Raw genomic sequence first — 57,243 nt, forward strand, 5'->3', positions numbered from 1 at the left:
GTGCATGATCTTCGGCGCCGGGCCACGCGGGTTCTGCACTGCAGGTTCCGAACGTGGCTGGTCGTCACGGGCCGGACGGCGATTGCGCGAATCTTCGCGACGGGCCTGGCCGTCGCGCGGTGCGCCACTGCGAGGGCCGTTACGCTTGGCTGGCGGAGTGCCGGTGCTGGCGCCATCGCTGTTGCGGGGACCGTTCTGGCGACCTTGTGGCTTGCCGGAACGTGGAGCACCCGAACCTGCCGCGGTGCCTTGTGCCGGAGCACCCGGGCGACGGCCACGGCCTTGCGCGGGCTTCTGCTGCGGCACGTAGTCGACGCGGTTGCCGAAGTTATCGATATCGTCGTCCAGGAACTCGTCCGGGGCGCGGTCAGCGGCGGCACGAGGAGGCTGCGACGGACGCTGTTCGCGAGCCGGAGTGCCTTCACGTGGTTTCTGCTGACGGGCCGGGCGCTCGCCGCGTTCGCCGGCCGGTTTTTCCTTGCCCTTGTCCTTGCCTTTGTCCTTGCGACCACCGCCGCCACCGCTGCCGTTCGGACCGTCGCCGCGCGGGCCACGTGGATTGCGCGGGTTGCGCATGTCCGGACGCTCGCGCACTTCAGGCTTTTCCGCCTCGATGGTGCTTGCATCGAAGCCCATCAGGTCGCCGTCGGCGATTTTCTGCTTGGTCATGCGTTCGATGCTTTTCAGCAGTTTTTCTTCGTCCGGGGCTACCAGCGAAATCGCCTCGCCCGAACGACCGGCACGGCCGGTACGGCCGATACGGTGTACGTAGTCTTCATCGACATTCGGCAGTTCGAAGTTGACCACATGTGGCAACTGGTCGATGTCCAGGCCGCGGGCGGCGATGTCGGTGGCCACCAGGATGCGCACAGTGCCGGCCTTGAAGTCGGCCAGGGCTTTGGTGCGGGCGTTCTGGCTCTTGTTGCCGTGGATCGCGACGGCGCTCAGGCCGTGCTTGTCCAGGTACTCGGCCAGGCGGTTGGCACCGTGCTTGGTGCGGGTGAACACCAGTACCTGTTCCCAGGCACCAGCGGTGATCAGGTGGGCCAGCAAGGCGCGCTTGTGGCTGGCCGGCAGGCGGAATACGCGCTGTTCGATACGCTCGACCGTGGTGTTTGGCGGCGTGACTTCGATGCGTTCCGGGTTGTGCAGCAGCTTGCCGGCGAGGTCGGTGATGTCCTTGGAGAAGGTCGCCGAGAACAGCAGGTTCTGGCGTTTGGCCGGCAGACGGGCCAGGACCTTTTTCACGTCATGGACGAAGCCCATGTCGAGCATGCGGTCGGCTTCGTCCAGCACGAGGATTTCCACGTGGGACAGATCGACGCTGCCTTGGCCGGCCAGGTCGAGCAGGCGGCCAGGGCAGGCCACCAGCACGTCTACGCCGCGGGACATGGCCTGAACCTGCGGGTTCATGCCGACACCGCCGAAGATGCAGGCGCTGACGAACTTCAGGTCACGGGCATAGACCTTGAAGCTTTCATGCACTTGCGCGGCGAGTTCGCGAGTCGGGGTCAGGACCAGTACGCGCGGTTGGCGCGGGCCGTGACGCTGGGACTTGTCCGGATGACCGTTGGGGAACAACCGCTCCAGGATCGGAAGGGCGAAACCGCCGGTTTTACCAGTACCTGTCTGTGCCGCGACCATCAGGTCGCGACCTTGCAACACGGCGGGAATGGCCCGCTGTTGCACCGGAGTAGGCTCGGTATAGCCCGCCGCCTCGATGGCGCGGACTAAAGCCTCGGAGAGACCGAGGGAAGCAAAGGACATGAGTAATCCTGTTCTAGTTAGGGCTTGGCCCAATGGGAGTCTTGCCTGGCGCGAATGGCGTTTAAGAGGACGCAATCCCGTCCGGTCCTGCTGGGTTTCGAAGGCTCGTCTGCAAGCGCTCGCGCGGGCTGAAAGCTGCGCAGTAGCGGGGTTGAGATGCCTTTAACGATTCCGAGCGTCCGGGCGTGAGCCTGGCGGGAAGGCCGGAGTATAACAGAGCTATCACTGCGCGCCGCTTTCCTGCTGCTCAACGGTTTTTTCCGCGGCGGCCGTGGCCTTTTCAGACTTCACGCTGGCTGCCGGTTCCGCGCCGTAGCGGGCGCTCAGTTCAGCGTAGGCGGGCTCGCGCTTGAAGCGCTTGAGTTCGGCGCCGAAACGCTGCACCAGCAGATCCATGCCCGCATTGCGCCGCACCGCGAGAAACTGGCTTTGCTGGCTGATGACCGTGGGGTTTTCGGTGATCTTGTCGCGGATGCCCAGTTCGTCGAGCAAATGCTGGCCGACCCGGCGGTCGGTGATCAGCAGGTCAATTCGCCCGCGTACCAGTTTGCCGAAGTTGGCTTCATGGGTGGGGGCCGGCTCGCGGGTGAACAGCGTCGAATCGCTGAAGTCCTTGCTGTACAGGTAACCCGGCGAGGTGCCGATGGTCAGGCCGCGCAAGTCTTCGAGGCTGCGAAACGGGTGGGGCCGGTCATTGGCGTAGAACATCACGAACTGGACTTCCGAGAGCGGTTCGCTGGGGTAGAGCAGCGTCGCTTCGCGTTCGTCGCTGTGAAAGATGTCCAGGGCGCCGTCGGCCTGGCCTGTTTCAAGCATCGACAAGCAGCGTTTCCATGGCAGGAACTGCCACTCCACTTCGATGCCCAGGCGCTTGAAGACAATGGCGGTGGTTTCGTAGTCCAGGCCCAGGGATTTGCCGTTGTCTTCGTACACATAGGGCGCCCAAGGCTCCGTGACAATGCGCAGCTTCTCGCCCCGAGCGGCGAAGCTCAGGCAAGTGAAGACAAGCACGGCGATTAACTGCGTGATCAAAGGCATAGGCTGAGATTACGACGAGAAACCGGAAAGAGCCAGAAACTGACCGCAGATGCTCTAACTCCGTGGATTGGCGCACATTAATAGTGCGTTGAAAGCAAAAGATCGCAGCCTGCGACAGCGCCTACGGGATTTGACATTCCGTTGTAGGCGCTGCCGCAGGCTGCGATCTTTTAATCGTGCTTCAACGACTTTTTAACGCGGCAACTTCAGGTTGTTCCACACCGCCAGGCTCGCTTCAGCCTGGTTCAGCGTGTAGAAGTGCAGCCCTGGAGCGCCACCCTGCAGCAGTTGTTCGCACATCTCGGTGATGACCTGTTCGCCAAAGCGCTGAATGCTCTGGGTGTCGTCGCCATAGGCTTCCAGTTGCTTGCGGATCCAGCGTGGGATTTCCGCACCGCAGGCATCGGAGAAGCGCGCCAGCTTGCTGTAGTTGGTGATCGGCATGATGCCCGGCACGATCGGGATGTTCACGCCCAGCGCCCGCACGCGTTCGACGAAGTAGAAATAGCAGTCGGCGTTGAAGAAGTACTGGGTGATCGCGCTGTCGGCGCCAGCGTTGGCCTTGCGCACGAAGTTGGCCACATCGTCTTCGAAATTGCGCGCTTGCGGATGCATTTCCGGGTAAGCGGCGACTTCGATGTGGAAATGATCACCGGTTTCTTCACGAATGAATTCAACCAGGTCATTGGCGTGGCGCAACTCACCGCTGGCCATGCCCATGCCCGAAGGCAGGTCACCGCGCAGGGCGACGATACGCTTGATGCCGGCAGCCTTGTACTGGGCCAGCAGGCCGCGCAGGTCGTCCTTGCTATCGCCCACGCAGGACAGGTGCGGAGCGGCAGGGATTTTGACTTCGCTTTCGAGCTGCAGCACGGTGTTCAGCGTGCGATCGCGGGTCGAACCGCCGGCGCCGTAGGTGCAGGAGAAGAAATCGGGGTTGTAGATGGCCAGCTGGCGAGCAGTGGCGAGCAGCTTTTCATGCCCAGCATCGGTCTTCGTAGGGAAGAACTCGAAGCTGTAGCGACGATCTTGGGACATGGTCATATCCTTGGAAACTCATAAGGCGGACGCTGGCCCCCTGTAGGAGCGAGCTTGCTCGCGAAAAACATCAAGGCAACGCGTTCATCCAGACAGCACGCGTTATCGTTGACGTCCATCGCGAGCGAGCTCGCTCCTACACAGGAAAAGCCGGTCTATCAGTAGCGGTAGGCGTGCGGCTTGAACGGACCTTCAACGGTTACGCCGATGTAGTCGGCCTGGGTCTTGGTCAGTTGAGTCACTACGCCGCCGAAGCCACGGACCATTTCCAGGGCCACTTCTTCGTCGAGTTTCTTCGGCAGTACTTCAACGGTCAGGCGCTCGGCTTTCTGGGCTGGCGACAGGTCGGCGTACTTCTGGCCGAACAGGAAGATCTGGGCCAGAACCTGGTTGGCGAACGAACCGTCCATGATGCGGCTCGGGTGGCCGGTGGCGTTACCCAGGTTAACCAGACGGCCTTCGGCCAGCAGGATCAGGTAGTCGTCGTTCTGTGGGTCGAAATCGCCAGCGCCGGTACGGTGGATCTTGTGAACCTGCGGCTTCACTTCTTCCCATGCCCAGTTCTTGCGCATGAAAGCGGTGTCGATTTCGTTGTCGAAGTGGCCGATGTTGCAGACAACGGCACGCTTCTTCAGGGCCTTGAGCATGTTCGAGTCGCAAACATTGACGTTACCGGTGGTGGTCACGATCAGGTCGATCTTGCCCAGCAATGCCTTGTCGATGCTTGCTTCAGTTCCGTTGTTGATACCGTCGATGAACGGCGAAACCACTTCGAAACCGTCCATGCAGGCTTGCATGGCGCAGATCGGGTCGACTTCGGAAACCTTGACGATCATGCCTTCCTGACGCAGGGACTGGGCCGAACCCTTGCCCACGTCGCCGTAGCCGATGACCAGCGCTTGCTTGCCGGACAGAAGGTGGTCGGTGCCGCGCTTGATCGCATCGTTCAGGCTGTGACGGCAGCCGTACTTGTTGTCGTTCTTGCTCTTGGTCACCGAGTCGTTGACGTTGATGGCCGGGATTTTCAGCTCGCCCTTGGCCAGCATGTCCAGCAGGCGGTGAACGCCGGTGGTGGTTTCTTCGGTCACGCCGTGGACGCGGTCCAGAACCTGTGGGTACTTCTTGTGCAGCAGCTCGGTCAGGTCACCGCCGTCGTCGAGGATCATGTTGGCATCCCAAGGCGCGCCATCTTTGAGGATCGTTTGCTCCAGGCACCACTCGTACTCTTGTTCGGTTTCACCTTTCCAGGCGAAAACCGGGATGCCGGCAGCGGCGATGGCAGCGGCAGCCTGGTCCTGAGTCGAGAAAATGTTGCAGGACGACCAGCGTACTTCGGCACCCAGGGCAACCAGGGTTTCGATCAGCACGGCAGTCTGAATGGTCATGTGGATGCAGCCGAGGATCTTCGCGCCCTTGAGCGGTTGCTCGGCGGAATACTTGTTGCGCAGACCCATCAGGGCTGGCATTTCGGATTCGGCGATGATGGTTTCGCGACGGCCCCAGGCAGCCAGGGACATGTCGGCAACTTTGTAATCGTTAAAATCTGCAGGCGTGATAACAGCGCTCATGAAGAGCCTCCATTCGTAATGTATGCGAATGGGCGCCGTTGTGCGTTTAGTGTCCAGCCAGTGAAGGCCAGGCAACGCCCCATCCGAGCCTGACAGGTCAAACCTGCTGCAGCGCCCCTCGGACAGGTGGCGGGAAACGGTAGCAATTGAAGATGACCGTTTTGAAACGGTGGCGATTATAGCGGGCTATGCCGATCTTCCAAAGCGTTTCTGTCGGTCAATGTCCGAACGGTAATCGAGACCATAGACGATGCTCAATAGAGCTCTAGGTCGGGCTCTGCCATGATGGTCGGCATCATTCGGCAAGACGCTCAGGAGTGAACATGAATTTCCACACCCGCAAATGGGTAAAACCCGAAGACCTCAACCCTAACGGCACGCTGTTCGGCGGTAGCCTGCTGCGCTGGATCGACGAAGAGGCGGCGATCTACGCCATCGTTCAGTTGGGCAACCAGCGTGTGGTCACCAAGTACATTTCAGAAATCAATTTCGTCAGCGCCTCGCGCCAGGGTGACATCATCGAACTGGGCATCACGGCGACCGAGTTCGGCCGCACTTCGATCACCCTGACGTGCGAGGTGCGCAACAAGATCACCCGCAAGAGCATCCTCACCGTTGAAAAAATGGTGTTCGTGAACCTCGGTGAAGACGGCTTGCCGGCGCCTCACGGCCGGACCGAGATCAAGTACGTCAAGGACCAGTTCAAGGACGACGCCAGCGTGTAGGAGCGAGCCTGCTCGCGATGGTCGTTAACGATAACACTGGGTACCTGACACCCAGTGGTGCTCTCAAGTCCATCGCGAGCAGGCGCGCTCCTACAGAACGGAATCCCTGCTGCACAGGTCATAGCTGAATAGCCCGCCACCGGTTGCGCATCCCATGAACTCGGCACAAGACGGCAAGACCCCGAACCTTTCGGCGCAAGAAGAGCACGAAGTCGAAAAGAGCCAGCCACCCCGTGCCGCGGTGCTGCACGAGATCATCCGTACCCAGGGCGACCAGGAACTGGAGCGCAGCATTGCCGCGTTGTGGTGGTCGGCGCTCGCGGCGGGGTTGACCATGGGGCTGTCGCTGATGGGCATGGGCTTGCTCAATTCACGTCTTCCGGATGGCGAAGGATTCAAGGTGATCGCGAGTTTCGGTTATTGCGCCGGTTTCCTCGCGGTGATCCTCGCTCGTCAGCAACTGTTCACCGAAAACACCCTGACTGCCGTGTTGCCGGTAATGACCAAACCGACGCTGGCCAACTTCGGCCGGCTGCTACGGCTGTGGACGGTGGTGCTGGTCGGCAACCTCTGTGGCACCTTGCTGGTGGCATACGTGATGCTGGAACTGCCGATTTTCGACAGCAAGACCGATGTCGCCTTCCTCGATATCGGCCGCAAGGTCATGGAAAACCACGCCAGCCAGATGTTCGCCAAGGGCATCATTTCCGGATGGATGATCGCCACCATGGTCTGGATGATCCCGTCCATGGAGAGCGCAAAGATGTGGATCATCATCCTCATCACCTACCTCATGGCGCTGGGGGATTTCACCCACATCGTGGTCGGTTCGCTGGAGGTTTCGTATCTGGTATTTGCCGGCGAGTTGCCGTGGAGTGATTTCTGGCTGGTGTTCGCCGGGCCGACGCTGGCGGGGAACATCATCGGTGGCAGTTTTATTTTCGCGCTGATCAGCCATGCGCAGATTCGCAGCGAAAGCGGGCCGCCGAAAAAATCTACGGATCAGAGCGAAGCGCCCGATCCGCAGAAAATCAAAAAACCATCAAGCTGATCCTCAGCCCACCGCTTCAAGTGCAGCCGCACCGCGACGCTGGCGATAGATGAAAAACAGTGCGGTCAGCACGGTCAGTCCGCTGACCAGTGCACCGGTCCAGGGCAAGTCCGCCAGATCGGCACCGCTGGCCACAACCAGCCCGCCAATCCATGCCCCGGCGGCGTTGCCGAGGTTGAAGGCGCTCTGGTTCAAGGTCGAACCCAGGTTTGGTGCCTCAAAGGCCTGATCGATGATCAGCAGTTGCAGGATCGGGCACAAGGCAAAGGCAAACGTCCCCCACAACACCAGTGTGATGGCCGCCGGGATGACCGAGTGACTGGTTTGCGTGAATGCCGCCAGTACCACCAGCACCGCCAGCGCCATGCCCACCAGCGAAGGCAGCAAGCGGCTGTCCGCCAGACGACCACCGAGCATGCTGCCGGCGGTCAAGCCCACACCGAACAACAGCAGCATGATGGTGACGCCGTGGGGGCTGACACCGGTGATGTCCTGCAGGATCGGCGCAATGTAAGTGAACACACTGAACAGGCTGGTCGAGGCCAGTACACTCATGCCCAGGGCCAGCAGTACGTTGGCCTTGCCCAGTACCTTGAACTCGCTGGCCAGGTTGGCTTTATCCATCGCGATGTTTTTCGGCAGCCAGACCCATTGCGCAATCGCCGCCAGCACCCCGATCACCGACACAGCCCAGAAGGTCGAGCGCCAGCCTGCGTATTGCCCGAGTGCGGTACCCAGTGGCACGCCGAGCACGTTGGCCAGGGTCAGGCCGGTGAACATCATTGCAATCGCCTGAGCCCTTTTGTTGGGGGCCGCCAGCCCGGCGGCCACCACCGAACCGATGCCGAAAAATGCGCCGTGGCACAGTGCCGTGATCACGCGCGCGGCCATCAGCGTGGCGTAGTTTGGCGCCAGCGCGCAGAGCATGTTGCCGAGGATGAACATCAGCGTCATGCCCAACAACGTGGCCTTGCGCGGCATGTTGGCGGTGCCGACCGCGAGGATCGGTGCACCGAACACCACGCCCAGGGCGTAGCCGGTGATCAGTAATCCGGCGTCGGGAATGCTCACGCTGAGGTCGCGGGCGACATCGGGCAAAAGACCCATGATGACGAATTCGGTGGTGCCGATGCCGAAGGCGGCAACGGCGAGGGCAAGCAAAGCGAGTGGCATGCGCAAGGTCTCTGTCGGTAGTCTTGACGCTGTGATCAGGCATACGCAGGCCGACGACCGTTCTCGACGAGAGCGGGCCGGGCAGGATTTTTATTGGAATTAGTTTGTGCGCAACTGAGTGCGGCGTGGTCGCTTGCAGTATAAACAGACAGTGAAATATGGCGAATCAATTCTCTACCCGGCCCCTGTAGGAGCGAGCTCGCGATGAACGTGAACGAAGACGTGTATTCACCGGTTGGCTGCGGTGCCCTCACGTTTTTCGCGAGCAAGCTCGCTCCTACGGGGATCGTGGAGACAACAAAAGGAGTAGGCCGTGCTTGCGACGGCGTTGGTGTTGGTGGCGGCGCTGTTGCATGCGGCGTGGAATACCCTGATCAAGTTCAGTGCGGAGCGGCTGTTGGTGGTGGCCTGCATGGACAGCGTGGCGCTGCTCTTTGTCGTGCTGATGCTGCCGTTCCTGAACGTGCCGCCACTGGAGATCTGGCCGTGGATCCTGGCGTCGGCGGCGTTCGAGTTGCTCTATCGCTATTTGCTGATCCAGGCCTATCGGGTCGGCGACCTCGGGCTGGTCTATCCATTGATGCGCGGCCTGTCACCGTTGGTGGTGCTGGCGCTGACGCTGATCTTTGCCGGGGAAGTGCTGACCCATCAGCAGATTTTCGGAATCCTGTTGATCCCGTTCGGCATGCTGTGCCTGCTCTGGCAGGGCGGCGGTGGTGCGCGTTTGCCCTGGTCGATGTTGCCGGTGGTGGCGCTGATCGGCCTGTGCATCGGTTGCTACACCTACATTGACGGGCAGGCATTGCGGCGCTGGTCCCATCCACTGGACTATCTGGTCTGGGTCACCTTGCTCAGTGCCTGGCCGTTTCCGCTGTTGGCGTTGGTGCGCAAACGACCCGCGTTCATGTTGTTCTGGCGCGAGCAGTGGCGACTGGGCCTGGCCGTCGGGTTCTGCGTGTTGTTCAGCTACGCTCTGGTGCTGTGGGCGATGCAGCTGGGCTCGATTGCAGAAGCGGCGGCGTTGCGCGAGATCAGCGTAATTCTGGTGGTGCTGTTTGGCATGCGTTACCTGAAAGAGCCTTTTGGCGGGCCGCGCCTCTTGGCCTGTGGGCTGGTGCTGATCGGTATATTGGTCATGAAATTTTGACTGTTCTGAAACGTGAAGAAGGGACTGCTTTATGACGGTTGCTCTGTGGTGCATTTTGATCGCGATTTTCCTGCCGTATGTGTGTGTGGGCGTGGCCAAGATCAGTGGCGGGTTCAGGTTGAGAGACAACCATGATCCCCGGGACTTTCTCGATTCGCTGGAAGGCTTGGGCAGGCGCGCGAATGCGGCGCAACTGAACAGCTTTGAAGTGACCCCGGCGTTCGCTGCGGCAGTGATCGTGGCGCATCTGGTCGGCAATGCCGAACTGGTGACGATCAATGTGCTGGCCGTGCTGTTCATTACCAGCCGGCTGCTCTACATCATTTGCTACCTGGCGGACTGGGCGACGCTGCGGTCGTTGATGTGGTTCGTGGGGATGGGGTTGATCGTGAGTTTCTTTGTGGTGTCAGCCTGACAGATCTTCAGGGTTTTTGCCGGCCTCATCGCGAGCAAGCTCGCTCCCACAGGAGTGTGCGTTCCAGTGTAGGAGCGGGCCTGCTCGCGAAAGCTATCTAACGGTCAACACTCGCCTCAGGGCTTGGTCTTCTCGGCATCCGCCACCTGCGGCACTTGCGGCAACGTCGCGCCTTTGGGCCAGAGCATCCAGATCTGCCCCTGCTGTTTCATGTCCCCGGCCAGTTGCCCGGCCGCATCCCCGGTGCCCCAGAACAGATCCGCCCGAACCTCGCCGGCAATGGCGCCGCCGGTGTCCTGTGCTGCCACGGGGCGAACCAGGGCCGTGCCGTCCGGTCTGGTGGTGGACAGCCACAGCAGGCTGCCCAGCGGAATCACCTTGCGATCCACCGCCGCGCTGTAACCGGCGGTCAACGGTACGTTCAGCGAGCCGCGCGGACCTTCGTTGCTGTCCGGGTTGCGGGTGAAGAACACATAACTGGGGTTGCTGCCGAGCAGTTCGGGAATCCGCGATGGATTGGCCTTGGCCCAGGTGCTGATGGCGCCCATGGTCACGTCTTCTTTTTTCAGTTCGCCCTGTTCCACCAGCCAGCGGCCGATCGGTCGATACGGGTGGCCGTTCTGATCGGCGTAGGCAATGCGCAACTGGCGACCATTGTCGAGCTGGATACGACCCGAACCCTGGATTTGCAGGAACTGCAGGTTCATCGGATCGGTCAGCCAGGCCACGACCGGCGCATTGACCCCTTTGCTTTCGATGGCTGCCGCATCGTCGTATGGCTTGAGCACGCGACCTTCGAGTCGACCGCGCAGGCGCTTGCCCTTGAGTTCCGGGTAAATGCTGTCGAGGGCGACGATGATCATGTCCTCGGGGACGCCATAGACCGGGACATTGGCAGCGCTGGTCTGGGTCAGGCTCCCGGGATAGACCGGTTCGTAGTAGCCGGTGATCAGGCCGTTGGGGTTGTCGTTGGCGGCGCGCAGGCCATAGACATCGAGGTTCTGTTTGAGAAAACCGCGAATGTCGCTGGCGGTTTGCGGCACGTTGACAGCCGCTGCGCAGGTGCCACCCCAGACCGGATCGGCCTTGAGTCGGGTACAGGCGCTGCGCCAGGAACCGAAACCGGCGACCAGGTCGCTGTCGGACACTGCCGGCAGCGCTTCCCATGTGGCGCTGGAGTAGGTGGCCAGGGCGTGGGTTTTCGGTTGTTGGCTGTCGCCACCGGTGCAGCCTGCGAGCAGGGCCACCATCGGCAGGGTCCAGGCCAGGCTGTGACGCCATGCCTTGAAACGGCTGTTCATGGAGTGGTTCCTTTGCCGGTTGCCTGAGCGCTCCATGCACTCAAGCAACCCTTATTGATAATAGGGCTATTGGTCTTTGCCGATGAGGCGAGGATACTGGCCGCCGTTTCCCGTGACCTGAAGCCACCATGACTCTTAAAAGACTTTCTGTTGTATTGCTGGCCTGCCTGACGCTGTCCGCTTGTGGCGGTATCGACCCCAACTCGCCGCTCGGCCAGCGCAAGGCCATTTTCAAGCAGATGCTCAAGACTGGCGAAGACCTGGGCGGTATGTTGCGTGGGCGCATTGCCTTCGATGGCCCGAAGTTCGCCGAAGGTGCGGTGAAACTCGATGCGTTGTCCCGTGAGCCGTGGCAGCATTTTCCGCAAGTGCGCGAGGAGGATCACACCAGCGCCAAGAGCGATGTCTGGGAGCAACAGACACGCTTTCAGGCAATGGCCCGCGACCTTGAAAGCGCCACCGGTGAATTGGTGATCGCCAGCCAGGTCCAACCCTACAAGGCCAGCAACCTGGGGCCGGCGGTACAGAAAGTCGAAGATGCTTGCAGTGCGTGTCATAAGGCGTTTCGGGATCATTGATTCGGCGCTACGCATGACCTGTGGCGAGGGGGCTTGCCCCCGTTCGACGGCGTAGCCGTCGTTTGTTTGAACTGTCAGGTATATCTGACTGAGTTCGGTTCAGCGATTTTGGGACTGCTTCGCAGTCCAACGGGGGCAAGCCCCCTCGCCACAAAAAAACTGCTGCGTTACTTATCCAACTCATCGAGTGCGTTCTGCAATTCCTTGCGGGCATCGGCGAGTTTGTCTTTGCGCTTGTTGATCTTGTCGGGATCGCCTTTGCTCATGGCCTTGTCGAGGTCTGCCTGACGCTTGCTGACTTCGTGCTTGGCGTCGAGCACCTTGTTTTCCCGTTCCTTCTTCAGCGAGGCGTCGGTGCAGTTCGCTTCGACTTCGCTCAAGGCCTTTTCCAGGCCTGCCTGCTGGTCGGCGTTGCCGCGGACCTTGGCCAATTCGATCTGGTTGACGATGCCTTGCTTCTTGGCGGCGCAACCGGTCAGCCCCGGCGCTTCCTCGTCCGCCATCAACGGGGTGGCCAGCACGCTGCAAAGGGTCAACAGGGCGAGCGGTGAAAGAAATTTCATAAAAGCTCCATGTAGGAAAGCAAGCAGACCACTGTGGCAATGGCTGTTGGAGCCCAGCGGTCCCTTGTGGTTCCCGCTGGGCGCAGGGCCGACAACTAAAAGCCGTCAATCCCCGCATCACGTAACGTTTCACTCAAGCCCAGTACCTGCGGATCGCGGAAAAAAGCGCTCAGTTGCGCCGCGCGCCCTGGCCCGATATCGGCCTCGGCCCGCCATTGTTCTATGTCTCGCTGCGCCAGTACCAGCCATGAATCGCCGAGATGCGCCTGACCTGTCGGCGGCAATCCCAAGGCTTTCAGCCAGTGCTTGAACGGGCGTTGCCGGGCTCGGTTGAAGCTGTCCGCAAGACGAGCCGCGCTGCGCTCGCCGAAACCGTCAATGGTAGCAAGCTCTTGGGCATCGAGGGTCAACCAATCCAGCAGACCGTTCAGCCGACCTGTTGCAAGAAGTTTTTCCCAGGTGCCCGGACCCACATTGGGCAGCGCCAGGCCTTGTTTGCTGCTGAGCCAGGTCAGGCGCGCGAGAAACTGGCTCTCACAGCCCGGAGTCGGTTGCCAGCAACTCAATGAATGAAAGTCCTCTGCCCGCGGCGCGTTCAATTCGGCGCGTTCGCTGCTGCGCAATACAACCCTATCGAGCCTGGGAATGGTCAGCCCGGCCAGGCTGATGGCGACCTGGTCACCCGGGCGGATGTCCAGCGTCTGCCAGCGTTGCAACGAACCGACGCTGACGTGCTTGATCTGCCGGTCATCGAGCTTTACCGGGGTCAGTTCAAGAACCGGAGTGATCCGCCCGGTCCGGCCGATTTTGAAGTGAACCTGGCGGACTTCGGCCAGTGTCTGGGCGAAGGGGTATTTCCAGGCGATGGCCCAGTAGGGTGACCTGGCCTGCCAGCGTTCGGCGGCTGGGCGCTGATTCTGGCGCAGGACGATGCCGTCGCTGGCAAAGGGCAAGGGGGAACGATACCAGTGCTCGCGCCAGCGTTCGGCATCAATGACGGAGGCGATGGGCTGGCTGTATGCCGTGGTACTCGGGAAGCCCAGCGCAGTCAGCACCGCGGCACGCTCGGGTACGCTCGCCGGTCCTTGGGGCCAGTCCCAGACAAACAGGTCGATGCCGGCGGCCTGTTCGGCGCTCAAGACCTTGCGTGCCATCAGACCGGCCACCGAGCCACGAGCATTGAGGCTACCGGCCCGGGCCTGCACGTGATCGGTCAGGCGCCAATACAGTTCGCCTTGCACGATCAAGTCCCGGGCATGCGATAGCTGTTGCGGGATGGCCGGGATCTGCCGTGCAGGTACCGTCCAGTCCTGGCCGCTTTGGCCGTCGCCGCGGCTGATTGCCTGGGCCAACAGGCCGCTGCGGTAAACCAGGGTCACCGCCACGCCATCGATTTTAGGCTGGACCCAGACGTCCACCCGGTCACGCAGCCATTTTTCCACGGCGGGCTGATCGTGCAGTTTGTTCAGGCCGGTGTGGGCGATGGGGTGGGGCAGCGTACCGCGCGCAGTGCGCAAGGGGTCTGCGGGCGGGCTCAGGTTAAAGCAGTGGCGCCATTGGGTGAGTCGCGCGCGGGACTGGTCGTAGAGTTCATCGGCGACCAGTGAGCGTCCCTGGCGGTGATAGTTGTCGTCCCAGAGGTCGATTTGTTGTTGCAGTTTGCCGACTTCGTTCCGGGCGCGTTCGGCTGGCCATTCCGGGCACTCGGCGGCGCTGGCGGTCAGGTAGGCAAAGGTCAGTAGAGCGGCGAAAAACAGGCGCAGGTCGGGAAGCATCTTGAGCGTCCTTGCTCGGTGAGGTGCGTGAAGGCTAGGTCAGTATCAGTTGGCGCAGCGAGGGGGTGTTTTGCCGGGTATTTCTGGTGGTTGTGCTGGCCTCATCGCGAGCAAGCTCGCTCCCACAGGGAATTGCGTTTGCCCACGGGTCTTTGTCACACCAAAGATCAACTGTGGGAGCGAGCCTGCTCGCGAAGGCGGCCACGCGGTCTCAAGCGCAAGGCAATAAAAAACCCCGCAGGGCGCGAACCGTGCGGGGCTTCGGGTGCTGCGGGGGAATCTTACAGGCCGGCAGCAGAACGCAGGGCGTCGGCGCGGTCGGTTTTTTCCCAGGTGAACGTGGTGAAGGTGTCGTCACCAACGGTCTTGGTCGCCGGGGTGCGACCGAAGTGGCCGTACGCAGCGGTTTCCTGATACATCGGGTGCAGCAGGTCGAGCATGGTGGTGATCGCGTATGGACGCAGGTCGAACACTTCGCGGACCAGTTTGACGATCTTGTCATCGCTGATCTTGCCGGTGCCGAAGGTGTTCAGCGAGATCGAAGTCGGCTGGGCAACACCGATGGCGTAGGACACCTGAATCTCGCAACGCTCGGCCAGGCCGGCGGCAACGATGTTCTTGGCCACGTAACGACCGGCGTAGGCCGCCGAACGGTCAACCTTCGATGGATCTTTACCGGAGAACGCGCCACCGCCGTGACGGGCCATGCCGCCGTAGCTGTCGACGATGATCTTGCGACCGGTCAGACCGCAGTCACCCACTGGGCCGCCGATGATGAACTGGCCGGTCGGGTTGATGTGGAACTGGGTGTCCTTGCTCAGCAGTTCGGCAGGCAGCACGTGCTTGACGATCAGCTCCATCACGCCTTCGCGCAGGTCGTTGTACGACACTTCCGGGTTGTGCTGGGTCGACAGAACGACGGCGTCGATACCGACAACCTTGCCGTTTTCGTAACGGCAGGTCACTTGCGACTTGGCGTCCGGGCGCAGCCAAGGCAGCAGGCCGGATTTACGGGCTTCAGCCTGGCGCTGCACCAGTTGGTGCGAGAAGGTGATCGGTGCAGGCATCAGCACGTCGGTTTCATTGCTGGCGTAGCCGAACATCAGGCCCTGGTCGCCGGCGCCCTGATCTTCAGGCTTGGCACGGTCGACACCCTGGTTGATGTCAGGGGACTGCTTGCCGATGATGTTCATCACGCCGCAGGTCGCGCCGTCGAAGCCGACGTCGGAGCTGGTGTAGCCGATGTTGGTGATCACGTCACGAACGATCTGCTCCAGATCAACCCAGGCGGAAGTGGTGACTTCGCCGGCGATGATCGCCACGCCCGTTTTCACCAGAGTCTCGCACGCCACACGGGCGAACTTGTCTTCAGCAATGATGGCGTCCAGCACCGCATCAGAAATCTGGTCGGCGATTTTGTCCGGATGCCCTTCAGACACGGACTCGGAGGTGAAAAGGGAGTATTCGCTCATCTCGATGTTTTCCTGAAATTACCGATGGTGAGTGTCGCCAGCCGGTCGCTGAAAATGGCGGACCTGGATCTGGAAACCATTACGTAAGCCTACATAGAGGCTTTCCCCGGGAACGAGTCCCGCAGCGGTGGCCCAACGGGCCAGATCGTCCTGTTCAAACCCCAGCCAGAGATCACCGCAGGCCTCCTTGGCCCAACTCTGGTTGTGGCTACATAACTCTGTCACTAACAGGCTACCGCCTGGTTGCAGCAAATGGGCCATGTGCTTGAGCGCATCGGCCGGTGCGGCAAAATGGTGCAGCACCATGTTCAGTACCACGCAATCGGCCTTGAGGCTGACGCCGTTCAATGCATCGGCCAGTTGCAGGCTAACGTTAGTCAGCTTGTCGCGTTCGCAGACCTGGCGCGCCAGTTCGAGCATCGCACTGCTGTTATCCAGCGCCGTGACTTGCGCGAAGCGGCGCGCCAGGTCCGGCAGGAATGCGCCATCGCCGGGGCCGACTTCAATGGCCGTGGCGTCTTTGTCGAAGCTCAGCTTGTCGAGCAGGGCCACCACGCTTTCGCGGTATTGCGGCAGGCCGGCGATCAAGTCTTGCTGGGCGCGAAACTTCTCCGCAACCCTTGAGAAAAAATCCTGGCTGGCCGCCGCACGTTGCCCATGGACCTGGGTGATGCGCGACTGTACGTCGGTCGGCAGCGTCAGGTTGTCCACTTCTTCGAGCAATGCTGCGTGCAGTTTGCCGCCCAGCAGTTCGGTGTGGGGCAGCGCGCGACGGTAGAAAATCGCGTTGCCTTCGCGGCGCGTTGCCACCAGGTCGGCCTGTGCCAGTACCTTGAGGTGGTGGCTCATGCCTGACTGGCCGATGCCGAAGATCTGCGCCAGTTCCAGTACGCCGAACGAGTCATTGGCCAGTGCGCGCAAGACATTCAACCGCAGGGGATCGCCGCCAGCCTTGCACAAGGCCGCCAGCTCATCGCAATCGTCATGTTGAATGGAGGGCACGCGTAAATTCATAAGGCCGGCAGTCTAGTCACGGGTCGAAGGTATCGCAAGAGCAATATCAAAAAGTTTTGATATTGCTCGATAGATGGCACTTCTCGACGTTAGCTTTTGTCAACAATCGGACGGCGGAAAGGTTTCACCAGGCGAATACGTCGTTATCCATTGGAAAAACGCCTTCAGATGACTATCTGTCATTGCCCCGAGGCGGCCCGGTGAGGGAAAATGCTCGCCTTTTTTCCGTTTCGTTTTAATCAAGCCCCCAGGAGAACAGCGATGCCTAGCCGTCGTGAGCGTGCCAACGCCATTCGTGCCCTCAGCATGGATGCCGTGCAAAAAGCCAACAGCGGCCATCCCGGTGCCCCTATGGGTATGGCAGATATCGCCGAAGTGCTTTGGCGCGACTACCTCAAGCACAACCCGAGCAATCCTTCGTTTGCCGACCGTGACCGCTTCGTGCTGTCCAACGGCCACGGCTCGATGCTGATCTACTCGCTGCTGCACCTGACCGGCTACGACCTGTCGATCGATGACCTCAAGCAGTTCCGTCAACTGCACAGCCGCACCCCGGGCCACCCGGAACTCGGCTACACCCCGGGCGTAGAAACCACCACCGGTCCACTGGGCCAGGGCCTGGCCAACGCCGTGGGTTTTGCCCTGGCTGAAAAAGTCATGGCGGCGCAGTTCAACCGTCCTGGCCACAACATCGTCGATCACCACACCTATGTGTTCCTGGGTGATGGCTGCATGATGGAAGGCATTTCCCACGAAGTCGCTTCCCTGGCCGGTACCCTGGGCCTGGGCAAGCTGATCGCCTTCTACGATGACAACGGCATCTCCATCGATGGCGAAGTCGAAGGCTGGTTCACCGACGACACCCCGAAGCGTTTTGAGTCCTACAACTGGCAAGTGATCCGCAATGTCGACGGTCACGACCCGGAAGAGATCAAGACGGCGATCGACACTGCACGTAAAAGCGAGCAGCCAACCCTGATCTGCTGCAAGACCACCATCGGTTTCGGTTCTCCGAACAAGCAAGGCAAGGAAGATTGCCACGGCGCCCCGCTGGGTGACGCGGAAATCGCCCTGACCCGTGCGGCGCTGAAATGGAATCACGGCCCGTTCGAAATCCCGGCCGATATCTATGCCGAGTGGGACGCCAAGGAAGCCGGTCGCGCTGTTGAAGCCGAGTGGGACCAGCGTTTCTCTGCTTACTCCGCCGCGTTCCCGACTGAAGCCAACGAACTGGTGCGTCGTCTGAGCGGTGACCTGCCAGCTGACTTCAGCGAAAAAGCCTCGGCCTATATCGCCGAAGTGGCGGCCAAGGGCGAAACCATCGCCAGCCGTAAAGCCAGCCAGAACGCCCTGAATGCGTTCGGCCCGTTGCTGCCTGAGTTCCTCGGCGGTTCGGCTGACCTGGCCGGTTCCAACCTGACTCTGTGGAAAGGCTGCAAAGGCGTTACCGCCGAAGACGCCAGCGGCAACTACATGTACTACGGCGTGCGTGAATTCGGCATGACGGCGATCATGAACGGTGTGGCGCTGCACGGCGGCCTGGTGCCTTACGGCGCGACCTTCCTGATGTTCATGGAATACGCGCGTAACGCGGTGCGCATGTCGGCCCTGATGAAGCAGCGGGTGATCCACGTCTACACCCACGACTCCATCGGTCTGGGCGAAGACGGCCCGACTCACCAGCCAATCGAGCAACTGGCCAGCCTGCGCTGCACGCCGAACCTCGATACCTGGCGCCCAGCCGACGCCGTTGAATCGGCGGTGAGCTGGAAGTGCGCATTGGAGCGCAAGGACGGTCCTTCGGCCCTGATCTTCTCGCGTCAGAACCTGCAGCACCAAACCCGCAATGCGATTCAGATCGAAGAGATCGCGCGTGGCGGTTACGTGTTGAAGGACTGCGCAGGCGAGCCTGAGCTGATCCTGATCGCCACCGGCTCGGAAGTCGGCCTGGCCGTTCAGGCCTTCGACAAACTGACCGAGCAGGGCCGCAAGGTGCGTGTGGTTTCCATGCCGTGCACCAGCGTGTTCGATGCCCAGGACGCCGGCTACAAGCAATCGGTCCTGCCGTTGCAGGTCAGCGCCCGTATCGCCATCGAAGCTTCCCACGCGGACTACTGGTACAAGTACGTGGGCCTGGAAGGCCGCGTGATCGGCATGACCACCTACGGCGAGTCGGCGCCTGCGCCGGCCTTGTTCGAAGAGTTCGGCTTCACCCTGGAAAACATCCTGGGTCAGGCTGAAGAGCTGCTGGAAGACTAAGCACGACGCGGTGGTTTCTGACCACCGCGAACCCCCTGTAGGAGCGAGCTCGCTCGCGATGGTCATTAACGATAACGCTGGATGCCTGAATGCCCGCGTTGTCTGGGCCACCATCGCGAGCAAGCTCGCTCCTACAGGGGGGTTGTGTTGTTAACGAGAATTCGTTTGCCTGCGTCTATCGAGAACCCCATGCCTCAACCGCGTCCCTACAAAGTTGCACTCAACGGCTACGGCCGGATTGGTCGTTGCGTCTTGCGTGCGTTGTTCGAGCGAGGCGAAAAGGCCGGGTTCGAGATTGTCGCGATCAACGATCTGGCGGATATGGCCAGTATCGAATACCTGACACGCTTTGACTCCACCCATGGCCGGTTCCCCGGTGAAGTGAAGGTCGAAGGCGATTGTCTGCATATTAATGGCGACTGCGTGAAGGTCCTGCGCAGTGCCACCCCCGAAGGCATCGATTGGGCGTCCCTGGGCGTCGATCTGGTGCTGGAGTGCTCCGGCGCTTATCACACTCGCGAAGACGGCCAGCGTTTCCTCGACGCCGGCGCCCCGCGTGTGTTGTTTTCCCAGCCGATGGCCAGCGAGACGGACGTTGACGCGACCATCGTCTACGGCGTGAACCAGGACTGCCTGACCGGCGACGAATTGCTGGTGTCCAACGCGTCCTGCACCACCAACTGCGGCGTGCCGCTGTTGCGCCTGCTGAATCAGGCCATTGGTCTGGACTACGTGTCGATCACCACCATTCACTCGGCGATGAACGATCAGCCGGTCATCGATGCCTATCACCACGAAGACCTGCGCCGTACCCGTTCGGCGTTCCAGTCGGTGATTCCGGTGTCCACCGGTCTGGCACGAGGTATCGAACGCCTGCTGCCGGAACTTGCCGGACGAATTCAGGCCAAAGCCGTGCGGGTGCCGACGGTCAACGTGTCCTGCCTCGATATCACGATGCAGACCGCCACCGCGACCGACGCCACCGAGGTCAACCGGATCCTGCGCGAAGCCGCCACCAGCGGCCCGCTCAAAGGCCTGCTGGCCTACACCGAGCTACCCCACGCAAGCTGTGATTTCAACCATGACCCACATTCGGCGATCGTCGATGCCAGTCAGACCCGCGTTTCCGGCCCTCGGCTGGTGAACATCCTGGCCTGGTTCGACAATGAATGGGGTTTTGCCAACCGAATGCTGGACGTTGCAGAACACTATCTGCAAACAGCAACTTCAAAAAAACCGTAGGAAGTGCGACCCATGACCGTGTTGAAGATGTCCGACCTCGATCTGCAAGGTAAGCGCGTATTGATCCGCGAAGACCTCAACGTTCCAGTCAAGGACGGTGTTGTCACCAGCGATGCGCGTATCCTGGCCTCGCTGCCGACCATCAAGCTGGCCCTGGAAAAAGGCGCGGCCGTGATGGTCTGCTCGCACCTTGGCCGTCCGACCGAAGGCGAGTTCTCGGCCGAGAACAGCCTCAAGCCAGTCGCCGACTACCTGAGCCGTGCTCTGGGTCGTGAAGTGCCGCTGGTGGCCGATTATCTGGGCGGTGTTGACGTGAAAGCGGGCGACATCGTGCTGTTCGAAAACGTGCGCTTCAACAAAGGCGAGAAAAAGAACGCTGACGAACTGGCCCAGCAATACGCCGCCCTGTGCGACGTGTTCGTGATGGACGCCTTCGGTACCGCTCACCGTGCCGAGGGTTCGACCCACGGCGTGGCCAAGTTCGCCAAAGTCGCTGCTGCCGGCCCGCTGCTGGCCGCTGAACTGGAGGCACTGGGCAAAGCCCTGGGTGCCCCGGCCCAGCCGATGGCGGCTATTGTTGCCGGCTCCAAGGTGTCGACCAAACTCGACGTGCTGAACAGCCTGAGCCAGATCTGCAACCAGTTGATCGTCGGTGGCGGCATCGCCAACACCTTCCTGGCCGCTGCCGGTCACCCGGTCGGTAAATCCCTGTACGAGCCGGACCTGCTGGACACCGCTCGCGCCATCGCCGCCAAGGTCAGCGTACCGCTGCCAGTGGACGTAGTGGTTGCCAAGGAATTCGCGGAAAGCGCCGCTGCGACCGTCAAGCTGATCGCTGACGTCGCTGCCGACGACATGATCCTGGACATCGGTCCGCAGACCGCGGCGAATTTCGCCGAGCTGCTGAAGTCGTCCAAGACTATCCTGTGGAACGGTCCGGTCGGCGTGTTCGAATTCGATCAGTTCGGCAATGGCACCAAGGTGCTGGCCCAGGCCATCGCGGACAGCGCGGCGTTCTCCATTGCCGGCGGTGGCGACACCCTCGCGGCCATCGACAAGTATGGCGTGGCAGAGCAGATCTCCTACATTTCTACCGGTGGCGGTGCGTTCCTCGAATTCGTCGAAGGCAAGGTCCTGCCAGCCGTTGAAGTCCTGGAAAGCCGGGCCAAGGCCTGAGGGTCGCCCGTTTGACCAGGCAAGGGAGTGTTGACATGGTCAAGACGTTAGCGCTGTTGATCGTCGCGGGTTCACTGGCGGCTTGCGGGAGCAACCCGAAAGCCACGCCGGAACCCGAGGCGCCTGCGTCGCGCAACGGCTGTTATCAGGCCGACTGGCAGGCGGAAACCAACCCGGTGCTCAACAAGCGCTCCGGGCCCGAGGGCCTGGACAAATACGAGACCCGGGCACCCGCCAAGGAACATGGCTGCCCTTGACGGGTCTGACTCTTTACTCAGGGCTGGCGGCGTGTGCCGTCAGTCGAGGGACATGGATGAAAGGTTTTATCGCCGTTACGGCGCTGGCGCTGTTGGCTGGTTGTGCTCAGTTGAACCCGTTCCAGTCGTCCGCGCCTGTGGATAACTGGACCACCTGGACCTGCGACAGCCAGGCCAAAGTGCTGTGGCGCTACACCGACGACAGCCTTAGGGAAGTCGACGTGCGTCTGGGCGGTGCCGATCAGGTCTACCGCTTGAAACAGGAGCCGGGTGCATCGGGTTCGCTGTACAGCAATGACATGCTGGCGTTTCACATAAAAGGTGAGGAAGGCCTGGTTTACTGGGTCGCCACCAATGATTTGATTGGGCGTGGCTGTAAGGCTGAATAATACGATTGATTTGGTATACAGAGATCCAATTGTGGGAGCGAGCTTGCTCGCGATAGTAGTATCACAGTCACATCAATGCTGAATGTGCCGCCCCCATCGCGAGCAAGCTCGCTCCCACAGGGTTTTTGTGTCGTATTTAAGATTTTGGTAACACCTGAATTCGCAGCCGGGCCCAACCCCCGATCTGCAATAACTTGAATAGCCGCCGCCGCTACGGCAGGCTGGCACGATTAACGACCCTCAACCGGGAGAGATATACACAATGGCACTTATCAGCATGCGCCAGATGCTGGACCACGCAGCCGAGTTCGGCTACGGCGTTCCAGCCTTCAACGTCAACAACCTTGAGCAGATGCGCGCCATCATGGAAGCCGCTGACAAGACTGACTCCCCGGTGATCGTCCAGGCTTCGGCCGGTGCTCGCAAATACGCCGGCGCACCGTTCCTGCGTCACCTGATCCTGGCAGCCATCGAAGAATTCCCGCACATCCCGGTGTGCATGCACCAGGACCACGGCACCAGCCCTGACGTGTGCCAGCGCTCCATCCAGCTGGGCTTCAGCTCGGTGATGATGGACGGCTCCCTGGGTGAAGACGGCAAGACCCCGACCGACTACGACTACAACGTGCGTGTGACCCAACAAACCGTAGCCATGGCTCACGCCTGCGGCGTTTCGGTAGAAGGCGAGCTGGGCTGCCTGGGTTCGCTGGAAACCGGCATGGCCGGTGAAGAAGACGGCATCGGCGCCGAAGGCGTCCTGGATCACAGCCAGATGCTGACCGACCCGGAAGAAGCCGCTGACTTCGTAAAACGCACTCAGGTGGATGCCCTGGCCATCGCCATCGGCACCAGCCACGGCGCCTACAAGTTCACCAAGCCGCCTACCGGCGACGTGCTGGCCATCGACCGTATCAAAGAAATCCACAAGCGCATTCCGAACACTCACCTGGTGATGCACGGTTCGTCTTCGGTTCCGCAAGAGTGGCTGGCGATCATCAACCAGTACGGCGGCGACATCAAGGAAACCTACGGCGTACCGGTTGAAGAAATCGTCGAAGGCATCAAGCACGGCGTGCGCAAGGTCAACATCGACACCGACCTGCGCCTGGCATCCACTGGCGCAATGCGTCGCCTGATGGCCACCAACCCGAGCGAGTTCGACCCACGTAAATTCTTCGGCGCCACCGTCACCGCCATGCGCGACGTGTGTATCGCTCGCTACGAAGCCTTCGGTACTGCCGGCAACGCTTCGAAGATCAAGGCGATCTCGCTGGAAGGCATGTATCAGCGTTACCTGAAAGGTGAGTTGAACGCCAAGGTCAACTAAGCCTGAGCGTTAAACTGCCTTCATGAAAAACCCGCCGAGAGGCGGGTTTTTTGTGGGCGATGATCCAGGATCGACGCGGTAAGTGTGGGAGCGGGCTTACTCGCGAAAGCGGTGTGTCGTTCAACATTAATGTCGTCTGACATTACGCCTTCGCGAGCAAGCCCGCTCCCACAAGATCAACAGTGCCTCGATATCAATTGTTGTGATCGATATCCAGCTTGCTGAAGGTCACTTTGCCGCCTTCAGTGGTGTACCCGGTGTTGTCCTGTACATAGACCCCGGCCTTGAAATACAGCGGTTTGTCACGCCAGGTTGTGCTGATTTGCGTATCCCATTGATAACCTGCCGCGCTGATGCCCAAGGCGCCACCGGGGCTGAGGTGAATGAGGTAGTTGAACTCCTGGTCGAGTTTCACCCCCGTCGCAACGATGATCACCCGGCCTGTATCGTCATCGGGATGCATCCGGACCTTGGCGACGATATTGCCGGTGCCTGTGCTGGTTTTGTATTGGTATTCAACCTTCACCAGAGGTTTCTGGCTTTGATAGGCATGGATCTGGCCGATGACGACTTTCCCGGAACTCGGCACCTGGTTCACTGCCAGAGTGGCATACAACAAATTGTCGGCTTCCGGGTAATACCAGTTTTTCAACGTACCGTTGCTGTAGGTTTCACGCAATTCGGTACGTGGATAAATTGCGTTTTCGGTACGGGAGCCGGTCACGGGCGTCCAGAAAAACAATGTGCCTGTGTCTGAATGGAAGTATTGATCCTTGAAACCGTCCACCAGTTTGGCGGTTTCGACGGTGTACGGCGGGCTGCCAACGGGGACGCTGAGGTTCCAGGTTGCAAGATCGATCATGTCGGTTCTTCCACTTGATTCATGCTGCACGGACGTGCCAGAAGCTCTAGCCCGCACCTTCGGGGGCGGCCTTTATAAGCGTAGCGGGAGATTTTGTTAATGCCCGTCTGACGGGTGGCTGACGTCAACATCCTGTCGAAGCGACATCTTTCCCGGTTTCCATCGCCTGAACCATCGACCGTTAGTCGGTAAAAAGACACTATGATTAAATGATGGCTTACTGACACCTTCTGCTTTTGCAGAACCGGGTCTAGAGTGAAGGCGCAGTATTTGTCCGGTTTTCACGAGAAACCGGCCTGACACCCCGCAATTAGAGAAGCAGCATGGAATGCGCGCAACCCACGCCAGTAGAAGGCGGCTCAACCCTTTTAGTCGTCGACGATTACCCCGAAAACCTGATCAGCATGCGCGCGTTGTTACAGCGCCAGGGCTGGCGGGTCATTACTGCCACCTCGGGTTTCGAGGCCCTCGGCTTGTTACTTGAGCACGATATCGACCTGGTGCTGCTGGACGTGCAGATGCCGGACATGGACGGGTATGAAGTGGCGCGCCTGATGCGCGGTAGCCAGCGGACCCGTCTGACGCCCATCATTTTCCTGACCGCCAACGAACAGTCCCAGGATGCCGTGATCAAGGGCTATGCCAGTGGTGCGGTGGATTATCTGTTCAAGCCGTTCGACCCACAGGTCTTTACGCCCAAGGTCCAGGCGTTGCTCGAGCACCAGCGTAACCGCAGGGCCTTGCAGCGCCTGAGTCATGATCTGGAAGCGGCTCGTGCCTTTAATGCGTCGGTGCTGGAAAACGCAGCCGAAGGCATTCTGGTATTGGGTGAGGACGGTCTGATTCGTTTTGCCAATCCGGCGATTTCACGGTTGCTCAATGCCCCGGTGCAGGAACTGCAAGGCAAGGAGTTTCTGGACTACCTGCAAAAACCGCATATCCCGATCTGGGCCGACTCCGAGTTGCTGGCCGGATACAAACGAGGCGAAACCCTGCGCCTGCACGATGCCCTGCTACGTACCGCGCCCGGGCAGCAAGTGCCGGTGGCCTTGTCCTGCGCGCCATTGCCCGCCGAGCAACATGCGATGGTCGTGACCGTGCTGGACATGTCGGTGGTGCGCCATCTGCATCAGCAACTGGAGTTTCAGGCGGTCACCGATCCGCTGAGCGGATTGCTCAACCGCCGGGGTTTCTACCAGACCGTAGAGAACCTGCTGTTGCGCGGTGAGCGTTCCGACAGCTCCTGGGTCCTGATGTATCTGGACCTCGACGGCTTCAAGCGAGTCAATGATTCGCTCGGGCACGATGCCGGCGATCGGGTGCTGCGCTGGGTCTCCGAACAGTTGAAGGCTTGCCTGCGGCCCTTCGACATTCTGGCGCGGATGGGCGGCGACGAGTTCACCGCGCTGCTGGATCTGGAGTTCCCCGAGCAGGCGGCGAAGATTGCCGAGAAGCTCATCGAGCGAGTGTCGATCTGTCAGCAGATCGACGGCCTCGATATCGCTCTGGGTGCCAGCATCGGCATTGCCACGTTCCCTGATTGTGGCGCCAATCTCGACGGGATGATGCGGGCGGCCGACATTGCCATGTACGAAGCCAAGCGTGCCGGCCGCCAGCAATATCGCTTCTACGATCATGAAATGAACGGCCGGGCGCGCACGCGGCTGATGCTGGAAGAAAGTGTGCGCACGGCCATCGAGAAGCGGGATTTCAATCTGGTGTATCAGCCTCAGGTTGCGATTGCCGACGGGCGGATTCGTGGCTTCGAGGCCTTGTTGCGCTGGCAGCATCCGAGCGTTGGCGATGTCCCCCCGGGGCTGTTTTTGCCATTGCTGGAGGAGGCGCGGCTGATCAGTCGCCTGGGCAGCTGGATTTACCATCGCGGCGCCGGGCAACGCAAAGCCTGGGAGTCCCTGTTTGCCGAGGACCTGGTGCTCGGCGTCAGCTTGAGCAGTACGCAGTTCGGCATGCCCAACCTGGTCACCGAGTTGCGCCAGGTGCTGGAGCGCCATGGCCTGCAACCGCGTCACCTGGAAGTCGAGGTCACGGAAGAGGCCTTGATGCGCAACCCTGAAGAAACCCGCAAGCAATTGCGCCTGCTGCACAACCTGGGCGTACGCGTGGCATTGGATGACTTCGGGGTCGGACCCTGCTCCCTGACGCACTTGCGCGACCTGGCGCTGGATACTCTGAAGATCGACCGCCATTTGATCGCCCGGTTGCCGGATTCGGCAAGGGATGCGGCGCTGGTGCGCAGTGTGATCGACCTGTGCAAGCAGTTCGGAATATTGGTGATTGCCGAAGGGGTGGAAACCGTCGCTCAGTATGAATGGCTGCAAGCCAACAGCTGTGAGTATGTGCAAGGTTTTCTGGTGGCCCGGCCGATGATGGCCGAAGACACCGGGGTCTTTGTCCAGCCGTTTGACTGGAGCGCGCTGCCCCGCTGAATTCGCTACACTGGCGACCTTTTAGTGACCTGTATTGCCGCCCCGATGACCGTGTTGAAATATCTCCAGGCCTATCCCGCCACCTTGCAGGACCAGGTACGCCAGCTGATCGCCGACGGTCGGCTGGGCGATTACCTGAACCAGCGTTACCCGCAAAAGCACGGGGTGCAGAGCGACAAGGCGCTGTACACCTATGCTCTGGACCTCAAGCAGGAGTACCTGCGTAACGCTCCGGCCATCGACAAGGTGCTGTTCGACAACCGTCTGGACCTGACCCACCGTGCCCTTGGCCTGCACACCACGATTTCACGGGTGCAGGGTGGCAAGCTCAAGGCCAAGAAGGAAATCCGCATCGCTTCGCTGTTCAAGGAAGCGCCTTGCGAGTTCCTGAAAATGATCGTGGTGCATGAGCTGGCGCACTTCAAGGAATCGGACCACAACAAGGCATTCTACAAACTGTGCGAACACATGCTGCCGGGTTATCACCAGGTGGAATTTGATGTGCGGGTGTACCTGACGTGGCGGGATCTGTAGGAGCTGCCGCAGGCTGCGACCTTTTAAGGAGCATTGGATGGACGTGAGCAAGACCAAGAGCAGCTTCTATCGCCGGTTGTACGTGGCGTACCTGATTGACAGCGGGCTGGCTAGCAGCGTCCCGGCGCTGACCGAAGTCACCGGCATGCCCAGGCGCACGGCACAGGACACCATCTCGGCGTTGGCGGATCTGGATATTGTGTGTGAATTCGAGCAAGAAGAGGGCGCGCGCAACCATGCGGGGCGCTATCGGATTCGCGAGTGGGGTGCGATTGATCGCGGGTGGATCGAGCGTAACCTGCGGCAGATCAAGGCGGTGCTGGAGTATCCCTGAGATTTGCGGCGCCTGAGCTGACGCCATCGCGAGCAGGCTCGCTCCCACAGCTGATCTGAGTTGTGAACCCAATCCAGTGTGGGAGCGAGCTTGCTCGCGATAAGGCCTTCAAGGGCGACGCATCCCGATGTGTGGAATGCCATCCTCGACATATTCCTCACCCGCCACGACAAACCCGTACCGCCCGTAATACCCCTGCAAATGCGCCTGGGCCGAGAGATAGACCGGCAGACCGGGCCAGTATTTTTCGATCTGTTTGAGTGCCTGTTCCATCAGCTCATGCCCCAGCCCGGCACCGCGTGCCTGGGGTGCAATGATCACCCGTCCGATCACCACGTCGCCGCCCTGTGATTGCGGGTCAAGCAGGCGCAGGTAGGCCACCAGCCGGTTACCGTCCCAGGCCATCACGTGGAGGGTGTCACCTTCCAGATCCTGGCCATCGATATCCTGGTAAACGCATTTCTGTTCAACGACGAACACTTCTGCACGCAGCTGCAAAATGGCGTACAGCTGCTCCTTGCCCAGGTCGCTGTGGTGTTTGCAGATCCAGTCGACTGTCATGTTTTGATTCCCTGAAAACGTCGTTCCGATACTAAGCGCACTCACGCCAGAAGTCTTTATGGCGGAAGAATCTGTGACAAAGGCCAAAATGCCATCATTCATTTTTCGCGCGGATGTCTTCTTTGTGTAATCTGGACCGAAGCGCTGTGCTATGGCTTCGATGGGCGAATGTTGAGTACCCGGGCCTTGCCGGTACAGGGGCCTTGGGGTTTTGGCTGAAAACACGTCGGGCAAGCCGCCCGCTAAGGATTTTCTGGCATGCCGCGATTGCATCGAGCTTTGGCCTTGATTGGATTGCTGTTGCTGGTTCAGGGAGCGGCGGCAGAAAAACTGCGGCTGGTCGCTGATGCCTGGCCCCCCTTTACCGATTCCACGCTCGTCAACGGTGGTCTGGCGACGGATATTGTCAGTACCGCGCTCGCCAGGGCTGGCTACGCCAGTGAGTTCGAACAGGTGCCCTGGGCAAGGGCCTTGATGGGATTGGGCGAGGGCCGATACGACGTGCTGGTCAACGCCTGGTACTCGGAGGAGCGGACCAGGCTTGGCCAGTTCTCCGGCGAGTACCTGCTCAATCGCGTGCGCTTTCTCAAGCGCAAGGACGCGCCCATTGAATTCAATAACCTGCAGCAATTGCACACCTATCCGATTGCCGTGGTGCGTGGATACGCCTATTCGCCCCCGTTCGACAACGACGAGTCGTTGCAGAAAGTCCCTGTGCACAGTTTCGCCATGGCGGTGCGCATGCTCGCGGCCGACCGGGTCAAGCTGACGCTGGAAGATGAATTCGTCGCCCGCTACTACCTGGCCCGTGAGTCACCCAAGGTGCGAAACGCCGTGGAGTTCCTGCCCAAGCCATTGAGCGAGAACAGCCTGCACATTATGGTCAGCCTGAAGAATCCCGAGCATGCACGGATCGTCACCGGTTTCGACCGCGAGATAGCGGCGATGAAGGCGGACGGGAGTTATGACAAGTTGATGAAACGGCATGGGATGTGAGTGGGTTGAGCCAGTTTCTGTGTTGTTGCTGATGGCCTCATCGCGAGCAAGCTCGCTCCCACAGTAGATCTTCAGTCGACACAAGTTTTGTGAACACCAGAGCCCCCTGTGGGAGCGAGCTTGCTCGCGATGAGGCCCGCCCAGACACCACAGATCTCAATCCTCACTGGTGTCCTTGATCAGATGTGCCGCCAACGTCCTCAGCGGCCCCAACTGCCGGCAGATCAGCGCCAGTTGCGTCTGCACCAACCGCTGCCCCTCATCGATTTCATCAGGCATCTGTTCCAGTTCATTGGCCAGTGCTTCTTCTTCATCGCTCTGAATTTCAATCGAAGACTTGCTCGCCAGCCCTTGGGCGATCTCGTCGATGCTGGCGGCCAGTTTCACTCCGGCCCCTTCGATCAAATGTTCACGCACATCCGTCGGCAGTTGGGTTTCCCGGTGCGCGCCCAGGCCCGACAGGTAACTGAGTAGCGTGTGTGACAGCACCAGGAAGCGGAAGCCCACATCCGCCTCCTTTCGGAAATGTCCCGGCTCCATCAGCATGTTGGCCAGTGTGGTCGACAGTGCCGCGTCGGCGTTGTGCGCGTTGCGGCGGGCCAGGCGGTAAGCCAGGTCGTCGCTTTTACCCGCAGCGTATTGCTGCATGATCTGGCGCAGGTAGATGCTGTTGCAGGCCAGGGTGTTGGCCAGCACTTTGTTCAGGCGTCGGCCCTGCCAGTCCGGCAGGAACAGGAACACCGCCAGCCCGGCAATCAGGCTGCCGAGCAAGGTATCGAACAAGCGTGGCAGGAACAGTCCGTAACCGTCACCTACCTGGTTGAAGCAGAACAGCACCATCAGGGTGATTGCCGCCGTCGCCAGGGTGTAGCGGGTGGTGCGGTTGGTAAAGAACACCACCCCGGCGGCGATGGCGAAGCATGACTGGATCAGCGGGTTCGGGAACAGGTCGAACAGCGCCCAGGCCAGTGTCAGGCCAATGGCGGTGCCGATGATCCGTTGACCGAGTTTGCGGCGAGTGGCGCCGTAGTTCGGTTGGCAAACGAACAGCGTGGTGAGGATGATCCAGTAGCCTTGGGACGGGTGAATCAAATGCACCATGGCGTAGCCGATGCTCAAGGCCAGGGGCAATCGCAGGGCATGGCGGAACAGCAGCGAGGTCGGCGTCAGCTGCGTGCGCAAGCGAAGCCACACGTCCTTGAGGCTGCGCGGCGAACGGTCGAGCAGGCTGCTGTCGGTGGCGTCGGCCAGGGCGTCGGGGTTACTGGCATCGCTGAGCAAGCGGTCGAGGGTGCCGAGGTTGGCTGCCAGTGCCCGCAGTGAACGCAGCAAGCCGCGCCAGGCCGGGTTGCTCTGGATGCGCAGGTGTTCGAGAGAGGCATCCAGGTCGCTCAGTGCCTCGGCGAAACTGGCGTCATAGGTGAACGGCTGGCGCATCTGGATCGATTCGGCCAAGGCCCGGCAGGCCTTGCCTTGCTGGCGCAACAGGCGTTGGCAGCGGAACAGCACGTCGCTGTGGAAGAAGGCGTCGGCCAGGGCGTTGTACGGGTAGTGCGACGAACTGGCACGCTCGTGGATGTCCTGAGCGAGGAAGTACAGTTTGAGGTAGCGGCTGACTTTCGACCCCGGGCGCCCGTTGCCGACCCGGTGCAGGATGATTTCCTTGGCGGCGTTCAGTGCGGCCACCACCCGGCCGTTCTGTTGGGCCAACTCCAGACGCCGCGCCTCCACGTCCATCTGCCGGATCGGCTCGAACAGCGAGGATTTGAGCTTCAGGTAAAAGCCCAGCTCGCGGAACAGCCGCGCCAGGCTCTGCTGCACCGGCTGATTGGAAAACAGCGCCTGCCACAACACCGACAGCAAGCCGTACCAGGCGGCACCGGCCACCAGCAGCATCGGCTCGTGCCAGACGTCGATGACCGCACCGCCACGCTGGTCCACGCCGATCATGGTATAGACCGAAAGGATCAACGTCGCCGAGGCAATCGCGCCATAGCGCTCGCCGAGGGCGCCGAGCATGGTCAGGCAGAACGCGGCCAGGGCGAAGGCGATGATAAACAGCGGGGGGTAGGGGAAGAGCAGTTCGACGGAGAGGGCGGCGACCGCGAAACACACCAGCGTCACCGCCAGTGCGTTGAGACGGCCCTGCCAGCTGTCGTCGGTCTCGGCCAGGGCACTGGCGATGATCCCCAGGAACAACGGGATCAGAAGGCCCATTTCATCCTGATACCAACACAGCGCCATGGTGCCGGTCAGGGCAATGAATACCCGCACGCTGTAGCTGAACTTATCCAGCGCCCAAAGGCGACGCAGAGACTGGCGGAACGAAGTCGATGACATGAAATGCGAAGGCCTTCCGAGGCAATGACGCTAAATTGAGCCACTAATGACGCCGACGCAATGGCGTCGATCACATCAGACAGCAAAATCTGTTCCTTGTCAGGCACTTCAAACCCCTGTGGGAGCGAGCTTGCTCGCGATGGCGGCCTGTCAGTCAACATCTCTGTTGAATGTTATGGCCTCATCGCGAGCAAGCTCGCTCCCACAGGGGTTGTATTGATTTTTGAATCAGACGTACTGCGCAGCCGCGTAGCCCGATGCCCACGCCCACTGGAAGTTGAAGCCGCCCAGATGCCCGGTCACGTCGAGCACTTCGCCGATGAAGTACAGCCCCGGGCTCTTCAGCGATTCCATGGTCTTGGACGATACTTCATTGGTGTTGACGCCGCCCAGGGTCACCTCGGCGGTGCGATAGCCTTCGGTGCCGGCGGGTACGACTTTCCAGCTCGCCAGTTTTTCCGCGATATCGGCCAGTTCCGCGTGGGTGTACTGCTTCATCGGTTTGGAGACGAACCAGTTGTCCGCCAGCAGGTTGGCCATCTTCTTGGTGAAGATTTCACCGAGCAGGGTTTTCAGCTCGCTGTTGGGGCGTTCGGCCTGTTGCTGTTGCAGCCAGCTCGGTACGTCGTGATCCGGCAGAAGGTTGATCTCGACGGTATCGCCGGATTCCCAGAACGACGAGATCTGCAAAATCGCCGGGCCGCTGAGGCCGCGGTGGGTGAACAGGATGTTCTCGCGGAAGCTCTGGTCGTTGCAGCTCACCAGGCAATCCACCGACGTACCGGACAACTCGGTGCACAAGGCTTTGAGCTGATCGGTAATGGTGAACGGCACCAGGCCGGCGCGGGTCGGCAGCAGTTCGTGGCCGAACTGTTTGGCCACTTGATAGCCGAAACCGGTGGCGCCCAGGGTCGGGATCGACAGGCCGCCGGTGGCGATCACCAGGGATTCGCAGGTGATTTGGTCAAGCGTCGTGTCCAGCAAGTAGCCTTTTTCAAGCCTCTCGATGGTCTGGATCGAGGTGTCCAGGTGCAGGCTGACGCCGACCTGATTGCACTCGTTGAGCAGCATTTCGAGAATGTCACTGGATTTGTTATCGCAGAACAACTGGCCGAGTTTTTTCTCGTGGTACGGCACGCCGTGCTTGGCCACCATGCCGATGAAATCCCACTGGGTATAACGGGCCAGGGCGGATTTGCAGAAATGCGCGTTTTGCGAGAGGAAATTGCCCGGCTCGGTGTACATGTTGGTGAAATTGCAGCGGCCACCGCCCGACATCAGGATTTTCTTGCCGGCCTTGTTGGCATGGTCGAGCAGCAACACCTTGCGCCCGCGCCCGGCGGCGGTCAGCGCACACATCAACCCTGCGGCGCCAGCGCCAATGATCACGACTTCGGTAGAGCGCAAAACGGTGTCCTCACAAAAAACTATTGCGGTCCCTGTAGGAGCGAGCTTGCTCGCGATGGGCGTGAACGATAACGCTGGCAGTCTGGCTCACCGCGGTGAGCTCAGGTTTTTCGCGAGCAAGCTCGCTCCTACAGGGGGAAGTGCGTGTTGTTACAGGATGCGCACGCGCAACGAACGACCCTTGATCTTGCCGTCGTTCAAACGCTGCAAGGCCTGCTTGGCGACGCCGCGCTCCACGGCCACATAGGCCTGGAAGTCGAAAATCGCGATCTTGCCGACCTGGGCACCGGGGATGCCGGCGTCACCGGTCAGTGCGCCAAGAATGTCGCCCGGACGAACCTTGTCCTTACGGCCGCCAGCGATGCACAGGGTGCTCATCTGCGGCAACAGCGGACCACCACCCTTGGAGGTGAGGTTGTCCACCTGATCCCAGGTCAATGGTGTCTTCTGCAATTGCTCGATAGCCTGGGCGCGCTGTGCTTCGGACGGCGCCACCAGGCTGATCGCGAGGCCTTTCTCACCGGCGCGGCCAGTACGGCCGACGCGGTGAATGTGGATTTCCGAATCACGGGCCAGCTCGACGTTGATCACCATGTCCAGGGAATCGATATCGAGGCCGCGCGCAGCGACGTCGGTTGCCACCAGCACCGAAGTGCTGCGGTTGGCGAACATCGCCAGCACCTGGTCGCGGTCACGTTGTTCCAGATCGCCGTGCAGGCCGACGGCGGAGATGCCCTTGGCGGTCAGGTGATCGACGGTTTCCTGAACTTGCTGCTTGGTGAAGCAGAAAGCCACGCAGGAGGCCGGACGGAAGTGGCCAAGCACCTTGGTCACCGCACTCATGCGGTCATCCGGAGAAATCTCGTAGAAGCGCTGCTCGATCTGCGTGTCGTCGTGGAACGCTTCGGCCTTGACCTGCTGCGGGTTGCGCATGAACTTCGAGGCCAACTGCTTGATGCCTACCGGGTAGGTAGCGGAGAACAGCAAGGTCTGGCGACGCTCCGGAGCCTGCATGATGATTTCTTCGATGGAATCGTAGAAACCCATGTCGAGCATGCGGTCGGCTTCGTCGAGGATCAGGGTGTTCAGGCCGTGGAGCACCAGCGAGCCCTTGCGCAGGTGCTGCTGGATGCGCCCCGGCGTGCCGACGATGATGTGCGCGCCGTGTTCCAGCGAAGCGATCTGCGGGCCGAGGGACACGCCGCCGCACAGGGTCAGGACCTTGATGTTGTCTTCGGCACGGGCCAGGCGGCGGATTTCCTTGGCGACCTGGTCGGCCAGCTCGCGGGTCGGGCACAGGATCAGCGCCTGGCAACCGAAGTAACGCGGATTGATCGGGTTCAGCAGGCCGATGCCGAACGCGGCGGTCTTGCCGCTGCCGGTCTTGGCCTGGGCGATCAGGTCCATCCCCTTGAGGATCACCGGCAAGCTTTGCGCCTGGATCGGCGTCATCTGGGCATAACCGAGGGAGTCGAGGTTAGCCAGCATGGCGGCGGACAGCGGCAAAGTATTAAATTCGGTGGCGATGGTGGTCACGGGACTGGCCTGCAAAACAAAATGTCGCGCAGTGTACCAGTCCGGTGGCCATTCGCCCTAAGGCTCTATGTGTTCTTCCGGACGTTTGACTCGCCGTCCGTCATTCCGTGACAGCTGGGAAAAGATCGTCGCGGCCAGCATTGCCATGATTCCAACCGTCACAAACGTCAGTTGAAAGGCGCCCAAAACCGTGTCCACGCCGTCATTTCCGATCTCGGCCGTGAACCCGCCGAGCAATGCACCGGCGCAGGCTACCCCCAGACTCAGTGACAATTGCGCGACCACCGACAGCAGGCTGTTGCCGCTGCTGGCGCTGGCATCGTCGAGGTCGATCAGGGTCACGGTGTTCATCGCGGTGAACTGCAGGGAGTTGATCGCGCCAAGGATCGCCAGCTGGCACAGCAGCAGCCAGTATGGCGTCTGCTCGCTGACCAGGCCCATGCTCGCCAGCATGATCCCCAGCGCCAGGGTGTTGCCGGTGAGCACGATGCGGTAACCCAGATGTTCGATCAGCGGCCGCGCCACCCACTTGGCGATCATCGCCGCCGCCGCCAGCGGCAACATGCTCATCCCGGCCTGGGACGGCGAGTAGCCCAGCGCCACTTGCAGCAGCAACGGCACCAGAAAGGGCAGGGCGCCGCTGCCGAGGCGGGCGAACAGGTTGCCGAGAATGCCCACGGCAAAGGTCCGGGTCTTGAACAACGACGGCGCGAACAGCGGGTTTTCGATATGCCCGGCACGTAGCCAGTACGCCGCCAGGCACGCCATGCCGCCGAACAGCAGCAACATCACCCGCAGGTGCGGCAGGTGCAGTTCGCCCAGGCCTTCCATGGCGATGGTGATCAGAATCATCGCCGCGCCGAACAGCACGAAGCCCAGGCTATCGAAACGGGTGCGCTCGGTGCCGCGCAGGTCCGGGATGAACTTCCACACGGCGTAGCAACCGACCAGCCCCACCGGCAGGTTGATCAGGAAGATCCAGTGCCACGTCAGGTATTGCACCATCCAGCCGCCCATGGTCGGGCCGATCAACGGGCCGAGCAGCCCGGGAATGGTGATGAAGCCCATGATCCGCACCAGCTCCGAGCGCGGGTAGGCGCGCAACACCACCAGCCGCCCGACCGGCAGCATCAACGCGCCGCCCAAGCCCTGGATCACCCGGGAGCCGATCAACTGGGTCAGGCTGGTCGACAATGCGCAGAGCAGCGAGCCGAGGCTGAACAGCAAAATCGCACTGAAGAAGATTTTCCGGGTGCCGAAGCGATCGGCGATCCAGCCGGACGCGGGAATCAGCAAGGCGACCGTGAGCATGTAGGCGATGATCACACCTTGCATGCGCAGCGGATCTTCGGCCAGGTCCCGGGCCATGGCGGGCAGGGCGGTGTTGAGAATCGTCCCGTCGAGGGACTGCATGAAGAAGGCAATGGCGACGACCCAGGGTATCCAGCGGGCAGTCACAGCGTCGAGAGGCGGGCGGTTGGGCATGGGACCTCTTGTGGATGAAGTCAATGCTAAATGATTTGTGATCACAGTCATTGTGGGAGCGAGCTTGCTCGCGATAGCGGTAGATCAGTCGACAATGATGTTGAATGAAATGGCCTCATCGCGAGCAAGCTCGCTCCCACAAGGTTCCCGGTGTTCCGGGAGTTTGTGGTTACAGCGTTAATGTGAGCCGGTTTACGAGCGCCCCCGGCAACAACGCCGACGCCGTCGCCCGCTGGCTGTACGTACTCGCCGACAGCAACAATTCCCGCTCCTGGGTCAACGCTTCCAACTGCGAACCGAGCAGGCTGAAGGCGCTGTCATCAAAACGCATGGTGCTGACCGGTGCCTGAATCACGCCGTTTTCGACCCAGAACGTGGCAAACCGGGTCATGCCGGTCAGGCGGGCGGCCGGTTGATCCGAGAAGTTCAGGTACCACAGGTTGCTGATGTACAACCCGGTGCCCAGTTGCTTGAGGATGTCCGCGTCAGGCAATGCCCCGGCCTTCATGTTCAGCGCACTCGGTGATTCACCGCCGCTGGCGCCATTGGCGGTCAAGCCGTATTCCGCGGCGCTGCGCGAGCTGACCAGTTGTGCCCCGGCCTTGCCGTCGACGATCAACCCCAGGTCGCTGCGTGGATAACCTTCATCGGAAAACGCCGGGCTCAGCGAGCCGCTGACTTTTTCATCCAGCGAGACCAGCGGGCTGAACGTGCTGTCGCCACCGTAGAGCTTTTGCAGCGGGCTGCTTTTGCTGGCAATCGACTGTGCAGAGAATCCCCCCCAGCACAGCATGCCCATGATTTCTTCCAGCGCCGCCGGTGCCAGGTAGGCGCGATATTGGCCGGGCGCCAAAGTGCGCAGCGGCCGGCCCAGAAACTCAAGCTGCTCGCGGGCTTGCTGGAAGCGTCTGGCAAAGCCTTCGCTGTTCCAGTCGTGCCCGGCGTAGCTGGCTTTCACGGCCTGGCCATTCTCATGGAACAGGCTGAAGTCGAAATTGAAGCTGTTGGCCTGATGCCAGCCGAAGGCACCCGAAGAACTGGCAAAGCCGCGACTGATCGGTCCGGCAGCGTAGAAACCGACAAGATCCAGGCCTTCGGCAGCCTGGGTGATTTGCGCGACCACCTGTTCGGTGTCCGGCAGTGGATGCGACTGCACGTTGTTGCTCTGCCAGCCATTGTGGTTGAGCAGTAAGTAAGGATCCGGAGGCAGCAGCGGCAAGGTTTCCCGCAGCTGTTGCAGGCCTTCGGTCAAACGTCGCAGATCAACCTGGGGATCGCCGGCCAGGGTGATGTTCAGGTCGGCATGGCGGCCTTCGTTGATCAGCTTCAGGCCGATACTCGCCTGCTGCACCTGACCGGCCTGACGCACCTTGGCGTGGTTGAAACGCACGAAGGCCGACGACTCGGCGGCGTAGCTGAGGGTGAACTGCTCGGGCTCTTGCAGGGCTGCACGCAGGCTGTTGACCAGCGCCTTGAACGACGCGGACTGGCTGTTTGAAGGATTCATCAGGCGTCTCCTCCGAATACATCAACGTTGCTGAACACACAGGCCGGTGACGCGTGGCCGACGCGGATCACCTGGTTCGGTTCGCCCTTGCCGCAGTTCGGTGTGCCGAGGACCTTGAGGGTACCGGCATCGCCGACGGCGCTGAGGCTTTTCCAGAACTGCGCGGAGATGCCCCTATAGTTGGGATTCTTCACCACGCCCTTGAGTTCGCCGTTTTCGATCAGTTGGCCCCATTCGCAGCCGAACTGGAATTTGTTGCGTGCATCGTCGATCGACCATGAGCGGTTGGTCGACATCAGCACGCCGTGTTCGATGCCAGCGATCAGTTGTTCGATGGACTGATCACCGGGCTCGATATTGAGGTTGGCCATGCGGTCGATGGGTGGGCGGTTCCAGCCGCAGGCGCGGCTGTTGGCGACGCCGTCCATGCCGGCACGGAATTGCGACAACGCACCGCCCAGCGGGCGCAGCAACAGGCCTTCGCGGATCAGGAACTGTTTGCTGGCGGGTGTACCGTCGTCGTCATGACCGTAACTGGCGAGCTCCTCGGGGATGTCGGGATCGAAGGTCACGTTGAGCAGGCCGGAACCGTATTGCAGGTGGCCGAAATCGCTGGCTTTGACGAAACTGGTACCGGCGTAATTGCGCTCGTCGCCGAGAATGCGGTCCAGTTCCAGCGGATGGCCGATGGATTCGTGGATTTGCAGCATCATCTGGTCGGGCATCAGCAGCAGGTCGCGCTTGCCTTGCGGGGTGTTTGGCGCCAGGAGCAATTGCAGGGCCTGATCGGCCACCTGGGCACCGGCACCGATCAGGCCGCAGCGGTTGATGACGTCCGCCGCGCCTTGCTGGCCGAAGTTCTCGCGGCCAAGGCTGCGGGTCTGGCTGTCGTTGCCGTCGTAGGCCGTGACGTCCAGGCCGGGGTACACAAAGCGTTGGGCCTGGCGCAGTTCGGCGCCGGCGCTGTTGAGGTAGATCTGCTCGACGTGGGTGATACCCAGGCTGACCTGCCAGTTCACCAGGCGCTCGTCCTTGGGCACGGCGGCGGATTCGGCGCCGAGTAACGCGTAGCAGTCGCTCAGGGACGGGAAGGCCTGGTCGAGGTTGGGAGAAAAGTAATCGGCGCGGTCGCTGGAAACAGCCTGCTCGCGCAGGTCCAGCAAGGCGTGGGGCTTGAGTCGACGGGCCTGGAATTCGGCGCGTTCGAGAGCGGCTTGCAAGCCCTGTTGCGACAGGTCGTTAGTGGCCGCATAGGCCTCGACGCCATTGACCCGCACGGTCAGCATCGCCCCTTCGTCACGGCTCAGGCTCGGTGGTTCGGCGACGTTCTTGCGCACCGACAGGTACTGCCCGGATTCGCGCACATAACGCAGGGAAAAGAATTCAGCACCCGTGCGCAAGGCAGCGAAGCGCTGCTTGAGCTGGGGGTAGAAATCGAACATTCGTGAACCTCCTGGGTATGGAGTGGCGATGGAGCGGTGCTGCGAGGGGAGAGGTGAAACGATTGCGTGGCGCTAGATTAGGCCTGCGAGGGGGGAGGATCAAGGGTGAAACGGTGTAGAGAGGGATTATCGGGTTCGGCCGGAAGATGTGTGTTGGTTGTCAGGGCCCCATCGCGAGCAAGCTCGCTCCCACAGTAGTCCGGGCTGGATCACAAATCTGCAATCCAACCCGAAACCTGTGGGAGCGAGCTTGCTCGCGATTGGCCGTGACGCGGTGTAGCGACTTATGCAGTCTGGCTCACTTCCCGCACCGGCTTGCCCTTCACCGGCGCTTCACCCGCCACATAGTAAGTGGCGGTGCTGCGCGGCAATGGCTTGCGACCACGGATCTTGTCGGCGATTTTCTCGGCCATCATGATCGTCGGTGCATTGAGGTTGCCGGTGGTGATGATCGGCATGATCGACGCATCGACCACACGCAGGCCTTGCATGCCATGCACGCGACCTTCGCCATCGACCACGGCCATTTCGTCGGTGCCCATCTTGCACGAGCAGGACGGGTGGAACGCGGTTTCGGCGTGTTCGCGGATGAACTTGTCCAGTTGCTCGTCGGTTTGCACCTCGATGCCCGGGCTGATCTCGCGACCGCGGAAGGCGTCCAGTGCAGGTTGCTGCATGATTTCCCGGGTCAGGCGGATGCCGTCGCGGAACTCTTGCCAGTCCTGCTCGGTGGCCATGTAGTTGAACAGGATGCTCGGGTGCTGGCGCGGATCCTTGGACTTGGCCTGGATGCGCCCGCGGCTTGGCGAACGCATGGAGCCCATGTGCGCCTGGAAGCCGTGCTCTTTCACACCGTTGCTGCCGTTGTAGTTAATCGCTACCGGCAGGAAGTGGTACTGGATGTTCGGCCATTCGAACTCCGGACGGGTACGGATGAAACCGCCGGCTTCGAACTGGTTGCTGGCGCCGATGCCGGTGCCGTTGAACAGCCACTCGGCACCGATGGCCGGCTGGTTGTACCAGAGCAGCGACGGGTACAGCGAGACCGGTTGGGTGCAAGCGTATTGCAGGTACAGCTCAAGGTGATCCTGCAGGTTTTCACCGACGCCCGGCAGATCGTGGACCACCGGAATGTCGAGTTTGTTCAGCAGTTCGGCAGGGCCCACGCCGGAGCGCTGCAGGATCTGCGGCGAAGCGATGGCGCCGGAGCACAGCAGTACTTCCTTGCGCGCCTTGACTTCAACGCGCTCCTCGGCAGCGCCGACCAGGTAACGCACGCCGACCGCACGCTTGCCTTCGAACAGGATCTTGTCGGTCAGGGCGTGGGTGACGATGGTCAGGGTCGAACGCTTCTTGGCGACGTCCAGGTAGCCACGGGCGGTGGAGGCACGACGACCTTTCGGCGTCACGGTGCGGTCCATCGGGCCGAAGCCTTCCTGCTGGTAGCCGTTCAAGTCTTCTGTGCGCGGGTAACCGGCCTGCACGCCGGCTTCAACCATGGCGTGGAACAGCGGGTTGTTGCCGGCTTTCGGCGTGGTCACGCTGACCGGGCCGTCGCCACCGTGGTAGTCGTTAGGGCCGATGTCGCGGGTTTCCGCTTTACGGAAATACGGCAGGCAGTCCAGGTACGACCAGTCCTCAAGGCCTGGCAATTTTGCCCAGCCGTCGTAGTCCATGGCGTTGCCGCGGATGTAGCACATGCCGTTGATCAGCGAGGAACCGCCCAGGCCCTTGCCGCGACCGCACTCCATGCGACGACCGTCCATGTGTGGCTCTGGATCGGTTTCGTAAGCCCAGTTGTAGCGACGGCCTTGCAGCGGGAACGCCAGGGCGGCCGGCATCTGTGTGCGGAAATCGGAACGGTAGTCCGGGCCGCCTGCTTCGAGCAGCAGGACGGTGACGCCTGCGTCTTCGGTCAGACGGGTCGCCAGGGTGTTACCGGCAGAGCCGGCACCGATGATGATGTAGTCGAATTCTTGGGACATTGAATGCACCCTCTTTGAAGTTGGTCAGGTCGCGGTCGCTGGGACACTGCACAACCTGTGGCGAGGGGGCTTGCCCCCGTTCGGCTGCGCAGCAGTCGTAAAATCAGCGACTGCTTTCTATCTGAAGACTTGCGGTGTCTGGAGAGGGGGCTGCTTCGCAGCCCAACGGGGGCAAGCCCCCCCGCCACAGAGACCTCGCAGTACTTAGAACACCGAGACGTAATCGCCCAGCTCGACCTGTACCGATTTGATGCGGGTGAAGTTGTTCAGCGAACTGATGCCGTTCTCACGGCCGACACCCGACTGCTTGTAGCCACCGACCGGCATCTTCGCGTCGGATTCGCCCCAGGCGTTGATCCAGCAGATACCGGCTTCCAGCTGATGAATCACACGGTGGGCGCGGTTCAGGTCCTTGGTGACGATACCGGCGGCCAGGCCGAAGTCGGTGTCGTTGGCGCGGCGGATCACTTCTTCTTCGGTTTCGTAGGAGAGGATCGCCATCACCGGGCCAAAGATTTCTTCACGGACGATGGTCATGTCGTCGGTGCAGTCGGTGAACACGGTCGGCGCCACGAACGCACCCTTGGCGAATTCACCGTCGGTCAGGCGCTCACCGCCGCACAGCAGGCGGGCACCTTCTTCCTTGCCCTTGGCGATGTAGCCCAGCACGCTTTCCATGTGCGCAAAGCTGACCAGCGGACCGAAGTTGGTGTTTTCGTCTTCCGGGTTGCCGATGCGGATGCGCGCAACGCGCTCAGCGATCTTGGCTTCGAAAGCGGCCTTCAGATGAGCCGGTACGAACACGCGAGTGCCGTTGGTGCAAACCTGACCGGAGCTGTAGAAGTTGGCCATCATTGCGGTGTCGGCGGCGCGATCAAGGTCGGCGTCGTCGCAGATGATCAGCGGCGACTTGCCACCCAGTTCCATGGTCACGTCCTTGAGCGAAGAGCTCGAAGCGCTGGCCATGACTTTCTTGCCGGTATCGGTGCCGCCGGTGAACGAGACTTTCTCGATGCGCGGGTGTTCGGTCAGCCAGGTGCCGACTTCACGGCCACTGCCGGTCAGGACGTTGAACACGCCGTTTGGCACGCCGGCTTCGGTGTAGATCTCGGCCAGTTTCAGGGTGGTCAGCGAGGTGACTTCGCTTGGCTTGAAGATCATCGCGTTACCGGCCGCCAGGGCTGGTGCGGATTTCCACAGGGCGATCTGGATCGGGTAGTTCCACGCGCCGATACCGGCCACGACGCCCAGCGGCTCGCGACGGGTGTAGACGAACGAAGTGGTGCGCAGCGGAATCTGCTCGCCTTCGATGGCCGGTACCAGGCCTGCGTAGTACTCCAGCACGTCAGCGCCGGTGACGATGTCGACGTAGCGGGTTTCGGAGTAGGCCTTGCCGGTGTCCAGGGTTTCCAGGGCGGCCAGTTCGTCGTTGCGCTCGCGCAGGATTTCCACGGCGCGACGCAGGATGCGCGAACGCTCCATGGCGGTCATGGCGGCCCAGATCTTCTGGCCCTTTTCGGCGCTGACGACGGCGCGTTCGACGTCTTCCTTGGTAGCACGTTGCACTTTTGCGAGGACTTCACCGTTAGCCGGGTTGATGGCTTCGAAAGTGGCGTCGCTGCTGGCGTCGCTGTACGCGCCATCGATGTAGAGTTTTTGCAGTTCGAAACGGGCCATAAAGTCCTCGCAAGAGCATTAAGTGGCTGGCGCGGTTCGGTGGTTGAGCGTTTATGTGTGCTCTAACTCACCCGCTTGGCCAGTTGGGTATCCATGTATTCGTAAGCAATCTGTTGCGCCTGCTCGGTGTCGAAAGCATCTCCCGACAACGCGCCGCGCAACCACAGGCCGTCGATCAACGCTGCCAGGCCTCGGGCGGCACTGCGCGCATCATTGAGCGGCAGCACGCGGCGAAACTGGCAGCACAGGTTGGAATACAGACGGTGATCGTTGATCCGCTGCAACCTGTGCAAAGACGGCTGGTGCATGCTGGTGGCCCAGAAGGCCAGCCAGGTTTTCATTGCCGGGCCATTGACCTGGCTGGCGTCGAAGTTGCCTTCGATGATCACCTGCAGATGAGCCCTCGGGCTGTCATCTGTCAGCGCCTGTCGGCGCAGGGTGACGTTCTCGCTCAGGACGGTCATCAGGTACCCCATGGTGGCGGCGATCAGGCCATTCTTGTCCTGAAAGTAGTGACTGATGATGCCATTCGAGACACCGGCCAAACGGGCGATCAGCGCAATGCTGGCGTCCCCCATTCCGACCTGATCGACGGCCTGCAAAGTGGCTTCGATCAATTGCTGGCGGCGGATGGGTTGCATACCGACCTTGGGCATCTTGCACATCTCCTTAGGCCTTCCCGCAGACGCAGAACGTCCATCGGCTTGAGGGCCAGTCTATTTTGTTTTGATTGAACGTTCAATCAACAAAGAATAAGATCTGCGACAAATCGTCGCTGCTTACAGATTTTTCCTACATGTAAATGGCGGCAAACCGACATCCGAAATAGCTCGAAGCCTATACGCCACGGCGTCTCAAGGGCTTCGGGCTTTTTTCGGGCTGTCTTTATATCACCCGCCGGTCGGCTGCCCACTAACCGATTGGTCGGGTAACTCGTTTGTCTTGCGTTCTTCTCTCGCACTGCCCGGAGCATCTGTGCCATGAGTTCTGCCTCGCTAATAAAGACCCCACCCGAGAAGGTGACGGTCAACGGTTGGGTGTTCTACACCTCTACCGCGTTGATTCTGTTGTTGACCGCCATTCTGATCATCGCCCCGCAAGAGGCCGGCAGAATGCTGGGTACGGCGCAAGCCTGGTTGTCCCGCAGCTTCGGCTGGTACTACATGGTGGTGATCGCCGCCTACCTGATTTTTGTCGTTGGTCTGGCGTTTTCGTCCTACGGCAAATTGAAACTGGGCAGCAAGGACGACACCCCGGACTTCAGCTACGGTGCCTGGGCGGGGATGCTGTTCTCCTCTGGTATCGGTATTTCGCTGCTGTACTTCGGCGCGTCCGAGCCGCTGGACCACTACTTCAACCCGCCGGAAGGCGTGGCTGGCAGCAACCTGGCGGCCCGTCAGGCGGTGCAGTTGACCTTCCTGCACTGGGGCTTGCATGGCTGGGCGATCTACGCGCTGGTCGGCCTGGCCGTGGCGTACTTTGCCTACCGGCACAACCAGCCGCTGGCGTTGCGTTCGGCGTTGTATCCGCTGGTGGGAGAGCGTTGGGTCAAGGGCGCGGCCGGGCACGCGGTGGACGGCTTCGGCATGTTCGTGACCCTGCTGGGGCTGGTGACGAACCTGGGGATCGGTTCGCTGCAAGTGTCGTCGGGGCTGGAAAACCTGTTCGGCATGGAGCACAGCAACACCAACCTGCTGATCGTGATCATCGTGATGAGCACCGTGGCGACCATCGCTGCCGTGTCGGGCGTGGAAAACGGCATCCGCCGTCTGTCCAACCTCAACATCGTGCTGTTCAGCGGCCTGCTGATTTTCGTCCTGTTGTTCGGCCCGACCTTGCACCTGCTCAACGGCTTCGTACAGAACGTCGGTGACTACCTGAACGGTGTGGTACTGAAGACTTTCGATCTGTATGTGTACGAAGGCGACAGTGAGAAGTCCGACCGCTGGCTGGGCCTGTGGACCCTGTTCTACTGGGCCTGGTGGATTTCCTGGGCGCCATTCGTGGGCATGTTCATCGCGCGTATTTCCCGTGGTCGCACCGTGCGCGAACTGGTGGCCGGCGTGCTGCTGATTCCGCTGGGCTTCACCTTGGCGTGGCTGTCGATCTTCGGTAACTCTGCCCTGGACCTGGTGATGAACCATGGGGCGGTGGAGCTCGGGAAGACGGCGCTGGAACAGCCGTCCATGGCGATCTACCAGTTGCTTGAGCATTACCCGGCGTCGAAAGTTGTGATCGGCGTGTCGATCTTTGTCGGTTTCGTGCTGTTCCTGACCCCGGCGGACTCCGGTGCGGTGATGATGGCCAACCTTTCGTGCAAGGGCGGCAATGTCGACGAAGACGCGCCGCACTGGCTGCGGATCTTCTGGTCGGCGGTGATCACCCTGGTGACCATCGGCCTGCTGTTCGCCGGCAACTTCGAAGCCATGCAAACCATGGTGGTGCTGGCCGGTCTGCCGTTCTCGGTGGTGCTGGTGTTCTTCATGTTCGGCTTGCACAAGGCCATGCGCCAGGACGTGCAGATCGAACAGGAGCAAGCGGAACTGGCGGCACGTGGTCGCCGTGGTTTCACTGAGCGTTTGACCCAGTTGGACCTGCAACCGAGCCAGTCGGTGGTCCAGCGCTTCATGGACAAGCACGTGACTCCGGCGCTGGAAGATGCGACGGCGCAAATGCGTGCCCAAGGTCTGGAGGTTCAGACGCTGCTGGGCAAGTCCAAGCGTTGCATGGGCGTACGGGTCGAGATGGAAGAGGGCAACCCGTTTGTCTACGAAGTCAGCCTGGATGGCTACCTGGCCACGCCAACCGAATCGGCTCAGTCCGATGAGGCGCGTCAGCGTTACTATCGTGCCGAGGTGTATCTGCACAACGGTAGCCAGGACTACGACTTGATGGGCTTCACCCAGGATCAGATCACCCGTGACGTGCTCGATCAGTTTGAAAGCCATCGGCAGCTCCTTGGCCGGGTTTATAGCTAAGGTGTGAGGAACTGCGGTGCAGTGAATGCTCCGCAACCCCCTGTGGGAGCGAGCTTGCTCGCGATAGCGGAGGGACAGTCAACACTCATGTTGAATGTTAAGCCCTCATCGCGAGCAAGCTCGCTCCCACAGGTTGTTCTGCGTCCATGTGAGAACGGGCTTGCCCGCGATGGGGCCATCGGCCACAAAGCTGCGTCACCCGATATCCCCACAAACAAAAACGCCGCGATACTCTCGCGGCGTTTTTGTGTCTGTTGCCTTACCCCAGGTTCTTGCCGAGCAGTGCGTGATACAGCTCGCTGTCGCCAAGAATCCCCACTACATGGTTGTTATCGTGCAGCACCAGTTTGTTGCCGGTCTGATAACGAATCTGCAGCGCATCGCGCATGCCGATGTTCGAGTCCACCAGGGTTGGCCGACGACCCAGGCCTTCAACAGCCTGGCCCGGTACCCAGTTCTGCAGATCCAGAGCAGAACCGTTTTGACGCGCACCTTTGATAGTGTTGCCTTCCGCCAGGTCCAGCCACGAATCGCCGCCCGGATCGAGGCACACCGAACCGTTGATGCGTTTGCAGTTGTCCAGGGTGCGCATCAGGCTGCGGCCGCACAGTACGTTCAGCGGGTTGGTGTGGGCTACGAAGGTCCGCACGTAGTCGTCCGCCGGGTTCAGCACGATCTCTTCCGGCACACTGTACTGGATGATCCGGCCGTCTTTCATGATCGCGATACGGCTGCCCAGTTTCAGGGCTTCATCGAGGTCGTGGCTTACGAATACGATGGTCTTGCTCAGCTTGCGTTGCAGTTCCAACAGCTCGTCTTGCAGGCCCTGGCGGATCAGTGGGTCGAGCGCCGAGAACGGTTCGTCCATCAACAGAATGTCGGCGTCCATCGCCAAGGCACGGGCCAGGCCCACGCGTTGTTGCATACCACCGGACAGCTCGTTGGGTTTCTTGTTGCGCCACTGGGTCAGGCCCACCAGCTCTAGCTTGTCGTCCACCAGCTTGCGGCGTTCCTTCTCGGGACGACCCTGCATCTCCAGACCGAAGCTGATGTTCTCGCGAACGGTCAGCCAAGGCATCAGGGCGAACTTCTGGAACACCATCGCAATGCGCTTGGTGCGCATCATTTTCAGTTCTGCCGGGGTGCAGGAGGCAATGTCGATCTGCTTGCCTTCGTGCTCGACGAACAGCTTGCCGCGGCTGACGGTGTTGAGGCCGTTGATGCAGCGCAGCAGGCTGGATTTACCAGAGCCGGACAGACCCATCAGTACGCAGATCTCACCTTTTTCGATGTCCAGGCTGGCTTTTTCAACACCAACAATCTGCCCGGTCTTTTTCAGGATCTCGTTACGGGTCATGCCTTGATCCAGCAGCTTGAGTGCCTCGCGTGGATCCTTGGAGAAGATAACGTCAACGTTATCGAAGCGAATAATGCTCATGCGTCACCCCCTACTTTGGCGTCGGGTTGTTTGCAGATTCGGTCGAGCATGATCGCCAGCAGTACGATCGCCAGACCTGCTTCGAAGCCCAGGGCGATATCAGCGGTATTCAGTGCGTTGACCACGGGTTTGCCCAAACCGTCGGCGCCAACCAGTGCCGCGATCACCACCATCGACAACGACAGCATGATGCACTGGGTGATGCCGGCCGCGATGCTTGGCATGGCATGAGGCAGTTCAATTCGCGAGAGCAATTGACGGCGCGAGCAGCCAAAGGCCTTGCCGGCGTCCATCAATTCTTCCGGGACGTCGCGAATACCCAGGTAGGTCAGGCGGATGGGCGCGGCAATCGCGAACACCACCGTGGAGATCAGACCCGGGACCACACCCAGCCCGAAGAGGGTCAGGGTAGGAATGAGGTACACGAACGTCGGTACGGTCTGCATCAGATCGAGTACCGGACGCATTAAAGTATAGAACATCGGTTTGTGCGCGGCGACGATGCCCAGCGGCACGCCGATGATCACGCAGACCAGGGTGGCGAACAACACCTGGGCGAGGGTTTCCATGGTCTCCTGCCAGTACCCCAGATTGAGGATCAGCAGAAAGGAGGCAACGACAAACGCTGTCAGGCCCCATTTACGTTGAATGAAGTGTGCCAGTAGTGCGATTACGCCGATCAGTACCAGCGGGTTGAACCAGGTCAGCGCAAACGTCACGCCGTGGATCATCGTTTCCAGTGACACGGCGATGGCGTCGAAGGTGTTGGCGCCGTGTTGCGTCAACCATTCAACGAAGCCCGCGATGTACTGGCCTAAGGGGATTTTCTGATCAATCAGCATGGTAGTGAACGTCCGCATGCAAGGAAATAAACAGCCCGGACGGCCGAGGCCGCCCGGCATAAGCGATTACTTGGCCAGTTTGGCTTTCACGGCCTCCAGGCCTGGTTTACCGTCAATGGTGGTCACGCCAGCGAGCCAGGTATCGAGCACCTGTGGATTGTTTTTCAGCCAGGCCTTGGCGGCCGCGTCAGGCTTCATCTTGTCGTCCAGGATGTTGCCCATCAGTTCGCTTTCCATGTCGACGGTGAACTCCAGGTTCTTCAGCAACTGACCAACGTTGCTGCACTCCTGCGCGTAACCCTTGCGGGTGTTGGTCGCCACGGTGGCAGCACCGAAGTCGGGGCCGAAGAAGTCATCGCCACCGGTCAGGTATTGAATTTTGAAGCGCTTGTTCATCGGGTGCGGCGCCCAGCCGAGGAACACCACGGCGGTGTCGCGTTTCTGTGCGCGGTCGACCTGCGACAGCATGCCTGCTTCGGAGGATTCGACGACTTTGAAGCCGGCGGTCTTCAGGCCGAAGGCATCCTTGTCGATCATGCTCTGGATCAGACGATTACCGTCGTTGCCAGGCTCGATGCCGTAGATCTTGCCGTCGAGCTCTTTCTTGAATTTGGCGATGTCGGCGAAGTCATGCAGGCCCTTGTCGTACAGCGCCTGAGGGACGGCGAGGGTGTACTTGGCGCCCTTGAGGTTGGTGCGTACGGTTTCCACGGTGCCGGCATCGCGGTAGGCCTTGATGTCGTTTTCCATGGTCGGCATCCAGTTGCCCAGAAACACGTCCATGTTCTTGCCGTCGGCCAGGGACTTGTAGGTCACGGGCACGGAAATCATGGTGGTCTTGGTCTTGTAGCCGAGGGCGTTGAGCACGACGCTGGTGGTCGCGGTAGTCGCGGTGATGTCGGTCCAGCCGACATCGGAGAAGTTTACGGTACTGCACTGCGCCGGTTCTGCGGCTTGCGCCAGAACCGGCAGACTAAGCATGGCGGCCAACAACAACGACGGGGAACCTTTCATGGATGGACTCCTTGGTGTTTTTTTTGGCAGTGTTCCGACTGGACCACCGCACTTATAGGTTGCGGTTGGATGGCGTTCTGGAGACAGCTCTACCGCAGCGCCTTGCAATCGAGTCGATATGATCATGTACCAGTGAAAATCTGACGCCTACAGGGTGCGTCGTATCCAGTACAGGGATGGTCGCATCCAGTGTCGGTGACGTCGTTTACAGATTTTTTCAGGCCCTTTTCCTCTTCTGAACCGCAAAAAAACGGCGAAAACACGGCGTAAAAGACACGCGGCGCTGGTGGGCATGAGTGCGTCGGTTAGAGACGTCGAACAACACGATAAAAGCTTGATGATGCGGTCATCTCGGCGGATTGCAGCTTGAGCGTAGCAGCTCCGTCACCGTGCGTTTTTGCGTGCGCAGTGGGCCCATCCAGGAGTTCGGCAGTAATGGCTATCAGTGTTTTCGACCTGTTCAAAATCGGCATCGGCCCATCCAGTTCGCACACCGTGGGGCCCATGCGGGCGGCGGCGTTGTTTGTGCAGGGCCTGCGCGAGCGTGGGTTGCTTGAGCAGGTGCGGCGTGTCGAAGTCCAGCTGTTCGGCTCGTTGTCGGCCACTGGTATCGGCCACGGCAGCGACAATGCAGTGATCATGGGGCTGATGGGCGAGTGGCCGGATGCGATTGATCCGTCGCAAATCGGCATCCGCATCGCCAACCTGCGCGAGACCGATACGCTGCTGCTCGACGGTCGCTTGCCGGTGCCCTTCATCTGGGGCCGGGACATGCGCCTGATCGACGAGAACCTGCCATTCCATCCCAACGCCATGACCCTGATTGTCGAGGGTGATGACGGCGAGTTGCATCGCGACACCTACTATTCGGTCGGCGGCGGTTTTGTCGTCGATGAAGCGCAGGCCTCCAGCGGTGTCGTCGACCTCGACAGCACGGTGTTGCCTTATGATTTTTCCAGCGCCGCCGAGCTGCTGGAACTGTGTAAAAAACACAACCTGCGCGTGGCTGAGTTAATGATGGCCAACGAGAGGGTGTGGCGCAGCGAGGATGAAATCCGCAGCGGCCTGATGAAGCTCTGGCACGCCATGCAGGATTGCGTTGAACAGGGCCTCAAACACGAAGGCATCCTGCCCGGCGGGTTGAACGTGCGCCGCCGCGCGGCCAAGCTGCATCGCAGCCTGCAGGAACTGAACAAACCCAACGTGATCGGCTCGACCTTGAGCGCCATGGAATGGGTCAACCTGTTCGCCCTGGCGGTCAACGAAGAAAACGCCGCCGGCGGGCGCATGGTCACGGCACCGACCAACGGCGCGGCGGGGATCATTCCGGCGGTGCTGCACTACTTCATGAAATTCAGCGAGGCCGTGACCGACGCCAATGTCGTCGACTACTTCCTCGGCGCGGCGGCAGTGGGAATCCTGTGCAAGAAGAACGCCTCGATCTCCGGTGCCGAAGTCGGTTGCCAGGGCGAAGTCGGTTCGGCCTGCGCCATGGCGGCGGCCGGGCTGGCGGAAATCCTTGGCGCCACGCCAGAGCAACTGTGCAACGCGGCGGAGATCGGTCTGGAGCACAACCTCGGCCTGACCTGCGACCCGGTGGGTGGGCTGGTCCAGGTGCCGTGCATCGAGCGCAACGCAATTGCCGCGGTGAAGGCGATCAACGCCGCGCAAATGGCATTGCGCGGTGATGGCCAGCACTTCATTTCGCTGGATCGGGTGATCCGCACCATGCGCGATACCGGTGCCGACATGCATGACAAATATAAGGAGACATCGCGGGGTGGGTTGGCGGTGAGTGCGGTGGAGTGTTGAGACCGCGTTGACCCCATCGCGAGCAAGCTCGCTCCCACAGGATTCGGTGTGGATTGGAGAAGTGAGACACACCATAAATCCCTGTGGGAGCGAGCTTGCTCGCGATAGCGCCAGACCAGTCAAAACTGCGCGCTAAGTGAACACCCGCTCGAAAGCGCGCCATCTTTTAGTGCGTCGCTTACAGATAAATCGTCTTGCCACTGATCGAGGGGCAGCCAGCCTTCGACCACCCGTCACCCGTGCTTGCGGTGACACTCCTCTGCGATGCGGCGAAACGCCGTTCCCACAAGTGCTACCGAATTGCTCACAGCTTGTGGGCCGGGGCGCTTGCCAGTCCTGATGGCCATTTAAATCCCCACGCCTTGCAAGACATACATAGACACATTCCGACGTCGTTTTTAGGAGTTATTGAACGCGCATTCAAATTTAGGCATGGCAATTGCTCTGTCATTACAAAGCCCGTCTCCCACGCGAGAACGATGGCAATAAAAAGAGCCTCCGCCTGAGGCCATCACCCGCTTTGTGTGAGGAGATACCGCGATGACGACGTTCAACTCCGGGGCCCAACCCCAGAACCGTGCGCCTCAATCCATCGGCTTTCTGCTGCTGGACAATTTCACGCTGATTTCTCTGGCCTCCGCAGTGGAACCGCTGCGCATGGCCAACCAGTTGTCCGGTCGCGAGCTTTATCGCTGGACCACCCTCACCGTCGATGGCGGCCAGGTCTGGGCCAGTGACGGCCTGCAAATCACCCCCGACGCTTCCATGCACAAAGCCCCGCCGATGGACACCGTCATCGTGTGCGGCGGCATCGGCATCCAGCGCACCGTTACCCGGGAACACGTGTCATGGCTGCAAAGCCAGGCTCGCCAGTCCCGCCGCCTCGGCGCGGTGTGCACCGGCAGCTGGGCCCTGGCCTGCGCCGGCCTGCTCGATGGTTTCGATTGCAGCGTGCACTGGGAATGCCTGGCGGCGATGCAGGAAGCTTTCCCGCGTGTAGCGATGAGCACCCGCTTGTTCACCCTCGACCGTAACCGCTTCACCAGCTCCGGCGGCACCGCGCCGCTGGACATGATGCTGCACCTGATCAGTCGCGATCACGGACGTGAACTGTCGGCGGCCATTTCGGAAATGTTCGTCTACGAGCGCATCCGCAACGAGCAGGATCACCAGCGCGTGCCGCTCAAGCACATGCTCGGCACCAACCAGCCGAAGTTGCAGGAAATCGTCGCGTTGATGGAGGCCAATCTTGAAGAGCCGATCGACCTGGACGAACTGGCGGTGTATGTCGCGGTGTCCCGTCGTCAGCTCGAACGCCTGTTCCAGAAGTACCTGCACTGCTCGCCGTCGCGTTACTACCTCAAGCTGCGCCTGATCCGCGCGCGACAGCTGCTCAAGCAAACGCCGATGTCGATCATCGAAGTGGCTTCGGTGTGCGGGTTTGTGTCCACGCCGCACTTCTCCAAGTGCTACCGCGAATACTTCGGCATTCCGCCACGTGACGAGCGTGTAGGGTCCAACACCACCCAGCAGGTGGCGATGATGCCGTTGCCTCAAGCGCTGGTGCTGTCGCCGTTGTCCGGGCCGTTGTCGGCGCTGAGCCAGGCGCGTAATGAGTCTACGTTTGCCAGTGTAAGGCTCTAGACCGAGGCGCCTTCATCGCGAGCAAGCTCGCTCCCACATTGGTTTTGTGAACGACACAGATCTAATGTGGGAGCGAGCTTGCTCGCGAAGGCTGTTTATCGGCCTGTGTGGCTCTGCTGATACTCCGCCAGCGCCGGCAACAACTGCTTGTCGATCGCCTGGCGTACCGCCGGCAGGATGGTCGCGCTGCTGGTGTACATCTGTTTGACCATGGTCCGCAGGGTCATCGCCCGTACATCGTTCAAACCTCGTACCGCACACTCGCAGGCTTGCTCGGCGGTGGCGCCGGTGGGCACCTCGAAGCCCAACGACTTGAGCTGGCCCAACAGGTCTTCCTGGTCTATCAAATCGGCGTGCATCATGACGCAATCCTTCTTCAGGGAACGGTGTCTTGGTTCGATTCTGGTAGGGGTGCCGGGTGTCGGCAAGGGCGAATTGTCGCAATGGCAGCATTGGCTATGAACAGGTCGTTTTCGGGCAACTTGCCGGCCAAAGGAGGGGGCACACTGGACTCAGCTCGCTTCACGAAGGTTTGGTCACCCTCGCACGGCAGCTCCTCAACAGTACCCTCTGCCTCGATCCTGTCACGGCTTGATCGGGGTTTTTTTTGCCTGTGAATCCGGGAGATGGGAGGTGTCTGCACTGGCGCCATTGCGAGCAAGCTCGCTCCCACAGGTTATTAGCAATCCCTGTGGGAGCGAGCTTGCTCGCGATGAACGATGACGCGGTTCAGCGTTGCAACACCAGAATCCGCGACAACAACTCATCCCGGTCGACATAGCAGCCCTGGAAATGCCGCGCCCCAGTGGCGGGATCGAAGGCATTGCGCGCATGCAAGGTGCGGCGGTTGTCGAAGCACCACAGCTCACCGGGATTGAGCCTCTGCATCAGCCTGAAGCGGGGCTCGCGGGTCATCGCGATAAAGCGCCGGTAGGCCTGATACAACTTGGGCATCTGCTCCACCGAAGCATCGAAGGGGCCGCGCAGAAAGTTGGCCATGCGGATTTCCGACACCTGCCCCAACGTATCCAGGGCAATGATCGGTGCCAGGCAGCGGTAGTCGCTGTGACGGTCCTTGTTGCGAAACTCCACGGGGATTTCGCAGAGGCTTTTGAAAGATTCGGGGTCTTCCCGGCGCAAGGCGTCGGCAATGGCAAAGCCGTCGACAAAAATGCTCTCGCCACCCTCGGCGTCATTGACCAGGCAATGCAGGAATTGCAGCCCCGGTTGCAACTCCCGGGTTGGCAAATCGCTGTGCAGCGGCAGGTTGAACGCGGTGTAGGCGTTGCTGTCGGCGTCGGCCTTGGATTGCACGTTGAACAGCACGCCGAAATTGCTCTCGCGGATGAAGGAAATCCGTTGGGCGATCAGCTTCAGAGAGCCGGGTTCGGTGGGCACGCCACGGACTTGGGTCAATCCGACATCCCGTACCGCCAACAACCATTGCAACAAGGCGTCAGAGTCGTTCATCAGCGCCTGATACTCGAATACCGGCAACTGCAAATTACTGTGCCAAAGCCTGGCTTTTGGCTTGCGTGCCTGGCGCTCGGCGCGGGACTCGTCGTCATAGGCGTGGGCGCGCAGCCAGCCGGGGTCGAAGCGGCTGCTGTGGCCGTCCTGCCAATCAACCGACAGGCAACCTTCGGTGTCGATGTGCACTTGGTCAGGGATCAAGTCTTGAGCTACATCGACGATTTCCAGCACTTGCTCGCGGGTCACGGTGTAGACGCACTGCGGGCACGGGCAATTGTCTCGCAGCCATTGATGGTGGAAGGGGCTGACGCGATTGTCGGCCCACTTCACCAGAACACGGTCCGCCAGGGTCTGCACGGCAGTCAGCGCGCTGATCAACGGATAGGTACGAAAGTCGGCAAAGGCAGCGGCGGTGTTCATGGCGATCTCCTTGTTATTTTTTTTGGGGTAATGCGATCACTCGGCCAATGTACTCGGGCGCTGGCAGGTCCGCCTGTTCGGCGACGATGGCTTGCAGCTGGCTCAAGGACTGCTCGCTGAACGGTGCCGAACGCGGCCCGGCGAGGTCCACGTGCAGCAGCATCTGTTCATTGCCAGCCAGTTCCCGGGCATCACCCACCAGATGCAGGCTGTGATAGAGGTGCACGCGCTTGTTGTCGTGGGCGATGATTTGGGTGTGCACTTCGACCTGGGCGTCGAGCTTCACCTCGTGCAGGTAATTGAGGTGCAGTTCGAGGGTGAACAGCGAGTTGCCGCTGGCCTCGCGGCTGTTGCTGTCCAGGCCCAGGCGATCCATCAGGGCATCGGTGGCGTAGCTGAAAATCAGCAGGTAGAAGGCGTCGCGCAGGTGGCCGTTGTAGTCGACCCAGTCGGGGATGATGGTGGTTTGGTAGGTGGTGAGGGTGGGCATGGTTTCTGATCCAATTTGTGTGGTGACCGGACTGCCGCTATCGCGAGCAAGCTCGCTCCCACAGGTGACCGAGTTGTATCAGACACCTGCGATCAAATGTGGGAGCGAGCTTGCTCGCGATGGGGTCAGCACTGCTGGCCCCAAAGCTTGGGCTTACTCGCTGAAGGCCATCCCATGCTTCTCTTTGGTGGTCTTCACCGCCTCCAGCACCGCCAGCAGGCAGTCATCACGATAGCGCTCCAGCGCCGAAATGCTGTGTTTGCCCAGTTGATCGCTGGTGCCATCGACCACATCATCGATCAGTTTGTCGGTCAGCTCCGGCGCCGGCAGGTAGGTCCACGGCAATTGCAACGCCGGGCCGAACTGCGCCATGAAGTGACGCATGCCGGCATCGCCGCCGGCCAGGGTGTAAGTCAGGAACGTGCCCATGAACGACCAACGCAAGCCGGCGCCGAAGCGGATTGCATCGTCGATTTCACCGGTGGTCGCCACGCCGTCGTTGACCAGGTGCAGCGCCTCACGCCACAGTGCTTCGAGCAGGCGGTCGGCGATGAACCCCGGCACTTCCTTGCGCACGTGCAGCGGGCGCATCCCCAGGGATTCATAGACCTTCATGGCCGCTTGCACCGCTTCAGGGGCGGTGTTTTTACCGCCGACCACTTCCACCAGTGGCAGCAGGTAAACCGGGTTGAACGGGTGACCGACCACACAGCGTTCCGGGTGCGTCGAACTCTCGTAGAACTCGCTCGGCAACAGGCCAGAGGTGCTGGAGCCGATCAACGCATTGGGCTTGGCTGCCGCACTGATTTTGCTGTGCAGGTCCAGTTTCAGCTCCAGCCGTTCCGGGGCGCTCTCCTGGATGAAATCGGCATCGCGCACGCACTCTTCGATGGTCGCGACAAAACGCAGGCGATCCTGCGATGCACCCGGTGCCAAACCTTGTTTTTCCAGTGCGCCCCAAGCGTTGGCGACACGCTTGCGCAGGGCCGCTTCGGCACCGGGGGCCGGGTCCCAAGCCACTACATCCAGGCCATGGGCGAGGGCGCGGGATACCCAACCACTGCCGATGACACCGCTGCCTAACGCTGCGAAGGTTTTGATTTCGGTGATAAAGCTCATGGCGATTTCCTGAATTTGGCTCGGAAAAAAAACTGTGGGAGCGAGCCTGCTCGCGATGGCGGTATTCCTGCCGCAGATGATGCTTCGGATGTACCGACGTCATCGCGAGCAGGCTCGCTCCCACAGGGGGAAAGTGTGTAAGGGTCAACCGCGCTTGGTCAGGCCCATTTTTGCTCGGCCTTCAGCCGGGGTCAGGACGCGGGCACCGAGGCGGCTGAGGATTTCCGAGGCGCGCTCGACCAGTTGGCCGTTGGTCGCCAGCACGCCCTTGTCCAGCCACAGGTTGTCTTCCAGCCCGACCCGCACGTTGCCGCCGAGCAACACTGCTTGTGCCGCCATCGGCATCTGCATGCGACCGATACCGAAACCGGCCCAGACCGCGTCGGCCGGCAGGTTGTCGACCATGGCTTTCATGGTGGTGGTGTCCGCCGGCGCGCCCCAAGGGATGCCCAGGCACAGCTGGAACAACGGGTTGTCGAGCAGGCCTTCCTTGATCATCTGCTTGGCGAACCACAGGTGGCCGGTGTCGAAAATTTCCAGCTCGGCTTTCACGCCCAGTTCCTGGATGCGTTTGGCGCCAGCGCGCAGTTGGGCCGGGGTGGAGACGTAAATGGTGTCGCCGTCGCCGAAGTTCAGGGTGCCGCAGTCGAGGGTGCAGATTTCCGGCAGCAGTTCTTCGACGTGGGCCAGGCGGGTCAGCGGGCCGACCAGGTCGGTATTCGGGCCGAATTCCATCGGGTTCTCGCCAGCGCCGATTTCCAGGTCGCCGCCCATGCCGGCGGTGAGGTTGACGATGATGTCCACGTCCGCCTCGCGGATGCGCTCCATCACTTCGCGATACAGCGCCACATCACGGCTGAACTTGCCGGTTTGCGGGTCGCGCACATGGCAGTGAACCACGGTGGCACCGGCCTTGGCAGCTTCCACGGCGGCAGCCGCGATTTGTTTCGGGGTGACCGGCACGTGTGGGCTCTTGGCGGTCGTGTCGCCAGCACCGGTGAGTGCGCAGGTGATGATGACGTCGTGGTTCATTTGGCGGTTCCTTACAGGCGAGTTTTTGGTTTTGGCCGGGCGTGGTGATCCCGTTCGCAGCCCGTTGGGGGCTGCGAGCCGGTGGTTCTATCGGGTTTATTTACTGGTCAGTTTCAGGTTTTCAGCCGCCGGTTTGCCATCGAAGGTGGTGACGCCTTCAAGCCAGCGTTTTTTGTCCTGCGGGTGATCCTTGAGCCATTGTTTGGCCGACTCGAAAGCGTCCTTGTGATCCAGCAGCGGCTGCATCATCCGGCTCTCGTCTTCGGCGGTGAACGTCAGGTTGCTCAGCAGGCGACCGATGTTCGGGCATTGTTCGGCGTATGTCGGTGCGGTGACGGTCCACACGGTGGCCTTGCCTTCGTTCGGGCCGAGGGCGTTTTCGCTGCCGGTGAGGTAGGTCATTTTCACGTTGACGTTCATCGGGTGCGGCGCCCAGCCGAAGAACACCACGGCTTCGTTGCGACGCACGGCGCGATCCACCGCGGCGAGCATGCCGGCTTCGCTGGACTCGACCAGCTGGAACTTGCCGAGGCCGAACTGGTTCTTCGAAATCATCGCCTTGATCTGGGTGTTGGCGCCCGAGCCAGGCTCGA

48 protein-coding genes and 1 riboswitch (2 of these 49 running past the window's edge) are annotated in these 57,243 nt (G+C 60.8%); of the genes, 18 read left to right on the forward strand and 30 right to left on the reverse strand.

Annotated features, from left to right (window positions below; genetic code table 11):
• The 4 genes from rhlE2 to ahcY form a co-directional block, all read right to left on the reverse strand.
• Positions 1-1,767, reverse strand: the 5' portion of a protein-coding gene (rhlE2, locus tag AC1RS8_RS05145) for an RNA helicase RhlE2 (RefSeq protein WP_090451898.1). It extends 102 nt beyond the left edge of the window; 1,767 of the gene's 1,869 nt are visible here — the first part of the coding sequence; it begins with the start codon at positions 1,765-1,767; the stop codon falls past the left edge of the window.
• 222 nt (positions 1,768-1,989) lie between these two features.
• Positions 1,990-2,805 (reverse strand): substrate-binding periplasmic protein, encoded by an 816-nt coding sequence (locus AC1RS8_RS05150; protein WP_489339379.1) that lies wholly within the window; start codon positions 2,803-2,805, stop codon positions 1,990-1,992.
• Positions 2,806-2,997: 192 nt separating this feature from the next.
• On the reverse strand, positions 2,998-3,843 hold the full coding sequence (metF, locus tag AC1RS8_RS05155; protein WP_150815197.1) for a methylenetetrahydrofolate reductase [NAD(P)H]: 846 nt from the start codon (positions 3,841-3,843) through the stop codon (positions 2,998-3,000).
• A gap of 158 nt (positions 3,844-4,001) precedes the next feature.
• Positions 4,002-5,411 (reverse strand): adenosylhomocysteinase, encoded by a 1,410-nt coding sequence (ahcY, locus tag AC1RS8_RS05160; protein ID WP_090451894.1) that lies wholly within the window; start codon positions 5,409-5,411, stop codon positions 4,002-4,004.
• A gap of 23 nt (positions 5,412-5,434) precedes the next feature.
• Positions 5,435-5,537: riboswitch (S-adenosyl-L-homocysteine riboswitch) on the reverse strand.
• A 197-nt stretch (positions 5,538-5,734) separates the two neighbouring features.
• On the opposite strand from ahcY, the gene AC1RS8_RS05165 reads away from it, so the two are divergent.
• Both AC1RS8_RS05165 and AC1RS8_RS05170 read left to right on the forward strand, forming a co-directional pair.
• Entirely contained in the window at positions 5,735-6,136 is a 402-nt protein-coding gene (locus AC1RS8_RS05165; RefSeq protein WP_008019918.1) for an acyl-CoA thioesterase, read from the forward strand.
• 154 nt (positions 6,137-6,290) lie between these two features.
• Entirely contained in the window at positions 6,291-7,187 is an 897-nt protein-coding gene (locus AC1RS8_RS05170) for a formate/nitrite transporter family protein (protein ID WP_057712954.1), read from the forward strand.
• A gap of 3 nt (positions 7,188-7,190) precedes the next feature.
• Here AC1RS8_RS05170 and AC1RS8_RS05175 read toward each other — a convergent pair whose 3' ends face one another.
• Positions 7,191-8,360, reverse strand: coding sequence for an MFS transporter (locus AC1RS8_RS05175; RefSeq protein WP_489339378.1), 1,170 nt, complete (start codon positions 8,358-8,360; stop codon positions 7,191-7,193).
• A gap of 313 nt (positions 8,361-8,673) precedes the next feature.
• Between AC1RS8_RS05175 and AC1RS8_RS05180 the strand changes: the two genes are divergently transcribed.
• The gene (locus AC1RS8_RS05180; protein ID WP_340312883.1) at positions 8,674-9,507 is read left to right on the forward strand and encodes an EamA family transporter; all 834 of its coding nucleotides are present in this window, start codon (positions 8,674-8,676) and stop codon (positions 9,505-9,507) included.
• 31 nt (positions 9,508-9,538) lie between these two features.
• Entirely contained in the window at positions 9,539-9,922 is a 384-nt protein-coding gene (locus tag AC1RS8_RS05185; protein WP_218494716.1) for an MAPEG family protein, read from the forward strand.
• Positions 9,923-10,038: 116 nt separating this feature from the next.
• On the opposite strand, the gene mltA is transcribed toward AC1RS8_RS05185, so the two are convergent.
• Positions 10,039-11,223 (reverse strand): murein transglycosylase A, encoded by a 1,185-nt coding sequence (gene mltA, locus AC1RS8_RS05190; protein WP_218494717.1) that lies wholly within the window; start codon positions 11,221-11,223, stop codon positions 10,039-10,041.
• A 128-nt stretch (positions 11,224-11,351) separates the two neighbouring features.
• Here mltA and AC1RS8_RS05195 point away from each other — a divergent pair, with 128 nt between their 5' ends.
• Positions 11,352-11,801, forward strand: a complete 450-nt coding sequence (locus AC1RS8_RS05195) for a c-type cytochrome (RefSeq protein ID WP_057712959.1) — start codon at positions 11,352-11,354, stop codon at positions 11,799-11,801.
• Between the two features lie 167 nt (positions 11,802-11,968).
• On the opposite strand, the gene AC1RS8_RS05200 is transcribed toward AC1RS8_RS05195, so the two are convergent.
• The 4 genes from AC1RS8_RS05200 to AC1RS8_RS05215 all read right to left on the reverse strand — a co-directional run bounded on the left by AC1RS8_RS05200 (position 11,969) and on the right by AC1RS8_RS05215 (position 16,625).
• Complete coding sequence (locus tag AC1RS8_RS05200) at positions 11,969-12,364, reverse strand: DUF1090 domain-containing protein (protein WP_218494718.1); 396 nt, start codon at positions 12,362-12,364, stop codon at positions 11,969-11,971.
• Positions 12,365-12,459: 95 nt separating this feature from the next.
• A complete protein-coding gene (ligB, locus tag AC1RS8_RS05205) occupies positions 12,460-14,139 on the reverse strand; it encodes an NAD-dependent DNA ligase LigB (protein WP_489339377.1) in 1,680 nt (559 codons plus the stop codon).
• Positions 14,140-14,420: 281 nt separating this feature from the next.
• On the reverse strand, positions 14,421-15,611 hold the full coding sequence (metK, locus tag AC1RS8_RS05210) for a methionine adenosyltransferase (RefSeq protein WP_008050251.1): 1,191 nt from the start codon (positions 15,609-15,611) through the stop codon (positions 14,421-14,423).
• Positions 15,612-15,629: 18 nt separating this feature from the next.
• A complete protein-coding gene (locus AC1RS8_RS05215) occupies positions 15,630-16,625 on the reverse strand; it encodes an ArsR/SmtB family transcription factor (protein WP_057712962.1) in 996 nt (331 codons plus the stop codon).
• Between the two features lie 261 nt (positions 16,626-16,886).
• On the opposite strand from AC1RS8_RS05215, the gene tkt reads away from it, so the two are divergent.
• The 6 genes from tkt (at position 16,887) to fba (ending at position 23,275) form a co-directional block, all read left to right on the forward strand.
• Positions 16,887-18,884 (forward strand): transketolase, encoded by a 1,998-nt coding sequence (gene tkt / locus AC1RS8_RS05220; RefSeq protein ID WP_057712963.1) that lies wholly within the window; start codon positions 16,887-16,889, stop codon positions 18,882-18,884.
• A 189-nt stretch (positions 18,885-19,073) separates the two neighbouring features.
• The gene (epd, locus tag AC1RS8_RS05225) at positions 19,074-20,126 is read left to right on the forward strand and encodes an erythrose-4-phosphate dehydrogenase (RefSeq protein ID WP_057716543.1); all 1,053 of its coding nucleotides are present in this window, start codon (positions 19,074-19,076) and stop codon (positions 20,124-20,126) included.
• Positions 20,127-20,138: 12 nt separating this feature from the next.
• Positions 20,139-21,302, forward strand: a complete 1,164-nt coding sequence (locus tag AC1RS8_RS05230) for a phosphoglycerate kinase (RefSeq protein WP_090451879.1) — start codon at positions 20,139-20,141, stop codon at positions 21,300-21,302.
• A gap of 35 nt (positions 21,303-21,337) precedes the next feature.
• A complete protein-coding gene (locus tag AC1RS8_RS05235) occupies positions 21,338-21,559 on the forward strand; it encodes a hypothetical protein (protein WP_489339375.1) in 222 nt (73 codons plus the stop codon).
• 56 nt (positions 21,560-21,615) lie between these two features.
• On the forward strand, positions 21,616-21,948 hold the full coding sequence (locus AC1RS8_RS05240; RefSeq protein ID WP_090451874.1) for an MliC family protein: 333 nt from the start codon (positions 21,616-21,618) through the stop codon (positions 21,946-21,948).
• Positions 21,949-22,210: 262 nt separating this feature from the next.
• Positions 22,211-23,275 carry a class II fructose-bisphosphate aldolase gene (gene fba / locus AC1RS8_RS05245; protein ID WP_007981624.1) on the forward strand — a complete coding sequence of 355 codons (1,065 nt, stop codon included), beginning with the start codon at positions 22,211-22,213 and terminating at the stop codon, positions 23,273-23,275.
• A gap of 193 nt (positions 23,276-23,468) precedes the next feature.
• On the opposite strand, the gene AC1RS8_RS05250 is transcribed toward fba, so the two are convergent.
• On the reverse strand, positions 23,469-24,137 hold the full coding sequence (locus tag AC1RS8_RS05250) for a polysaccharide lyase family 7 protein (RefSeq protein ID WP_057712967.1): 669 nt from the start codon (positions 24,135-24,137) through the stop codon (positions 23,469-23,471).
• A gap of 323 nt (positions 24,138-24,460) precedes the next feature.
• On the opposite strand from AC1RS8_RS05250, the gene AC1RS8_RS05255 reads away from it, so the two are divergent.
• Genes AC1RS8_RS05255 through AC1RS8_RS05265 form a run of 3 tightly spaced genes read left to right on the forward strand, consistent with a single transcriptional unit; the run spans position 24,461 to position 27,452 of the window.
• Complete coding sequence (locus AC1RS8_RS05255) at positions 24,461-26,584, forward strand: putative bifunctional diguanylate cyclase/phosphodiesterase (RefSeq protein ID WP_489339374.1); 2,124 nt, start codon at positions 24,461-24,463, stop codon at positions 26,582-26,584.
• 45 nt (positions 26,585-26,629) lie between these two features.
• The gene (locus tag AC1RS8_RS05260; RefSeq protein WP_057712969.1) at positions 26,630-27,118 is read left to right on the forward strand and encodes a YgjP-like metallopeptidase domain-containing protein; all 489 of its coding nucleotides are present in this window, start codon (positions 26,630-26,632) and stop codon (positions 27,116-27,118) included.
• A 37-nt stretch (positions 27,119-27,155) separates the two neighbouring features.
• Positions 27,156-27,452: a winged helix-turn-helix domain-containing protein gene (locus tag AC1RS8_RS05265; protein ID WP_223500935.1), complete on the forward strand. Its 297-nt coding sequence runs from the start codon at positions 27,156-27,158 to the stop codon at positions 27,450-27,452.
• A gap of 108 nt (positions 27,453-27,560) precedes the next feature.
• Here the strand turns inward: AC1RS8_RS05265 and AC1RS8_RS05270 are convergent, their stop codons facing one another.
• The gene (locus tag AC1RS8_RS05270; RefSeq protein ID WP_057712970.1) at positions 27,561-28,013 is read right to left on the reverse strand and encodes a GNAT family N-acetyltransferase; all 453 of its coding nucleotides are present in this window, start codon (positions 28,011-28,013) and stop codon (positions 27,561-27,563) included.
• Between the two features lie 258 nt (positions 28,014-28,271).
• Between AC1RS8_RS05270 and AC1RS8_RS05275 the strand changes: the two genes are divergently transcribed.
• Complete coding sequence (locus tag AC1RS8_RS05275; RefSeq protein ID WP_489339373.1) at positions 28,272-29,009, forward strand: substrate-binding periplasmic protein; 738 nt, start codon at positions 28,272-28,274, stop codon at positions 29,007-29,009.
• Between the two features lie 156 nt (positions 29,010-29,165).
• Here the strand turns inward: AC1RS8_RS05275 and yccS are convergent, their stop codons facing one another.
• The 9 genes from yccS to betI all read right to left on the reverse strand — a co-directional run bounded on the left by yccS (position 29,166) and on the right by betI (position 43,044).
• Entirely contained in the window at positions 29,166-31,349 is a 2,184-nt protein-coding gene (yccS, locus tag AC1RS8_RS05280) for a YccS family putative transporter (protein ID WP_349736382.1), read from the reverse strand.
• Between the two features lie 228 nt (positions 31,350-31,577).
• On the reverse strand, positions 31,578-32,756 hold the full coding sequence (locus AC1RS8_RS05285) for a BaiN/RdsA family NAD(P)/FAD-dependent oxidoreductase (RefSeq protein ID WP_489339372.1): 1,179 nt from the start codon (positions 32,754-32,756) through the stop codon (positions 31,578-31,580).
• Positions 32,757-32,906: 150 nt separating this feature from the next.
• Complete coding sequence (gene dbpA, locus AC1RS8_RS05290) at positions 32,907-34,244, reverse strand: ATP-dependent RNA helicase DbpA (RefSeq protein ID WP_235863953.1); 1,338 nt, start codon at positions 34,242-34,244, stop codon at positions 32,907-32,909.
• Positions 34,245-34,349: 105 nt separating this feature from the next.
• A complete protein-coding gene (mdtD, locus tag AC1RS8_RS05295) occupies positions 34,350-35,777 on the reverse strand; it encodes a multidrug transporter subunit MdtD (protein ID WP_057712975.1) in 1,428 nt (475 codons plus the stop codon).
• A gap of 169 nt (positions 35,778-35,946) precedes the next feature.
• Positions 35,947-37,284, reverse strand: a complete 1,338-nt coding sequence (locus AC1RS8_RS05300) for a TldD/PmbA family protein (RefSeq protein WP_429522171.1) — start codon at positions 37,282-37,284, stop codon at positions 35,947-35,949.
• Positions 37,284-38,726: a TldD/PmbA family protein gene (locus AC1RS8_RS05305; RefSeq protein WP_489339371.1), complete on the reverse strand. Its 1,443-nt coding sequence runs from the start codon at positions 38,724-38,726 to the stop codon at positions 37,284-37,286. The genes AC1RS8_RS05300 and AC1RS8_RS05305 overlap by 1 nt, the downstream gene beginning before the upstream one ends.
• A 284-nt stretch (positions 38,727-39,010) precedes the next feature.
• Positions 39,011-40,711, reverse strand: coding sequence for a choline dehydrogenase (gene betA / locus AC1RS8_RS05310; RefSeq protein WP_218494726.1), 1,701 nt, complete (start codon positions 40,709-40,711; stop codon positions 39,011-39,013).
• Between the two features lie 204 nt (positions 40,712-40,915).
• A complete protein-coding gene (betB, locus tag AC1RS8_RS05315; protein ID WP_057712979.1) occupies positions 40,916-42,388 on the reverse strand; it encodes a betaine-aldehyde dehydrogenase in 1,473 nt (490 codons plus the stop codon).
• Positions 42,389-42,450: 62 nt separating this feature from the next.
• On the reverse strand, positions 42,451-43,044 hold the full coding sequence (betI, locus tag AC1RS8_RS05320; protein WP_007985937.1) for a transcriptional regulator BetI: 594 nt from the start codon (positions 43,042-43,044) through the stop codon (positions 42,451-42,453).
• A 381-nt stretch (positions 43,045-43,425) separates the two neighbouring features.
• Here betI and AC1RS8_RS05325 point away from each other — a divergent pair, with 381 nt between their 5' ends.
• Positions 43,426-45,366: a BCCT family transporter gene (locus tag AC1RS8_RS05325; protein ID WP_224795436.1), complete on the forward strand. Its 1,941-nt coding sequence runs from the start codon at positions 43,426-43,428 to the stop codon at positions 45,364-45,366.
• Positions 45,367-45,625: 259 nt separating this feature from the next.
• Here the strand turns inward: AC1RS8_RS05325 and choV are convergent, their stop codons facing one another.
• From choV to AC1RS8_RS05340, 3 genes are all read right to left on the reverse strand, one after another.
• The gene (gene choV / locus AC1RS8_RS05330) at positions 45,626-46,804 is read right to left on the reverse strand and encodes a choline ABC transporter ATP-binding protein (protein ID WP_047534342.1); all 1,179 of its coding nucleotides are present in this window, start codon (positions 46,802-46,804) and stop codon (positions 45,626-45,628) included.
• The gene (gene choW, locus AC1RS8_RS05335; protein WP_057716544.1) at positions 46,801-47,646 is read right to left on the reverse strand and encodes a choline ABC transporter permease subunit; all 846 of its coding nucleotides are present in this window, start codon (positions 47,644-47,646) and stop codon (positions 46,801-46,803) included. Before choW ends, choV begins: the two co-directional genes overlap by 4 nt.
• Before the next feature lie 66 nt (positions 47,647-47,712).
• The gene (locus AC1RS8_RS05340) at positions 47,713-48,660 is read right to left on the reverse strand and encodes a choline ABC transporter substrate-binding protein (RefSeq protein ID WP_057712981.1); all 948 of its coding nucleotides are present in this window, start codon (positions 48,658-48,660) and stop codon (positions 47,713-47,715) included.
• A 435-nt stretch (positions 48,661-49,095) separates the two neighbouring features.
• Between AC1RS8_RS05340 and AC1RS8_RS05345 the strand changes: the two genes are divergently transcribed.
• Positions 49,096-50,472, forward strand: a complete 1,377-nt coding sequence (locus tag AC1RS8_RS05345) for an L-serine ammonia-lyase (RefSeq protein ID WP_489339370.1) — start codon at positions 49,096-49,098, stop codon at positions 50,470-50,472.
• A 540-nt stretch (positions 50,473-51,012) separates the two neighbouring features.
• Positions 51,013-52,116 carry a choline metabolism transcriptional regulator GbdR gene (gene gbdR / locus AC1RS8_RS05350; protein WP_007975492.1) on the forward strand — a complete coding sequence of 368 codons (1,104 nt, stop codon included), beginning with the start codon at positions 51,013-51,015 and terminating at the stop codon, positions 52,114-52,116.
• A gap of 95 nt (positions 52,117-52,211) precedes the next feature.
• On the opposite strand, the gene AC1RS8_RS05355 is transcribed toward gbdR, so the two are convergent.
• The 6 genes from AC1RS8_RS05355 to AC1RS8_RS05380 form a co-directional block, all read right to left on the reverse strand.
• Positions 52,212-52,478, reverse strand: coding sequence for a hypothetical protein (locus AC1RS8_RS05355; protein ID WP_007995656.1), 267 nt, complete (start codon positions 52,476-52,478; stop codon positions 52,212-52,214).
• 367 nt (positions 52,479-52,845) lie between these two features.
• The gene (locus AC1RS8_RS05360; RefSeq protein WP_154909899.1) at positions 52,846-54,009 is read right to left on the reverse strand and encodes a gamma-butyrobetaine dioxygenase; all 1,164 of its coding nucleotides are present in this window, start codon (positions 54,007-54,009) and stop codon (positions 52,846-52,848) included.
• Between the two features lie 13 nt (positions 54,010-54,022).
• Positions 54,023-54,499, reverse strand: a complete 477-nt coding sequence (locus AC1RS8_RS05365) for a thioesterase family protein (RefSeq protein WP_090451849.1) — start codon at positions 54,497-54,499, stop codon at positions 54,023-54,025.
• Between the two features lie 153 nt (positions 54,500-54,652).
• Complete coding sequence (locus AC1RS8_RS05370) at positions 54,653-55,618, reverse strand: L-carnitine dehydrogenase (RefSeq protein WP_090451847.1); 966 nt, start codon at positions 55,616-55,618, stop codon at positions 54,653-54,655.
• A gap of 144 nt (positions 55,619-55,762) precedes the next feature.
• Complete coding sequence (gene cdhC, locus AC1RS8_RS05375; RefSeq protein WP_057712986.1) at positions 55,763-56,650, reverse strand: 3-dehydrocarnitine:acetyl-CoA trimethylamine transferase CdhC; 888 nt, start codon at positions 56,648-56,650, stop codon at positions 55,763-55,765.
• A 96-nt stretch (positions 56,651-56,746) separates the two neighbouring features.
• Positions 56,747-57,243 carry the 3' portion of a choline ABC transporter substrate-binding protein gene (locus AC1RS8_RS05380; RefSeq protein WP_340313386.1) on the reverse strand. It continues 448 nt past the right edge of the window, so only the last 497 of its 945 coding nucleotides appear in the window; its start codon lies off the right edge, out of view — the gene reads right to left on this strand; the stop codon is at positions 56,747-56,749.

This window comes from Pseudomonas sp. GW821-FHT12A04, assembly GCF_058807755.1.

What these genes read in the sequence shown, in the direction of transcription:
- AC1RS8_RS05150 (WP_489339379.1), bottom strand. Translation starts at nt 2,805, where the DNA reads ATGCCTTTGATCACGCAGTTAATCGCCGTGCTTGTCTTCACTTGCCTG.
- metF (WP_150815197.1), bottom strand. Translation starts at nt 3,843, where the DNA reads ATGTCCCAAGATCGTCGCTACAGCTTCGAGTTCTTCCCTACGAAGACC.
- ahcY (WP_090451894.1), bottom strand. Translation starts at nt 5,411, where the DNA reads ATGAGCGCTGTTATCACGCCTGCAGATTTTAACGATTACAAAGTTGCC.
- AC1RS8_RS05165 (WP_008019918.1), top strand. Translation starts at nt 5,735, where the DNA reads ATGAATTTCCACACCCGCAAATGGGTAAAACCCGAAGACCTCAACCCT.
- AC1RS8_RS05170 (WP_057712954.1), top strand. Translation starts at nt 6,291, where the DNA reads ATGAACTCGGCACAAGACGGCAAGACCCCGAACCTTTCGGCGCAAGAA.
- AC1RS8_RS05175 (WP_489339378.1), bottom strand. Translation starts at nt 8,360, where the DNA reads ATGCCACTCGCTTTGCTTGCCCTCGCCGTTGCCGCCTTCGGCATCGGC.
- AC1RS8_RS05185 (WP_218494716.1), top strand. Translation starts at nt 9,539, where the DNA reads ATGACGGTTGCTCTGTGGTGCATTTTGATCGCGATTTTCCTGCCGTAT.
- mltA (WP_218494717.1), bottom strand. Translation starts at nt 11,223, where the DNA reads ATGAACAGCCGTTTCAAGGCATGGCGTCACAGCCTGGCCTGGACCCTG.
- AC1RS8_RS05195 (WP_057712959.1), top strand. Translation starts at nt 11,352, where the DNA reads ATGACTCTTAAAAGACTTTCTGTTGTATTGCTGGCCTGCCTGACGCTG.
- AC1RS8_RS05200 (WP_218494718.1), bottom strand. Translation starts at nt 12,364, where the DNA reads ATGAAATTTCTTTCACCGCTCGCCCTGTTGACCCTTTGCAGCGTGCTG.
- ligB (WP_489339377.1), bottom strand. Translation starts at nt 14,139, where the DNA reads ATGCTTCCCGACCTGCGCCTGTTTTTCGCCGCTCTACTGACCTTTGCC.
- metK (WP_008050251.1), bottom strand. Translation starts at nt 15,611, where the DNA reads ATGAGCGAATACTCCCTTTTCACCTCCGAGTCCGTGTCTGAAGGGCAT.
- AC1RS8_RS05215 (WP_057712962.1), bottom strand. Translation starts at nt 16,625, where the DNA reads ATGAATTTACGCGTGCCCTCCATTCAACATGACGATTGCGATGAGCTG.
- tkt (WP_057712963.1), top strand. Translation starts at nt 16,887, where the DNA reads ATGCCTAGCCGTCGTGAGCGTGCCAACGCCATTCGTGCCCTCAGCATG.
- epd (WP_057716543.1), top strand. Translation starts at nt 19,074, where the DNA reads ATGCCTCAACCGCGTCCCTACAAAGTTGCACTCAACGGCTACGGCCGG.
- AC1RS8_RS05230 (WP_090451879.1), top strand. Translation starts at nt 20,139, where the DNA reads ATGACCGTGTTGAAGATGTCCGACCTCGATCTGCAAGGTAAGCGCGTA.
- AC1RS8_RS05235 (WP_489339375.1), top strand. Translation starts at nt 21,338, where the DNA reads ATGGTCAAGACGTTAGCGCTGTTGATCGTCGCGGGTTCACTGGCGGCT.
- AC1RS8_RS05240 (WP_090451874.1), top strand. Translation starts at nt 21,616, where the DNA reads ATGAAAGGTTTTATCGCCGTTACGGCGCTGGCGCTGTTGGCTGGTTGT.
- fba (WP_007981624.1), top strand. Translation starts at nt 22,211, where the DNA reads ATGGCACTTATCAGCATGCGCCAGATGCTGGACCACGCAGCCGAGTTC.
- AC1RS8_RS05250 (WP_057712967.1), bottom strand. Translation starts at nt 24,137, where the DNA reads ATGATCGATCTTGCAACCTGGAACCTCAGCGTCCCCGTTGGCAGCCCG.
- AC1RS8_RS05255 (WP_489339374.1), top strand. Translation starts at nt 24,461, where the DNA reads ATGGAATGCGCGCAACCCACGCCAGTAGAAGGCGGCTCAACCCTTTTA.
- AC1RS8_RS05260 (WP_057712969.1), top strand. Translation starts at nt 26,630, where the DNA reads ATGACCGTGTTGAAATATCTCCAGGCCTATCCCGCCACCTTGCAGGAC.
- AC1RS8_RS05265 (WP_223500935.1), top strand. Translation starts at nt 27,156, where the DNA reads ATGGACGTGAGCAAGACCAAGAGCAGCTTCTATCGCCGGTTGTACGTG.
- AC1RS8_RS05270 (WP_057712970.1), bottom strand. Translation starts at nt 28,013, where the DNA reads ATGACAGTCGACTGGATCTGCAAACACCACAGCGACCTGGGCAAGGAG.
- AC1RS8_RS05275 (WP_489339373.1), top strand. Translation starts at nt 28,272, where the DNA reads ATGCCGCGATTGCATCGAGCTTTGGCCTTGATTGGATTGCTGTTGCTG.
- yccS (WP_349736382.1), bottom strand. Translation starts at nt 31,349, where the DNA reads ATGTCATCGACTTCGTTCCGCCAGTCTCTGCGTCGCCTTTGGGCGCTG.
- dbpA (WP_235863953.1), bottom strand. Translation starts at nt 34,244, where the DNA reads ATGCTGGCTAACCTCGACTCCCTCGGTTATGCCCAGATGACGCCGATC.
- mdtD (WP_057712975.1), bottom strand. Translation starts at nt 35,777, where the DNA reads ATGCCCAACCGCCCGCCTCTCGACGCTGTGACTGCCCGCTGGATACCC.
- AC1RS8_RS05300 (WP_429522171.1), bottom strand. Translation starts at nt 37,284, where the DNA reads ATGAATCCTTCAAACAGCCAGTCCGCGTCGTTCAAGGCGCTGGTCAAC.
- AC1RS8_RS05305 (WP_489339371.1), bottom strand. Translation starts at nt 38,726, where the DNA reads ATGTTCGATTTCTACCCCCAGCTCAAGCAGCGCTTCGCTGCCTTGCGC.
- betA (WP_218494726.1), bottom strand. Translation starts at nt 40,711, where the DNA reads ATGTCCCAAGAATTCGACTACATCATCATCGGTGCCGGCTCTGCCGGT.
- betB (WP_057712979.1), bottom strand. Translation starts at nt 42,388, where the DNA reads ATGGCCCGTTTCGAACTGCAAAAACTCTACATCGATGGCGCGTACAGC.
- betI (WP_007985937.1), bottom strand. Translation starts at nt 43,044, where the DNA reads ATGCCCAAGGTCGGTATGCAACCCATCCGCCGCCAGCAATTGATCGAA.
- choV (WP_047534342.1), bottom strand. Translation starts at nt 46,804, where the DNA reads ATGAGCATTATTCGCTTCGATAACGTTGACGTTATCTTCTCCAAGGAT.
- choW (WP_057716544.1), bottom strand. Translation starts at nt 47,646, where the DNA reads ATGCTGATTGATCAGAAAATCCCCTTAGGCCAGTACATCGCGGGCTTC.
- AC1RS8_RS05340 (WP_057712981.1), bottom strand. Translation starts at nt 48,660, where the DNA reads ATGAAAGGTTCCCCGTCGTTGTTGTTGGCCGCCATGCTTAGTCTGCCG.
- AC1RS8_RS05345 (WP_489339370.1), top strand. Translation starts at nt 49,096, where the DNA reads ATGGCTATCAGTGTTTTCGACCTGTTCAAAATCGGCATCGGCCCATCC.
- gbdR (WP_007975492.1), top strand. Translation starts at nt 51,013, where the DNA reads ATGACGACGTTCAACTCCGGGGCCCAACCCCAGAACCGTGCGCCTCAA.
- AC1RS8_RS05355 (WP_007995656.1), bottom strand. Translation starts at nt 52,478, where the DNA reads ATGATGCACGCCGATTTGATAGACCAGGAAGACCTGTTGGGCCAGCTC.
- AC1RS8_RS05360 (WP_154909899.1), bottom strand. Translation starts at nt 54,009, where the DNA reads ATGAACACCGCCGCTGCCTTTGCCGACTTTCGTACCTATCCGTTGATC.
- AC1RS8_RS05365 (WP_090451849.1), bottom strand. Translation starts at nt 54,499, where the DNA reads ATGCCCACCCTCACCACCTACCAAACCACCATCATCCCCGACTGGGTC.
- AC1RS8_RS05370 (WP_090451847.1), bottom strand. Translation starts at nt 55,618, where the DNA reads ATGAGCTTTATCACCGAAATCAAAACCTTCGCAGCGTTAGGCAGCGGT.
- cdhC (WP_057712986.1), bottom strand. Translation starts at nt 56,650, where the DNA reads ATGAACCACGACGTCATCATCACCTGCGCACTCACCGGTGCTGGCGAC.